This is a genomic window from Microbacterium azadirachtae (assembly GCF_000956545.1).
Taxonomy (GTDB): Bacteria; Actinomycetota; Actinomycetes; order Actinomycetales; family Microbacteriaceae; genus Microbacterium; species Microbacterium azadirachtae.
Map to the genome: position 1 here is coordinate 1 of NZ_JYIT01000057.1, position 49,232 is coordinate 49,232.

A 49,232-nucleotide genomic window follows, 5' to 3' on the forward strand; every position below is an offset into this window, starting at 1 on the left:
CTGCGCGACCTGGATCTCGACGTGGCGCCGGGGGAGCGGATCCTCGTGACCGGATCCAGCGGCGCGGGCAAGTCCACCCTCGCCGCGGTGCTCGTCGGCTTCCTCCGCAGCGGAGGCTCGTACCGGATCGGCGAGGACGACGCGGGCCGCGTCTCCGGGCCCGAGCTGCGCCGGCACGTCGGGCTGTGCGAGCAGGATCCGATGCTGTTCGACGAGGACATCCGCCAGAACCTCCTGTTCGCGCGGGAGACGGCGACCGATGCGGACCTGCTCGCCGTGCTCGACCGGGTCGGGCTCGCCGGCTGGGTCGCCGGGCGCGGCGGTCTCGACGCCCGCGTGGGGGAGCGGGGCGCGCTGATCTCGGGCGGCCAGGCGCAGCGCCTCGCGCTCGCCCGGGCGCTGCTGCGCGGCTTCCCGGTGCTCGTGCTCGACGAGCCGACCGCGGGAGTGGATCCCGACGCGTCGGACGCGCTGCTGCGCGACCTCCTCGGCGCCGCCGGGCGACAGACCGTGATCCTGGTCTCGCACGTCGCGCCGCCCGATGGCCTGGTCGACCGCACCGTACGGCTCGACGCCGGCCGTATCCTCCCCGTCGCGGGCTGACGTCGCGGCGTGCGTGCCGACGCCCGCGGCCGCCGCGCCGGGACCCGGGCTCGTCAGCCGGGCCCCGCGCGGTCGGACCCGGGTCAGGCCGCGATCCCCGGGATCTCGTCGAGTCGGCGGAACACGGGGATCCCGCGTCCTTCGGCGATCGCGACGTCCTGGTCGGCTCCGCGGGACTCGCCCGGAAGGCGCAGCACGGCGTCGCAGTGCTGCAGCAGGCGTTCGGCTGTCGGGTACATCACCTCGGCCGCGAGGGGGTCGCCCGGGCCGGTCGCTCCGGCGCTGGACAACACGGGCAGCGCGACCCATTCGCCGATCATCGGGATGTGACCGGCGCGGAAGATCGGCCACGCCGCCTCCTCGAGCCGGGCGAGGTTCTGCGCCATGAGGCCGGGGTCTCCGCCGGTGCCCGAGGCGTAGGGGCCGGCGATGAGGATCATGAGTGGTTTCGTCATGTCGGGTACAATACAGCAGGAACGTGCAACAATCGGAAGGAATCGGAATGCTTGCTGCGGCGCGCAAGGAGATGCTGCTCGAACGGCTCCACCGTGACGGGCGCCTCGTCGCCAAGGAGGTCGCCGCCGAACTGGGGCTGTCCGAGGACAGCATCCGCCGGGATCTGCGGGAGCTGGATGCGGCGGGACTCGCCGTGCGGGTCTACGGCGGTGCCCTTCCTGCCTCGCCGGCCGTCGTCGACTACGGCAGGCGAGCGGCGGTGTCGCCGGCCAGCAAGGAGCGGGTCGCCCGCGCGGCCGCAGCCCTCATCGAGCCCGGCGCGACCGTCATCCTCGACGGCGGCACGACGACCCTCGCCGTCGTCGCCGCGCTCCCGCTCGACAGGTCGTGCACGGTCATCACGCACAGCCCGACGATCGCCGCGGCCCTGCTCGACCATGCCGCAGACGTGTTCCTCATCGGCGGACAGCTGTTCAAGCACTCCGCGGTCGCCTGCGGTGCGGCGGCGATGGAGGCCGCGCAGCGGATCAGCGCCGACCTGTTCCTGCTCGGCGTCACGGGCGTGCATCCCACGACGGGTCTCACCACGGGGGATCCGGACGAGGCGGCGATGAAGCGGGCGCTGGCGGCGCGGGCCGCCGAGACGTTCGTCCTGGCGAGCGAGGAGAAGCTCGGAGCGGCGTCGCGGTTCGGCGTCCTGACGCTCGACGAGGTCGCAGGCGTCGTCACGGATGTGCCCGCCGACGACCCGACCGTCCGCGCGCTCGCGGAGGCCGGGGTCCGCATCGTCGCCGCGGACTGACCGCGCGGGAGCGGCTGGTCCCGCGAAACCGTGCGGAACCGGCGGCGTGAACGCGCCTACGCTTTTCACTATGACGAGCCCCCGAGGAGCGCTGCTGGTGGGCAGCGTGAACTACGACGACGCCGAGACCACGATGCGCACCGCGGCAGAGCTGCTCGGTCCGCGGCTGCGGCGCATCCCCGACGGCGAGGTCGGGATCCGGTTCCACTGGATCATGTTCCAGCCGGATGTGCTCGGTCAGGCCGACGGCATCGAGCGCGTGGGCGCGGAGCGGATCCCGTTCGGCGCGGGCCTCGACGCCCGCCCGCTGCGGATCGCCGGCGGGGCGGACGCCGCGTCGATCGTGCTGCCGCCGCTCGGCTATGCGGCCGCGGCGAAGGAGTCGTACGGCACGTTCCTGCGCCTGCGCGCGGAGGGGGCGATTGCCGACGACGTGCGGTTCCAGGTGTCGCTGCCGACGCCGCTCGCCGTCATCGCGTCGTTCTTCTCCGGGGATGACCGTGCGGCGATCGAGCCCGTCTACACGGCGGCGATGCTTCGCGAGCTCGCCGAGATCCTCGACGCGATCCCGCAGGCGGATCTCGCAATCCAATGGGACGTCGCGAGCGAGATCGGCATCATCGAGCGTGCGGCGGGCTACGGCAAGGTCATGGAGGCGTGGTGGCCCGGCGACCCGTTCGACGGGCTGGTCGCACGGCTGGCGGAGCTTATCGATGAGGTGCCCTCCGGCGTCGAGGTCGGTGTGCACCTCTGCTACGGCGACGCGGCCGAGAGGCACTTCATCGAGCCCGCCGATGCCGCGACCCTCGTGCGCTACGCGAACGCCGTCATCGCCGCAGCGCACCGCCCGCTCACCTGGCTGCACCTGCCGGTGCCGATCGAGCGCGACGACGACGCGTACTTCGCGCCGCTCGACGGGCTCGCCCTCGGCGATCAGACGGAGCTCTACCTCGGCCTCGTGCATCGCGAGGACGGGGCGGACGGAGCCCTCCGCCGCATCGCGGCCGCGGCGCCGCACGCGCCGCAGTTCGGCGTCGCGACCGAGTGCGGCATCGGCCGCGCTCCCGCCGGATCCACTGAGGGGATCCTCCGCACCCACGCCGAGGTCGCCGAAGCCTGGTGACCACGGTGCAGGGCCTTGCGGCCGCGAGAGGGGATCCCGTCCAGGCGACGCGCCCGGCCGGATCCGCTCGATTCGCGATCGATCCCGCGGTCGCGTAAGCTTGTCCGCGGTGACGTGTCCGAGCGGCCGAAGGTGCAACTCTCGAAAAGTTGTGTAGGGTAACCCCCTACCGTGGGTTCAAATCCCACCGTCACCGCCACCACGAAGGCCCCGAATCCCCTGGAAATACTGGGATGCGGGGCCTTCGTCATGCGCGAGCGGTGCATGGCGGTAACGCAGCGGTAACGCGCTGTAAAGCCTGTGCGCGAGTGGGTGGTTCGGCGTTCATGCCGGATAGGCTCCTGGAGCGTCCACGTCCTGCGAACTGGGCGGGGGGTGTTGCCGAGCTGAACAGCTGATGGCGCCTTCAAGGGAAGCTCATGACGAAAGGGGCGTCTATGTCCGACTCTGTGAGAAAAAGCACCGGAATCGGAGTTATCGGCGCGGGGTTCCAATCCCGCGTCAATGTCATCCCGGCTCTGAGGCTCGCGGAAGTCCCTGTCGTCGCACTCGCGACAAGGAGCGCGGCCAGCGCTCAGCGCGCGGCGAGCCTCTTCGGCGAGCGAACCGCGGCCTATGGCAGCGCCGACGAGCTCCTGACAGACGCAGCGGTTGCGGGTGTGATCATCGTGGCTCAGCCTGACGACCAGGTGCAGATCGTCGAGGACGCCGTCATAGCTGGCAAGCATGTGCTGGTCGAGAAGCCGCTGGGACTCACTGCTGAGCAGGCGCGACAGGTGGCGCGCCTGGCCGATCAGCATGGCGTTTCGGTGTCCGTGGCGTTCATGAAGCGATTCGCGCCGGTGTATCGGCAGCTGAAGGCGGCGATCGACGACGGGACTCTCGGTCGGCTGCAGTCGTTCACCCTGGCGTTCGCGTGCGACAGCTCCTCGTTCGCCGCCTCTCCGCGAGAGCATCTGCTGTATGCCGCGATACACATGATCGACCTCACGCGGTGGCTGTTCGGGGAAGCCGGCTCGGTCGTGACCGCGATGAATCGCGACGGACAATCGCTGTCCCTCTCGGTGGCGATCACCTTCGGCAGCGGCGTGGTCGGCACTCTCGATCTGGTGAGCGCTCCGAGCCGCCAGTCCGAGGTCGAAGCGATGACCGTGTGCGGAGACGAGGGGTGGGCCGAGACCACCGGCAGTCGAGAGCTCGTCATCCACCGCTCCGCACTTTCTGACGGCGACTTCACCAGTGTCGGGGACGTCGCCACGCGCTTCACCGCGCCGGAGAGCACGATGTCGGGCGGGGCGGCAGACCTGCACCATCGGGGGTTCGTCGGTGAGATGCGCTACTTCGAGGCCGTGGTCCGTGGCGAGCGCAGCCCGCTGAGCTCCGCGTGGGACAACGTGCGCACGATGGAGCTCTGCGACCTGATCCTCGCGTCGACGCAGGATTCACCAGAGCCGACGGAGTGGGCGCTGGGAAGTCCCGGACCAGTTCGCGAGGAGTTCGTCCGGCGCATCGTTGAGGGAAGCAAGTCGGGATCAACGACGCTCTCGCTCGCCTACCGGATGAGCGGCGAACGGATGCCGGCTGTCGGAGACCGGCGGATGCTGATCGATTCGACCGGGCAGCCCGCGGCTCTCGTCGAGTACACGCACGTTCACGAGGGTCTGCTCGGCGAGGTTCCCCGCTCTGTGAGCATCCATGAGAACGCGGAGCACGCGGACTTCGTGCGATCGCATCTCGAGTACTTCGACACTCTGGCGCCAGACGTGAGGGCCTTCCTGGGCGACGATGACTGGAGCCCCACGAGCGATTCGCAGGTCGTCTCGACGGTGTTCCGCCTGATCCGAGCGGTGGTTCCGTCCGCCTGAGGCCTGGGTCGGCATGACGATCAGACGCACACTCGACGGTGCCCATGATCGGGCAGGATGGGAACATGCCTCGAATCGTGGATCCACAGGAGCGCACCGACGAGATACTCGGGGCTGCGATCAAGATCCTCAGCGAAGGCGGGTTCGCGCGACTCACTCTCAGCAACCTCGCGAAGGAGCTCGGCGGCTCGATCCGCCTGGTGACGCACTATTTCCGCAATCGTGAGGAACTCATCCACGGTATTGTCGAACGCTTGACTCGCGAGACGGACGTCATCCTGGACGAGCTTCGTTCCCTCGATGACCCGCGGGAGCGTCTCCGTCGGGCGCTCGCCTGGTTCCTGCTGGGGGACCTCCAGGACACGCGCGAGGAGAGCGTTCGGTTGGCTCTTCGAGATCATCAAGGAGACCCCGCCGTCGACGAGTTCTTCGACGTGGTCGAGCCATCCATGAGACGTGTGCTCCGCGTCGCCCTGGGCGGAGACGAGACGACCGAGGTCCACGAGTCCGACGTGGATCTCCTGCGCATCTGGACCAGTGGTATCGCCCTCAACGCGATCGAGCGACCAGCCCTATGGACGATCGAACACCAGGAGCGCGCGCTCGATCACCTGCTGCAGGTCTTCACGTCTCGCTAGCGCCACACGAAACAAGATCGTAACCACGAAGAAATCACTGCACGCCGTTTTTATGTAAAAGTCTTTACATCTCTTCGGATGGGGGCCATGATGGCTCTCATGCCACCGGCGGCATCCCGCGTCGGCGACTTCCGAAATCCCGCGAAGACGAAAGTGTGGAACTGCCGATGCGATTGACAACAGGAGTAAGCACGGCCTACGGCCTCGGATCCTTCATCCGTGTCGGTGAGAACCTCATCGGCTTCTACCTGCTCTTCTACCTGACGACCGAAGTGGGGCTTCCTGCCGGTACGGCAGGACTCATCAGCGGGGCATCGGTGCTGCTCGGAGCACTGCTGAGCCCGATGATCGGAGTCGTCTCCGATCGCTCGAGGTCTCGGTGGGGTCGCCGCCGGCCGTTCCTGCTGATCGCGGGTGTGCCGACCATGGCCCTGCTGGCGCTGCTGTTCACGAAGGTCGACTTCGGTGGTGCCACGTCGACGTACTACTTCGTCGTGGCGGCGGCGTACATCATCGCCTACTACTGCTTCCTCGTGCCCTACGACGCGCTCGGTGCGGTGCTGACGGAGGATGCGGGGCGCCGCGCGACCATCCGTGCCATCTGCACGGCGGCGCTGTACCTCTCGGTTCTCGTCGGCGGTTTCCTCGTGCTGCAGCTGCAGACACTGTTCGCCCCGGCCTACGGCTCTGCGACGGCATGGACGCTCGCCGTCGTGGTGAGCTGCAGCCTCCCGGGCGGCGTGTTCGCTCTCCTGGCCTGGCGTGCCACTCGTGGCTACGAATCTCAGGGTGCTGTCCTCGATGAATCCTCTGTCTCCTTCAAGTCCGTCGGCCGCGTTCTGCGGATGCGTCCGGTGATCGTCATCCTGGTCTGGGCGCTCATCTACTTCTTCGCGAACGCTGTACTGGCCGGCACCATCGTGTATGCGGCGGTGTACGTCCTCGGGCTCGACGAGGGAACAGCGTCGACACTGTTCTTGATCAGCGCGCTCGCCACATTCGTGAGTGTCGCTCCGGCAGCCTTCCTCGCCCGTCGCATCGGCAAGCGTGCGACGCTCGTCTACGCGATCATCTTCTTCGTGATCGTCGCCGGCATCGTGCTGCTCGTCGGATTCAATGGATACGCCCAGGCTGCTGTGCTCGCCGGCGCGTTCGGAGTAACGAACTCCATCGCCCTCGTGTGCAGCTACGCGATGGTCTATGACCTGCGCGAGGTCACCGAGCTGCGGTGCGGGCAGGATCTCACCGCTCTCCTCGTCGGCCTCTTCACGCTGCTCATCGGAGTGACGAGCTCGTTCGCGCCGGTGGTCATTGGTGCGCTCCTCGAAGCCGCCGCCTTTGACCCGATGTCGGCCGCGTCCCCCGCCGTCGCGAGCGTTCTGGTCGCCTTCCAGACCTGGGTGCCAGCCGGGCTGCTGCTCCTGTCTGTGGTGCCGCTCGCGTTCTGGAATGTGAATGAACGGCGTCATGCCGCGATCGTCGAAGAGCTTCGCACAGCTCAGGTCGAGGTCGAGCACGCGTCACCCTGAACCCTCGCCGAGCGTGGCGACTGCGCCGAACAACAGAACCCCACTGAAATACAAGGAATCTCATCGTGACCACGTCTCTCCGCCCCACTGTTGACCTCGATCTCTTCCCGACTACGGAGCGCATCCACGGTTGGATCGACGATCTGGCTGCTCTCGGGCACCGCCGCACCGGCACGCCTCAGGGGAGGCGATCGGCCGAGTACATCGAGTCGGTGCTCCGCGAGGCCGGACTCGAGGAGGTGCGCATCGAAACCGCGCCGACGCCGTGCCCAGTGGTGCGCAACCAGGGCCTCACCCTGGGCGGCGAGCGCATCGACACGTTCTGGGCGAATGGCACCGGGCGAACCGCACCCCTCGGGCGTTTCGTGCATTCCCTGCCCGATGAGACACCGATCGTGCACGTCGGAGCGGGATGGCAGGCGGACTTCGAAGGTGTCGATGTCGAGGGAAAGATCGTCGTGTGCGACATCGAGTTCCTGCCGATGAACGCGGAGTCGATGATGGCCCGCAACGACCGGATGGAGATGCTCGACCCGGACGGCACCCTGGCTGAGCCTGTGAACAAGTTCGACATCTACTCGCCCAACAACTGGCCGAACAACTATTTCTTCGCTCAGCAGCGCGGTGCAGTCGGATTCGTCGGGTCGCTTCGCGACTATATGGATGCGTCCTACTACAACGAGGACTATACGGAGAACGGGCTCGCTCTCGGCGTGGACGGATCGCGTATCCCCGCTCTGTGGGTGTCGCGTGCTGACGGCGACCGCATCGTCGAGACGATAGCCGTGCCTGGGCGCGCTGTCGCGGCGCTTCAGCTCGATGTCGAGTACACGCTCGAGGACGCACTGAACGTTCGCGGGACTCTCCCGGGGCAATCCGAAGACATCATCCTGGTGCACTCGCACCACGACGCCGTCTTCGCCGGGGCGGTGCAGGATGGCTCAGGTGTGTCGGAGGTGCTGGCGCTGGCGGAGTATTTCGCGAAGACGCCGATAGATCAGCGTCCGAAGACGATGATGTTCGCGCTCACGGATACGCACTTCACCGACTATGTCGGACACGAGGCGTTCATCGCGGCCCGTGACGAGGCCGCGGACAGGATCGTGCTGGATCTCTGCATCGAGCACATCGGCAAAGAAGTCGAACTGTCGGACGACGGCGGGGCTGTCGAGACCGGGCGTTCCGAACCTCGCATCGTCTACGTGTCGAACGAATCGGGCCTGCTTCCGGACGTGAGGGATGCGTTCGAGCGCAACGGGCTCGGGCGAACGTTCCTCGCGCCCGTGTCCGCGTCCGAGCACGCGAACGATGAGGTCTACGAGTTCCACGCGGACGAAGTGATCTCCGATGCGTATTCGTTCGCGGAAGCCGGTATCCCCGTTGTCAGTCTCGTCGCTGGGCAGATGTACCTCTTCCACCCCTCAGACACGATCGATCGGGTCTCCGTCGACGATCTGCGGCCGGTCGGCATCGCCTTCGCCGAAATCGCCCTCGCGGCCGGTGAGAAACTCTGACAGATGGCAATCCCGACAGTTGCCTATGGCCACGACCTGCGAAACGACCTCGCAGAGATCCGTGATTCACTCGCCGGCGCGAAACGTGCGTGTTTTTGGCTCGATGACGATCGTCGGCCTGTCCCGCGGCAGTCCCTCGCGGAGGACATCTGTGCCGATCTCGTCGTCGTCGGGGGTGGATACTGCGGGCTGTGGACCGCGATCATCGCCAAGGAGCGAGACCCCGATCGGCGGGTCGTTCTGCTGGAAGGGGACCGGGTCGGCGGAGCGGCAAGCGGTCGGAACGGCGGGTTCGTCGAAGCCGACCTGACCCATGGCCCTGAGAACGGGCGACTGCACTTCGCTGCAGAGCTGGACGTGCTCGACCGTCTCGGGCAGGAGAACTTCAGTGCGATCGAGGACGCGATCGATCGCTACGGCATCGACGCATCCTGGGAGCGCGCCCCGATGCTCACGGTCGGGACCGAGCATCATCAGGTCGAGGCGCTGCACGCCGACAATGAGAGTCAGATCCTTCGAGGGGACGCACTCTCCGTTCTCGCGGATTCACCGCTCTACCGCGCGGGCATCCTGGAAGAACGGGGGCACGCATATGTGAACCCGGCACGCCTTGCCTGGGGTCTCGCCGACGCCGCTGAGTCGCTCGGCGTCGAGATCCATGAGAACAGCCCGGTGTTCAGTATGCGACTCGCAGACGGGCGTCGCCGAGTGCGCACGGCGACCGCAGAAGTGAATGCTGCGGCCGTCGTGCTCGCGACCAACGGCTACCCGTCGCTTCTACCGCACCTGCGCTTCTTCACCGTGCCGATCTACGACTACGTGCTGATGACGGAGCCCCTCACTCCCGCCCAGTTGCGGTCGATCGGCTGGACGGGCCGACACGGAATCACCGATTCCGGGCGCGAGTTCCACTATTACCGGAAGACCGACGATGACCGCATCCTGTTCGGCGGGTACGACGCTGTCTATCATCGCGGCGGCAGGGTGCGCGCAGAGCACGATCAGCGGGACGAGACATTCGAGCGGCTCGCCGACCACTTCCTCTCGACATTCCCACAGCTGGACGATGTGAGGTTCTCGCACCGGTGGGGAGGGATGATCGACATGTCGACGCGCCTCGTGGCACATCATGGCAGAAGCAGGGACGGAACTGTCGCGTACAGCGCCGGCTATACGGGACTCGGCGTCGCCGCGACCCGATTTGGTGCGGAGACGATGCTCGACCTCCTCGACGGCGACGACACAGAACGGACTCGGCTCAGGATGTCTCGTAGTCTGCCCTTTCCCATACCGCCGGAGCCGTTTGCGAATCCGCTGATCCAGATCATGCGCCGCGCCGTCGCCAAGTCCGATGCTCGAGGGGGAAGAGACGGTGCGCTTCTGCGTCTCGCCGGTCTCTTCGGCATCGGCTTCGACTCCTGACCCACCCGTCAGCCCTACTTCTCCATCGATCCACTCCGAAGGGTTCACCAATGAGTGCAATGCACGACGAGGTCGCGTACCTCTCCGCGACCGAGATCGCCGCGGCCTACCGAGACCGAACACTTTCCCCGGTCGAAGTTATCGACGCGGTGCTCGACCGCATCGATGCGGTCAATCCGGTGGTCAATGCTTATCTGACGGTCACCGCCGCTTCCGCGCGAGAGGGTGCGCTCGCCGCCGAGCGGGCGTTCGCGGCTGCGGATCCCGGCGCCCTTCCCCCGCTCTTCGGCGTTCCCGTCTCGGTCAAGGATCTGGAGGAGACGGCCGGTGTCCGCACCACATACGGATCAGTGAGCTTCCGAGACCACGTCCCCGATACGGACGCTCCCATCTGGGCGCGTCTGAAGGGTGTGGGCGCGATCCTGATCGGCAAGACCGCCACGCCGGAGTTTGGCAACGGCGTCACCACCGAGAGTGAGCTATCAGGCATCACACGTAATCCCTGGGATCTCGATCGTTCCGCCGGCGGATCGAGCGGAGGTGCCGCGTCCGCGCTCGCCGCGGGGCTCGGTCCGATCGCCACAGGGAGCGACGGCGGCGGCTCGATCCGTGTGCCGGCCTCGTACTGCGGTGTCGTGGGACTCAAACCGTCGGCGGGACGCATCCCCTTCAATGACCAGCGGCAGGCCTGGGAAGCCGTCACGACAACCGGTCCGATGGCGCGGACCGTGTCTGATGTCGCGATGGTGCTGTCTGCTACCCACGGCCCCGACCCATGGGATCCGTACGCGCTGCTCGAGAGCGGGATCGACTTCACGGAAGGACTCGACAGGGCGTCTCTCTCCGGACTTCGCATTGCCTACAGCCCGGACCTCGGACGGGGTCCCATCGCGACGGAGACCGCACGTGTCGTGCGGAACCTGATCGACCGCATTGATCGTGACAACGGCGGCACCGTGAAGGAGGTCGACATCCAGCTGCCGGACCCGGTGGACTATTTCTGGTCGTACTGGTCGCCGATCATCGCGCTCGAGATCGTCGATGATCTGCTCGACGGGCGTATCGACGACGCTGCGCGTGCCAAGTACGAGGTGATCCCTCGTGCCGAGAGGGCGAGCTCGCTGGACTATGCGAAGACGTTCCTCACGGCTCGGACGCAGATTCATCATGCATTCGCACGAATCTTCCTCGACCATGATGTCCTGATGTGGCCGACCACGTCCGCGCCTGCATACCTGCATCCCGGAGTCCACGGATACCCGACCGAGATCGATGGTCGCCCGGTGGCCGACCCGCTGATCGAGAACCAGATCCTCACCGAGGCGATCGCGCACGCCGGTTACCCGGCGATCAGCATCCCGGCCGGATTCACTGCCGACGGTCTTCCTGTGGGCCTACAGATCGCAGCGGGTCATGGCAAGGACGCCCTAGTGCTCAAGGCCGCTGCTGCGGTCGAGGCCGCCTATCCTTGGGTGCAGCATCGACCCATGATCTAGCGATCGGTCGGCCGAGGGCGCGCGGGGTCTGTCGTTTGCGGACTCCGCGCGCTTGTTCGCTGATTCCTTCTATCCCTGAGGGTTCGACTCACGGACTCCGAGGGCAGAGGTCGTGGTGTTCGTCGGCGCGAGCTCATCGAAGCGCTGGAGCACCGCAGCGAGCATCCCCTCGGCCGACTTTCTGTGTTCGGCGACCCACTCGCCTTCGTAGTCCCGCACGGAGATCTCCGTGACGAGTATCACCGAGAAGTACAGCCGATACAGCGCGAAACGGGTGGGTCCGGTCGGGGAGGCGAGCTCTGCGGCGAGGATGCCTCCATGCTCGGTGTTCCCCTCGAGGAGATCTGGGTCGACATTCCAGAGGCCGAACTGGTCCGCACCGATGAGATCGAACAGCGGATCGCCCCACAGGGTCCGCTCAGTGTCGATCAGCCCGACGATTCGCTGGGCGGAGTCCAGGAACAGGTTTCCTGCCCAGAGGTCGCCGTGCACGACCGACGCGGTCGTGCACGCGTCGAGGGCGCTCCCGTGTGCGGAAAGAACGTCGCGGACCCTGTCAGCAGGAACGGGCGCGCCGGCGTCCGCGGCGTCCTGCAGGATGCCCTCGACCATCAGAGTGAAGGCTGATCGCCAGTCGGGGGCCTGCATGCGCGCCGGTATGGAGGGGTAGCCGATTCGGATCAGTTCTGTGGACGCGGAGGTCGATGACGCTGAGCGGGCGCTGCGGGAGACTGCGAACGAAGCTCGAGCACTCCTGGGTTTGCCTGACGAGGGCGCGCACGATGCCATTGTCGAGCACCTGCGATCGCGATCGCGAACCGAGGCGCCCAAGGAAGAAGAGCTCACGCACCTCGAGGGGCTCAGGGCCGTTCTTCACTCGGTGAGCAACATGCGCGCGGAACTCGGCGACCAGCGGGCCGCAACCCAGATTGAAGTGGAGGCAGCTCGCGCGGCCGACGCTGCGAATCTCTACGAGCGGTGGGTAGGCGATGAGGGCTCGGTCCTGATTGATCGACTAAATGAAGTACGAACCGAGCACCTTGGCCTGCCGGAAGTGGGGCTGCCGCAACTCGTCGACGGATATAGTGAGGCGCGCGAGACCTTGTCCACAATGCAGCGCGCTCATCAAGCCGCTAGTGTCGCTGACCGAGAGCGGGCCGACCGTGTTCGCGTTCTCGACGAACAGATCCGAGATCTGGACGCGACTATCCGCGCCCTCGAAGCGGAGGCGCAGGCCATCGACGTGCCAACTGACGTTCGAATCGTCATCGAGCTTCTTGGCGCGATTCTCCCGCAGGTTGCGGATAATATCTGCCCTGTATGCGATCAGGAGTTCATCGGCGTCGGCGCCCTGTCGGATCACATAAGACGCAAGTTGCGGAGTCTCAGCGACCGATCGAAGGACTTAGTCCGAATCGAGTCGGCCGTCGCGTCGGCGAAGGAAACGCGGTTGGCTGCAGTCCGAGAAGCTGTGTTGCAGAAGAGTCTCCCCCCAGCCGCTGACAACGTGGATTTCGATCGCATCGTGCGGATCACGAATGGTATGGAAGGCGCGGTCGAAAGGGGAGCACGACTCCGCTTTGAAGTCGACCAGGCTCAACTCAAGGAGGCGGACGCTCGGTCGGGTGACGCGCAGTACCGCGTTATCGACCAGAGGATCGCGGATGTTGCCGAAGCGCTAGACCGCCCGAGGGCGGCACTTCCCCTGGCTGAGCCGGAAGCAACGTTACTCGAATTGGTGGAAGAGCGAATTCAGAGTCATAGGTACCGGGAAACGCAGCGACGCTGGGAACGAGGTGTTCTCGATTCGGTGCAAGAGACAAATGGTCGACTTCGATCAGTCACTCAACACCCTGTGGGCCCAGTTGTTCAGTCGCTTCGCCCCCACTGAACGCTTCGTTCCGAAGTTTGTCAAGCAGACGAGGGCGACGAGAACAGTCGACGTCCGCTTGGAGACCCAACTCCCCAACGGGACAACGTCCGGAGCCCCCGGGGCGATGTTGAGCTACGGAAACACCAACTCGGCGGCACTCTCACTGTTCATGGCAGTTCACCTTTCGGCACCGACAAGGCTGCCTTGGCTGATCTTCGATGATCCGGTCCAGTCGATGGATGACATTCACATTGCAAACTTTGCCGCCATTGTGCGCCAGCTGGCGTTCACTCATGGGCGTCAAGTCGTGATCGCAATCCACGAGCCCGAGCTCTTCGAGTACCTGTCATTGGAGCTCGCTCCGAGCCGTCCGGACCAGACGCTTGTCAAGATCGTCCTCGAGCGCGGAGCAGGAGCGACTCAAGTCGCGGTGGACCGAGTCGAGCACCATCGTGAGCAGCAGTTGGCCGGGTCGGAACACGGCACGCAGTCGGATCCCCGGTAAGGCAGCAGTAACAGAATGCCTGCAGGGGCTCGGGAGCTGATGTGAACAGGTGGGAGTTGATTCCCCGAATTTCTGGCCTTCTTGACGTCACGTCCTGATGATGCTGGATATCGATATGGGTTCAAATCCCACCGTCACCGCCATGAAAACCCCCGAGAGATCGGGGGTTTTCGCATATCGGCTGGCAACGTGGTGCATCCGTGGTGCACCTTTCCATGGCTGCCTGGGCTCTTGGGAATATTGGTCCACCGTGGAAGAGATCCGTGAGTGCGGCGCCGATATGGATCGCACCATGAGATCGGGCCATTCGGAGCGGTTGCTCTTGGCGAGCGCCGGCGAGCTCCGTCGCCCAGAGATAGAGGTCGACGGCCCGGTTGAGATCTCCGTTGGATGCAGTGAGATACGGGACCATGCGCGCAGGGCTGAGCAGTACCCCCAGCGCATGTTGACCCGTCACGCGCATCAGCGTATGCGTTGCATGCACGAGCGCCGGACAAGGGCTGGCGTGATTACCTCGGAATCCCCTCGCTACGGCGAGGGGATTCTTGTTTCTTCGGGTCGTCAACGGGCCGCGGGACGGAGCTCAGGCCACGGGGGGAGACCTGCGCGATCCTCGCGGCGACGGTTTCGACGTCGAGGTCGGCGGGCGGTGCCTCGTTGATGCGCTCGATCATGGACCCTGACGTCCTCATCGGCGAAGTTCCTGTTCCGGAGAACTGACGCAGGAGTGCCCCGGATTCGTTGATGGGCCGGGCCGCTCCTGCGCGGATCTCCTCGTCAGGGTCTGGTGCCCTGCTGCTGCCGGCGGGCGTCGACCAGCGCGCAGCTCACAGCCGCGATGAAGCAGATGAGTCCGGTCGCCCAGCCGACGAGTGCCAGCTGCACCTGAAGGAAGTTTGCGCCGAGCACGAGGGCAGCCCCGACGAGGGTGAGCGCTGTTGCCCAGCCTCGCCACGTTGATCTGACCACGGTTTCGTTCCAGTTCCTTGCTGGCTTCAGGCCTGGGCGTTCTCGGACGGTGGGCGTCGGCGTGCGAGCGAGCGACGCAAGAGGATGGCTCCCACGCCGATGACGACCGCCGCGATGAGTGCAGTCTGCGCCCAGCCGATGGTCGCATTGAACGCGGCCGATCCGCGGTCGAGGCCCGTGAACGCGTAGACGGTCATGGCGATGCCGGTTGCCAGGAGCACGGCGGTCAGAGTCATCGACGTGTAGGTCAGTGCCTTGAAGCGGCGGGGTGAGCTGGTCATTGGTCTGGTTCCTTTCTTGGGCGTGTGGTGCCTTGTGAGGATCCGGCGAGGGGCTCACCGGGGGCAATGCGCAGCCATCCGGTGAGCCCCTCAGTGTCTAGTGTGACCCGTTACTGGCCCCAGCAGAACGGGGTACCCGTATAGAGCGTGTTCCAGTAGATTCCGTTGCCCCACGAGGCGCACACGCCGAGCGCTCCGGCGCCGATGGTGAGCGCGGCGGCCGCGATGGCACCGGCGGCTGCCCCGACGCCGGTCTCGGAGGAGATGATGCCCGCGAGGGCCGCCGCCCCAGCCCCAGCCCAGATCGCGTTGATGAGCGCGCTCGTCACACACGAGTCGGTCGCCGTCTGGAATCCCCACCAGTACACGCCGTACCCGTTGCGCCCGTTGCACGACGCCGCGGAGAGCATCTGGGCGCCCTTGGCCTCGGAGGCGGTGGTGACATCAGCGGGGGCGTTGACGATCTTGCCGCCTCCAGCGATGACGCCACTTGCGAACTCGGCAGCGAAGGACGCAGGGACACCTCCTGCCACGGCAGCACCGTAGTCGAAGCTGGCGACCTCGTTGGAGGTGGTCACGAAGGTTCCGGCGAGGTTGCCGTTGTCGATGTCTTCCTGCGGGACCTTCGTGGTCGTGTCACCAGCCTGCTGCACCGTGGTGGCGACCGGAGCCAGATCCGGGGTTGTCGACGCCATCGCGGGAGAGGCGACCGTGAGCATCGCAGCTGCGGCGACTGTGGCGGCGACGGTCAGCGTCGCCAGCTTCCTCAACGTGGGAATGGATCTGGACACCGTGACTCCTTCGTGTTGGTGCGAGCGACAGGACGGCCCTTCGTGGCTTGAAGTGACCCATCGACACAGCACCACCGTGTGGTGCAGACGGTCAAGCCAGGCGGCTCCCCTCTAGCCCTGGGGCTACGAATGCCAGTTCTGCTGGTCAGCGCATGAGAACCGTGGAATGGTGCAGGCGCAGGGGGAGAATGAGCAAGGGAGAAGTGGATGAGAACGAAGAAGAAGTTCGGTCTGGCCATCGCTGCAGCGTTCGCCCTGGTGATCGCGGTGCCAGCTGCGGCCAGCGCCGACTCCGGTGAGGGGGCACCGCCGTCGGACACCTCCGATCTCGCGGCGCAGATCGCTAACGCTCCCGATCTGCGGTACGTCTCGGTGGCTGAAGCCGTCGAAGAGTTCGGCTTCGATCCCTCTGCGCCGGTCGAGAGCACGCCGAGCTCAGATGAGTCGGGACTGGTGCTCACCCCCATGAACGAGTGGTGGGGATGCGAGTGGGACGGCAAGGCCGACTACCCGCACGTGACCAACGGCGAGGCATCGGTGCACGGGTACTGGGTGTACAAGAGCGGCAGCTGTCCGTCCACGGCCGACATCACCGCGAACCTCCAGGCTCTCGGATGCAGCTCCCTCGGCTGTACCTGGATCACGCAGGCAACGGGTACGGCGACGGCGGTCACCCCAGGATCCGGAACCGGCCACTGGGCCACGCCTCACAAGGCATGCGCGAACTCCAACCCCGTCGGCTGGCGCGGTGAGGTCTACGTCGGCCTCACGAACTTCTGGCACCCTTACGGCCCGAGCTACGGCGCCCAAGTCGATCTCAGCTGCTCGCCCGCATGACCAACGAGTCAGATCGCGTTCAGTACGTGCCGATTCATCCCGAGTCGGCACGTACTGAACCTGCGCAGCGTGTCCCCTTCGACCTCTCCGCATTGACGGTGACGGGCCTCGTCATCGTCTGCGAGCTCGATCACAGGCCGACGGCGAACGCGGGGCCTTCGATGAGCATGAAGATGACGCAGTATCTGCGACTCTCGGACGACTCGATGATCCGTCTGGATATGGATCGTGGGGTGACCGCCGCCAGGTTCGGAGCTGTCGAGCCCGTCTCGTGGAAGCGAAGCTCGGAAGAGGTTATCGCCGAAGTTCTAGACCTGATCCAGGGCGATGAGCCGGATCCCGGGTTCTTCCCGTGGGAGGAGTATGCGCAGGCGGCGAGGCTCCGTGGGATGTCAGTCGATGCGGACTCGCTGCGAGGTCTCCCGCACACCGTCCTGATCTCCGACGAGCTCGCCAGGATCTTCGAGTTCTGATCGAGGGACGATCAACCTTCCCTGTTCAGCGACAGCCCTGGCCGGCACTGGCTCACAGGGTGATAATGCCCAGTTCTGTGGCACGAAGGACGATCTGGAGACGGTTCTCTACGCCCCATAGATGGTTAATGTGGCGGATGTCGGCCTTCACAGTGCTCTCGGCGTAGTGCAGCTCCTCGGCGATCTCAGCGTTCGACAGCCCCTTGGCGATCAGTTCGATGACCTGCCGTTCTCTGTCCGTGAGTGCGGGTGCGCTAGGGGTGCGCGTGGCGCCCGACTCGATCGCAGCGCGTACGAAACGCGCCTGTACCTCCGGGGAGACGACTCGGTCGCCGGCGTGCGCGGCGACGACAGCGTCGATGATCTGCTCTGGCGTCGAGTTCTTCACGAGGTAACCGCATGCCCCCGCGTGAAGCACCTCGAGCGCGCGCCACTCGGTGGTGAACGTCGTCAGCGCGACGATCCGGCAGCTCGGGTTCCACTCGAGGACTCGCTTCGTGGCCTCGACGCCGCTGACCCCGGGCATCTTGATGTCCATGAGGACGACGTCGGGCTGAACCTGTTTACACGCGTCCACGACTTCGGAACCGTCGGCGGCTTCTCCGACGAGCGTGATGCGTTCATCGTCTGCTATGAACGCGCGCAGCGCATGGCGTACGAGAGCCTCGTCATCGACGACGAGTACACGCACGGCATCGCTCACCCCTTCACGCTATCGCGGGGAATTCGACAGAACCGTAGCCCCAGGGCTACGGTTCTCAAGCCTTGGAGGTCAGCGACGTAGTGTGAGAAGAGCATCCGTGTGCGTGACGACGTCGAACCCACGGGCCCGGCGTCGGCTCGCGACCCCGACCTTTAGGAGCCACATCATGCCCACCCTGAACGTCTTCGGCTTCGGTGCATTCGCAGGCCTGGTGGTCAGGTCCAACGCCGACCTCGGTGATTGGCTGTGCAAGATGCTGGGCATCTGTGCCTGATGAACATCCTGAGGCGGGCCAGAAGCTGAGGTTCTCCGACCCGGGACGGACATCCTTCAGGCGTCTGTTTGGCTCCAGGCGGTTCTGGCAGCAACGGACTCTGCACCCGATCGCGCGCATCCTGCTGCTCGCGGCGGTGACCGTGCTGTTGTGCATCGCGATCGGCTTCATCGTCGCGGCGGGCCGTTTCGCGCGCGCTGACCTGCTTACGCTCATGCTCTACGTCGCGATCGCTGCTTTCGCTTGGCACCCGCTCACTGCGGCGTTCATGGTCATAGTCATCTGCAGTCTGGGCGCTGTGCTGACGGGCAGCGGCGGAGATCTTGTCGAGCTGGCGATCGCCCTCGGCCTGGTTGCCGCAACCTGCGCGCCGTGGCTGATCGTCCTTCATGCTCTGGTGCTGAGTGTGCTGACTGCGGACATCGCCATCAACGGCTCCTCCCTCACGGACGGAGGGGTGTACGGGATCACAGGTATCGCTGCGATCGCCTTCTTGGCCGGTCTCACCTTCCGCATCGTCACCGCCCGAGAAGAGATCGTCGTCGCCGAACGGGCACGTGTCGTGAAGGACCTGGAAGCTCTGGCACGAGAAGAGCAGGAGCGGATCGCGGACGAACTGCACGATGGGATCGCGCATGACCTCACCCTCGTGCTGTTCCATGCGCGCGCACTGCCGAGACAACCCGACGAGGCATCACGGCAGGTGTCACTCACCACGATCGAGGAATCGGCCGAGAAGGCGCTGCAGAGCATCCAATCGCTCTTGTCGTTGATGCGCGAGACGAGGCCTGAGGGCGCGGATGGGTGCCCCGCGCGGTACGACGGCGACGTGATCGAAGCCGTGACCTCTCTGGCCACCTTGCTGAAGGAGGCGGGGATCCCGACCAGGGTGTCGCTCCCGCAGGGCGCACTCAGCGTCACGCCGGCAGCCGAGCGGGCTCTCGCAGATACAGCCATCGAGGCCGTGACGAACATCCTCAAGCACGGACCCAACTCGGAAGCCGCGAGTCTCGACGTCGTGGGGAAGCCCGGCTTCGTCGAGCTGTTGGTGACGAATGTCGTTTCAGACGCCGATGCGCGCACTAAGGCACGCTCGAGTGGGCGCGGGCTGCTTCGCGCCCGCCAGAGGCTCGCTCAATATGGAGGCGAGCTGGAAACGGATCTGAGTTCAGGGACGTGGCTCCTGTGGGCACGGATTCCGGTTGCACACACTGATCCAGGTGTCCGTGTCGCCGCGTAGGCTCCGAGGATGCGAACGACTTTCGACGCCGAGGCAGATGCTGCCTACATCACGCTGGTCCCTGAGATCGAGTCCGGTCGGTCCGTGCGCAACGAGATCGTCGAGACTCCCGCGACGAACCGTGATTCGCTTGCGGGTCGATGATCAGTGTGCGGGCGGCTGGCTGATTCCCGCCGCGGTCAGGCTGCGACGTACTCCTGGCGGACGCGGCCGTCGGTCGCAAGCTCGATGTATCCGAAGTCGTGGTCAGAGTTCAGGATCACGGCGTCGTTGACGACAGCGTAGGCAGCGATCAGGCAGTCGAACGCCGCGGCGGCGCGCACGAGCCCCTTCTCCCAGAGGGCCTGCTGGATGTCGAGGGCGTCCTGCCCGTCTGGGTGCTCCCACGCCGGCAACAGCCCCTCCATGTCCTCGCGGAGGTCCAGGTACTCGCGCGGATCCCGCGCCGAATGGCAGTACTCGAGCACCTGGGGTGGGCAGGTGATGATCAGGTGGTTCGGCGACAGCGCCCTGAGCCTGTCGGCGATCGCGGTGCTGGTTCCGGCCTTCTGCCAGATGCTGTTGTCTACGAGGTAGGTGGTCACGGGCGAGTCGCTGTCGGCGCGATCGTGGGCGCGTCGATCTGGTCAGGCGTGAACCTGCGTCCGATGATGCGCTCCACCGCCGCCGGCTGGCGACGAACAGCGATGAGCGTGCGCAGGGCAAGGTCCACCGTCTCGCGATTGGAGGACGTGCCTGCGAGCTCCTTGGCTTGCCGCAGTTCGTCGGGATCGATGTCGATGGATGTGACGGTCATGGTGCCCCCTCGCTGAACCGATTTGTATAAGTAAGTATATAGAGCTCTGGGTGAGGGGGTCCGGAGTCTGTCGCATTCACCACGTAGGCTCACCGGATCATGACTTTGCCCCCTGACACACGGAGGCCGCTGCCGGGCGGAGAGGTGCGTGCAGTGCTGCTGATGGCGGCTGCTCTGCTCTGTCTCCCCGTTCTGCTCATGCTCGCCATCCAGTACATCGACTCACACGAGAACGTCGCATCGCAGTGCATGTACTCGCAGCCTGCGGGGGTCGCGAAAGTGAATGACCCTCTGGTGACGGCGTCGACGACGGCGATGCCCGCCGGACGACTCTGCGTCTATCTCGCCGAAGGCGGCGGGGAGATCGTCGTGCAGACCGGGTGGCCCACCACGGTGTTCGGCCTCGCGGCGACGGCAGCGATCGCTGTACTGACGCTCTTCGCGCTCGGGGTCCGACACGGTCGAGGCGTTGTCGTCACCCTGCTTCCGGCCATCGTCGCCCTGGGTCTCTGGGCCGTGGTGCTGCTCAGCGCGCACACAGCGCACTGACCGCGAGCAGTTTCGCACCGAGACGATACGCGGTCGTCAGAGAACGGCTCGCTCGCTACGTCTCACCCGACGGGGTGGTCATGCCGGGCGCCGCGTGGCTCGTGACCGGGCGCGCGACCTGAACTGCCGTCGATGTCCTCGGCCGTGAGGTGGATGCCGCCGGCCGAGTTCGCGGCGTTCGCGAGCTTCGCCAGGTACGGCCGGTCCAGGTCGGGTGCCACCGGCTCGGCGAACACGAATCGCAGCGGCACGGCAGGGTGCAGCCAGATGGAGCTGCGTCCGGTCGGCTCGCCGTCGCCGTGCGGCCACGACACCGTGAAGCTCTCCCCGCGGCGCAGCTTGGTCGTGATCACGATCTTGAGATGAGCGAGCACGCGATCGTCGATGCGGATCGGAGCGGCCGATCCTCCGTAGTACATGTCTCCCACGGGTCGCCTACTCCGGGCGTCCCGTCGTCTGCCGATGATCGAGCCGGTCTGTCGTCCTGGGAGCCATCACTCCCTCACCGTAGATTCCACGGTGGTGAAGATCTTCACCCCAAAGGGTGAAAGTCTCGGCGTAGGGTGTGCACATGGTCATCTCCATCGCGCTCGTCAACGACTACGAGGTCGTGGTCCGCGGACTCTCCTCGATGCTGCGCGCCTATCAGAACCGCGTGCGCATCCTCGAGCTCGACGTGAACCGGGAGCTCAGTCAGCCCGTCGACATCGTGCTCTACGACACGTTCGCCGCCACCCAGGGCGACCGCGCGGAGCTGCACGCGCTCGCCGCGAACCCGCTCGCCGCCAAGGTCGCGGTCTACTCCTGGAACATCGACGACGCGCTGGTCCGTGCGGCCCTGGCCAACGGCGCCCACGGGTACATCTCGAAGGGGCTTCCCGCCCGGCAGCTCGTCGCCGCCCTCGAGGAGATCCATCACGGCTCTTCGAAGATCTACGCCGCGCTCCCCGGCACGGGGGCGGTCGTCGCCGGTGACTGGCCCGGGCGCGAAGAAGGCCTGACCCAGCGCGAGGCGGAGGTGCTGGCGCTGATCACCCAGGGGCTCTCCAACACGGAGATCGCCGATCGCGCCCACTTGTCCGTGAACTCGGTCAAGACCTACATCCGCAGCTGCTACCGGCGCATCGGCGTGAACAGCCGTACCAACGCCGTGCTGTGGGGCATCGAACACGGGTTCCGGCCCGACCGCATGCGGGTGACCAACCCCGAGCCCGAACCGGGCGCAGGATGACGGTGCCGGGGGAGCGGTCCCCGGGCCGCACCCTCCTCGTCGGCTGCGGCAAGCTCGGCGTCGCTCTCGGTGAGCGGCTGGTCGCGGGCGGCCAGGAGGTGCTCGCGATCCGCAGGACGCCCGGAGCGCTGCCCTCCGGCTTCCGCTCGATCGCCCAGGATCTGCGTCTCGCCGCACCGCGCGACCTCCCTTCCTGCGACTCGATCGTCATCACTCTGCCGCCGGATGCCCCGGACGAGGACGGCGAGGGGATCTACGCCGCGGCGCTCGCCCACCTCGCCGAGGCGCTGCCCTCGCACCCCTCGCGCGTGCTGTTCGTCTCCTCGACGCGCGTCTTCGAAGGGCGGCCGGGGCCGCGTCCCCTCACCGAGGCGGATGCGCCCGCTCCGGCCGGCTCTCGGGCGCACGTGTTGCTCGACGGCGAACGGCTCGCGGCACGGCTGCTCGGCGCCCGCGTGATCCGCCCGGCGGGGATCTACGGCCCCGGCCGGGAGTCGGTGATCCGCCGGGTGCGCGAACGCGTCCCGGTCGACTACTCACGCCGCACCAACAGGATCCACGAGCACGACCTGGTCCGGCTGCTGGACGCGATGCTCCGCGCCGAGGATCCGCCGCCGCTCGTGCATGCGGTGGATCAGGCGCCGGTGCCGATGGGCGAGGTCGTGACCTTCGTCGCGGACCGCCTGGGGGTCGAGGCACCGCCGCGGATCGAGCCGGAGGGGAACGGCGGAACCGTGCTCGACGGCGCCCTGATGCGCGAGGTTCTCGGGTCTCTGCGCTTCCCGTCGTTCCGCGAGGGCTACGCGGAGCTGCTGGGCGGTTCGGACTGACGCCCAGCGGTGCACCCGGCAGAACAAACGCCGCGCGGCGCGGTGAACGGGCCGTGACCGTCATATCTCAGTGCGGTCACGATCCCGCGGGATCCCGTCCGAGGGTCCGAACCTATGCATCTGCTCGGAATAGGGTGGATGGTGACCATGGCTGTCGCGCCCTCACGGACCGGCAGCCACATCTATGGAGACCGGAGAGCTCACATGAACAAGGCAACCCTCGCACGGATCGGCGGCGTCGCCGCTGCGATCGTCCTGACCGCCACGATGACCGCCTGCTCGGGCGGCCAGAGCGTCGCCGACGCGTGCAAGATCGCGAACACCGAGATGACCAAGGCGACCTCGAGCGTCTCGAGCGACGTCAACGCCGCGATGCAGAAGGCGACCCAGGGCGAGAAGGTCGACTTCGCCGAGATCTTCGCTCCGGTGCAGAAGGGTCTCGACGAGGCCGGCAAGAAGGTCACCAACGAGGCAGTGAAGGCGCCGCTCACCGCCTTCGCGAACGAGTTCAACGGCTTCGTCAAGGCGTTCGACGGTTTCGAGATGCCCGACCTGAAGAACATCGACGCGACCGACCCGGCCGCCATGGACAAGATCCAGGAGGCGCAGAAGAAGGCCGAGGAGATCTCGACCAAGGCGCAGGATGCCAGCGCCAAGCTGACCGAGCAGGGCAAGAAGCTGCAGGAAGTCTGCAACAAGGGCTGATCCGAGCCCCGCGGGCCTCTTCCCGCCCGAAAGGCGCTGTCCGGGAGCGATCCCGGGTGGCGCCTTTCCGCATCAGGGGAGGATGGATCCGGTCGCGGATCCTTTCCTTTCTCAGGCGATTCTGTTCCCTTGCATAGGGTTTTCACGGTAATCCTGATTCTTGTGCGCCTGACCGGCGCATGACATCCGCACCGTCGCGGCAACCCCCGCGGTGATGCCTGGAGGGAGAATCAATGTCAGAGAGAAGCGTCCGCGCACGCCGACGTGTCGCAGCGACGACATCCGCGTTCGTGCTCGCCGCAGCCGGAGTGGCGACGTTCGGGGCCGTCCCCGCCGTCGCGGCGCCGAGCGTCTCGGCGCCCGGCGTCCGTCCGACCGCCGCTGCGACGACGGGAGTCGCCAGCGATCACTACATCAACTACGTGGCGCCGCGTGCAGACGCGATCCTCGACGGGGCCGACGACCAGCCGGTCGCCGACCTGAGCGGCAATGCCCGTGCGCGTAAGGGCGTCAGCGACGCCGCCTTCGAGCGGGCGAAGGAGAACGACGAGAAGCACGCTCAGGGCAACCCTGTGGCGGCCGAGCAGCTGGCCAAGACCGAGGCGGAGGCGGTGCAGAGCGGCGAGAGCCCGAAGAACCTCAAGCACGCGGACAGCACGCAGCAGGCGAAGCTCCTCACGATCCTCGTCGAGTTCGACGGCACGGAGGACTTCTCGAACCTGCAGGTCCCGACCGCGTTCGGCGAGACGACCTGCAAACCCGGTGACGTGCAGGGGCCGACGCTGCACAACAACATCGCGAACCCGGCCGATGCCGTCCACAAAGACAACAACAGCATGTGGGTGCCGGACTTCTCGAGCGACTTCTACAACAAGATGCTGTTCTCCGACGAGGGCATCACCGAGCGCGTCCGCACCGATCTGACCGGCCTGGACGGCCAGCCCGGCTTCGACATCTCGGGCCACACCATGAAGAAGATGTACGAGGAGATGTCGCGCGGTGCGTACTCGCTCACGGGCGAGGCGACCGCATGGGTGAAGGTGCCGCACTCCGAGGCGTACTACGGCGCCACCGTGTGCCACAAGGATCCCGCCACGGGCGACTACGTCGCCGGCCCGATGCAGGACATGCAGGGTCACCCCGACAACCCCCTCGGCCCCGGCCAGCTCCCGATCGACGCAGTGGCGGCGCTGGCGCAGTCCGATCCCTCGTTCCCGTGGGCGGACTATGACATCGAGGACCAGGGCGACCGGGACGGCGACGGCAACCTGCACGAGCCGGACGGGATCATCGACCACGTCGTGCTCGTGCACGCCGGTGAGGACAAGTCGGGCGGCGGCGGCAAGGAGGGGACCTACGCGATCTGGGCGCATTCGTCCGATGTCGCGGGCGGAGCCACCATCCCCGGCACCGATTTCAAGATCCAGAACTACATCGTCCAGCCGGAGAACTCCGGCGTCGGCGTGTTCGCCCACGAATACGGACACGACCTGGGCCTTCCCGACCTGTACGACACCTCGAACGCCGGCGACTCCGACGTCGACTTCTGGGATCTGATGAGCTCCGGGTCGCATTCCGGACCGATCTTCCAGTCGATGCCGACGCACATGGGCATCTGGGACAAGTGGGTGCTCGGCTGGGTGGACCCGCTCGAGATCAACCCGGGTGACGGCACGAAGACGATCAAGGTGGGACAGGCGTCCCGGCCCGCGAATGGCACCGAGGACGGCGTCAAGATCAACCTGCCGGACAAGGTCAAGACGCTCGCCACCCCGCACAGCGGCGCCGAGATGTGGTATTCGAACGCCGATCAGGACTGGGCCGACGTGACCCTGAGCCGCACGATCGACAACGTGCCGGCCGGTGCGACCTTCTCGATGTGGAACAACTACGTGATCGAGGAGGACTGGGACTTCGGGTTCATCGAGGTCTCGACCGACGGCGGCAGCACGTGGACCGAGCAGAAGGTCTACGACGACAGCAACGCCCTCGTGTCGACCGATGACGGCTACAGCGACCCGAACGGTCGGATGAAGGACTTCGGCAACAAGAAGTACGGTCTGACCGGATCCACGGACGGCTGGCGCCACGACCACATCGATCTGTCCTCGTACGCGGGCCAGAACATCCAGGTGCGTCTGCGTCAGGCGACCGACGCGGCGTTCGAGGAGCGCGGCTGGTTCTCCGACGACTTCGCCCTCAGCGCCGGCGGATCCGACGTCTGGACAGACGACGTGGAGTCCGGCGACAACGGCTGGACGGCGACGGCGGGCACCTTCACGGACACCACGGGGGTCGGCTGGGCGCGGGACACCGGCATTCAGACCAAGAAGCAGTTCTACCTGGTCGAATGGCGCAACTTCGACGGTTTCGACGAGGGGCTGAAGTACGGCTACACCACGGTCTACAGCGACCAGGGCTGGAAGGTCGAGAAGGTTCCGTACAACGCGCCGGGTGCGCTGGTCTGGTATCGCGACGCGGCCTACGGCTCGTCGAACCAGATCACGTCGTATCTGACCAATCTGCCCAGCTACGGGGCGAAGGGCGGCCTTCTGCTCGTCGACAGCCACTTCGACCCGCTGCGCAGAACGGGCGCGGAGGCGGAGCTGGATCCGTCGCTGCTCAAGAATCTCTCCAGCCGTGCGCAATCGTCGAACGCCGCTTTCGGTCTCACGCCGACTCTGCCGTTCAAGGACTGCATGGTGGACGCCGACTTCACCGAGGCGTGCACCGACATCGCCGCCCAGCCGCCGGTGAGCAGCTTCACCGACGACCAGGGCTGGGTCGCCGGCCTGGAGTTCCGTGACGGCGATCTGTACAACCGTCTGCGCGACGCCTCGGTCGTCGTGCCCTCGGTCGACGATGCGGCGTACACCACGCGCGTGGTCAACCCTGACGGCACCCCGGCGACCGACCTGTACGGCACCGTGCTGCCTTTCACGACCCTCGGCACCGGCAACCCCGCCGACGCCGGCGTCGGATACGGCACCGTGGTCACGGTGAAGAAGGCGCTGCAGAAGAACACGGCAGCCCTGCTCACGGTGCGCGCCCCGCTCTCCGACGCCCCGTCGAAGCCCGCCGCGCCGGCGATCACGTCGCCGGCGGACGGTGCCAAGCTCGACACGGCGCCGACCGCGGTCAGCGGCACGGGCGTGCCGGGAGCCGTCGTCGAGGTGACGGTCGACGGCGCAGCCGCCGCGGCTGCCGACGCCAAGGCTGCGGCTCCCGCCGCGGCGAAGGCCAAGGCGGCGGATGCCGCGGTCACGGTGGAAGAGCCTGTGGTCGTGGGCGGCGACGGCACGTGGACGGTCCCGCTCGTCGGCACTTTCGCGCCCGGGCCGCACACGATCTCCGCGGTGCAGAGCGTGGGCGATCTGAACAGCGACCCGGCGGCGAGCGCCTTCGTCGTCGCCGAGGTCACGACGCCGAGCACTCCGACGCCGACTCCGCCGGTCACCGGCGGCGACGGTGACGGCAAGGGCGGCACCGGACACGGTTCCGGCGCCCTCGCCGCGACCGGTCTGAACGGCGACGCGCTGCTGACGACGGGCATCGTCGGCGGTCTGCTCGTACTGCTCGCCGGCGTGCTGCTCGTCGTGGCGCGTCGTCGCCGTCGGCTCGACGGCGGCAGCGCTGCAGAGCCGAAGAGCTAGTCGCACCCGCGACAGCGCCCGGAGCGCCGATCCTCGTCTTCGAGGGTCGGCGCTCCGTCGTCGTCGCGGTGCCGCACCCAGCGCGAGGATCGCGCGAGGATCGCGTGAGGAAGCCGTCTCCGCCACTCCGTGAGGATTCCGTGAGGAGGGCCGGGTGGCGCGGGAAACGGGATCTAGGCTTCGTCTGTGAACAGCCAGGCAGTGATCGATCAGAAGGCTCCCGCCGCGACCCGCAGTCCGCTCCGGCTCGCCCTCGTGATCGGCGCGCTCGGGGTGGTGTTCGGCGACATCGGCACGAGCCCCATCTACGCGCTGCAGACCGTGTTCAACCCCGAGGATCCGCATCCGGTCCCGCTCACGACGGAGAACCTGTACGGCGTCGTCTCGCTCGTCGTCTGGTCGGTCATCCTGATCGTCACGATCACCTACGTCCTGCTCGCGATGCGCATGGACAACGACGGCGAGGGCGGCATCATGGCGCTCCTCACCCTCCTGCGCCGCTGGGCGCCGAAGGGGCGCACGCGCACCGTGGCGATCCTGTCAGGCCTCGCCGTGCTGGGGGCGGCGCTGTTCCTGGGGGACAGCATGATCACCCCGGCGATCTCGGTGCTCTCCGCGGTCGAGGGGCTCAAGACCATCAATCCGGGGCTCGACGAATGGGTCGTCCCCATCACCGCCACGATCCTGCTCATCCTGTTCCTCATCCAGAAGCTCGGAAGCTCCGTGGTCGGGCGGCTCTTCGGGCCGATCATGGCGATCTGGTTCGTGGTCGTCGGCGTGCTGGGCATCGGCGGGATCCTTCACGATCCGCAGATCCTGCTCGCCCTGCTGCCCACCTACGCGATCGGCTTCATGGTCAGCCACTTCCACATCGCGTTCTTCGCCCTGGCCGCCGTGGTCCTCTCCGTCACGGGCGCCGAGGCCCTCTACGCCGACATGGGCCACTTCGGCCGTAAGTCGATCTCGTTCGGGTGGCTGTTCCTGGTGTTCCCGGCGCTCGCGCTCACCTACCTGGGTCAGGGGGCGCTGCTGCTGGAGGACAAGGCGAACATGTCGGCGCCGTTCTTCCTGCTCGCGCCGGAGTGGAGCCGCATCGCGCTGGTCGTGCTGGCCACGGCGGCGACCGTGATCGCGTCGCAGGCGGTGATCTCCGGCGCCTTCTCGGTCGCGGCGCAGGCATCCGGGCTCGGCTACCTGCCGCGACTGAGGGTCACCCACACTTCTTCCGAGACCCAGGGGCAGATCTACGTCCCATGGATCAACTGGCTGCTGATGGTCTCGGTGATCACGCTGGTGTTCGTCTTCCGCAGCTCCGCGTCGCTCGCTTTCGCGTACGGCATGGCGGTCATCGGCACCATCACGATCACGACGCTGCTGTTCTTCTACCTGGCTCGGCGACGGTGGAAGACGCCGAGCTGGATCCTCGCGATCGGCGCGGCGGTGCTGCTCTCCGTCGACCTGCTCTTCCTCGCCGCCAACGCCACCAAGTTCGTGCACGGCGCCTGGCTGCCCCTCGCGATCGGTCTCATCGCGTTCATCGTGATGACGACCTGGCAGCGCGGACGCGCGCTCATCACCGCCCGCCGCACCGAGGCGGAGGGGTCGCTCGCCGACTTCGTGAGCAACCTGCGCACGCATCCGAAGCTCATCGACCGCGTGCCCGGCACGGCGATCTTCCTGAACCCCGGAGGCACCACGACGCCGCTCGCCCTGCGCGCCAACGTCGAGCACAACCACGTGCGTCACGCCCGGGTGATCATCCTGTCCGTGGACATCCAGAACGTCCCGCGGGTCCCGCAGTCCCAGCGCTGCACGGTCGACGATCTCGGGGATCCGACCGACGGGATCCTCTACATCTCCACGAGGTTCGGCTATGCCGAGAACCCGGACATCCCGCGCGCCCTGCGCACGATCCCTCCGCACAAGACCCAGGGCTGGCTGGATCTCGACAACGCCACGTACTTCCTGTCGAAGATCGAGCTGCGCGAGGGGCGCAGGGGTGGCATGGCGCGGTGGCGCAAGCGTCTGTTCCTCGCCGCGTCGCACATCACCACCGACGCGAGCGACCACTTCGGCCTGCCCCGCGACCGCGTGATCGTGATGGGGTCGCAGATCGAGCTGTGAGGCGACGCGGCGCACCGGTCGCGGCGCGGCTCAGACGACGGCGAGCGCGTCGATCTCGACCAGCATCTCCTCGCGGGGGAGCCCGGTGAACACAGTGGTGCGGGAGGGGAGCACGCCGCTCGGGGTGTGCCGGGTCACGAAGGAGCCGTAGGCCTCGTTCATGAGGGCGAAGTCCTCGCGCTTCGTGAGGTAGACGCGCAGCATCACGACGTCGTCGAAGGTCGCCCCCGACGCCTCGACGATGGCGCGCACGTTCTCCAGCGTGCGCAGGGTCTGCGCGGCCACATCGCCGGGGAACAGGTATTCGCCGGTGGCGGGATCCACGGGCCCCTGGCCGGAGACCTGCACGATCGGACCCTTGCGCACGCCCTGCGAGAACACATGCGCCGGGGCGGGGGCGTCGGCGGTCAGCACACGGGTCTTCTCGGTCATGGTCGTTCCTCTCGGTCGGCGGCCGGACGCGGCGATCGACATGCTACGCGACGCGTCGTCGCGCGCGGCGCGTCATCATGGAGGAGTGGAGACGTCATCGAGTGCTGCCCGCCCGCTGTCCGTGCGCGACAAGTCGTTCCCCCCGTCGGCGCACGGCCTCACGCGGGAGCAGTTCCTCGCGACGGCCCCTCGACGTTCCGACTTCGCGACACCGCTGCTCACGCTCGACGCCGGCGCGATGGTGCACAACGTCGCCCGCATGGCCGACTGGGCGCAGGAGGCGGGGGTGCTGCTCGCGCCGCACGGGAAGACCACGATGGCTCCGGCGCTGTGGCGGCAGCTGCTCGATCCCCGTCCGCGCGGCGCCGGCGCCTGGGGTCTCACGCTCGCCACCGCATGGCAGGCGCAGGTCGGTCGTGCGCACGACGTGCGCCGCATCCTCATCGCGAACGAGGTCGTGGATCCGGTCGGCCTGCGCTGGATCGCCGACGAGCTGGCGGCGCATCCCGACGTCGAGATCCTCAGCTGGGCCGACGGCGTGGACGTCGTGCGGGCGATGGAGGCGGGGCTCGGCGCCGACGTGCGCCGGCCGCTGGCGGTGATGGTCGAGCTCGGCGGGGCGGGCGGGCGCACCGGCGCACGCGACCGTGCCGCCGCTCTCGCCGTCGCAGAGGCGATCGCGGCGTCGCCCGTGCTGCAGCTGGCAGGCGTCGGCGGCTATGAGGGCGCCCTCGCGCACGACGCCGGCGACGCGGCGATCGCCCGGGTCGACGCGTACCTCGACGAGCTCGCCGCCGTGCACCGCGCGATCGGCGAGGCCGGACTCTACCCGGAGGGCGCACGCCCGGTCGTGACCGCCGGGGGCAGCGCCTACTTCGACCGGGTGGGGGCCGTGCTGCCGGCACTCTGCCCCGATGCGGACGTGGTGGTGCGCTCCGGCGCCTTCCAGATCCACGACGACGGGTTCTACGCCGGCATCAGCCCGATGGGCCGCACGATCGGCGATGTGCCGTTCCGCTCGGCGATGCACGTGTGGGCACGGGTGCTGTCACACCCCGAACCCGGACTCGCACTGCTGGACTGCGGCCGTCGCGACGCCTCGTTCGACGAGGGGCTGCCGGTGGCGCAGCGCATCGCCGGCCGCGCGAGCGACGACGTCGTGCTCGCCGGCAGCCGCGTCACGGCACTCAACGACCAGCACCTGTTCCTGCGGCTCGGCGACGACGTCGTCGCCTCCGGGGCGGCCGAGCGGCTGGCGGTGGGCGACGTCGTGCGGCTCGGCCTGTCCCACCCCTGCACGGTGCTCGACAAGTGGCGCCTGATCCCCGTCGTCGCCGATGCGGACGCGCCGGACCCGGTCGTCGTGGACGCCGTGGAGACCGTGTTCTGAACGCGACGGCGTCCGTGACGCGGGCGGATGCGCCGTGGCGCGCTGGTCGAGCCGCCTGGCCGGGGGAGCGGGCGGGGGCGTCCGAGGCGTTCGCCGCCTCCCCCATAATGAGCTTGACCGGTGTGGAGCGGAGGTGGGCGTGGCTGTGGAGAGCGAGCCGTCTCGCGCCCTGAACATCCGCGACGTGGCGCGTGAGGCGGGCGTCTCGTACCAGACCGTGTCGCGGGTGCTGAACGGCAGCGACCGCATCAGGGAGACGACCCGCGCGCACGTGCAGTCGGTGATCGACCGGCTCGGCTACCGTCCCAATCCGGTCGCGCGGGCGCTGTCGACGAACCGCTCCCGCACGATCGGGGTGCTCACGGCGCAGAGCGCCCTGTACGGACCCGCCACGGCGATCGCCGCGATCGAGTTCGCGGCGCGCGACGCCGGCTACCGGCTCTCGATCGCGAACCTGCGCTCGGGGGAGACCGAGGCGGTGCGCGCCAGCATCGACGATCTGCTCAGCCACGCCGTCGAGGCGATCATCGTGATCGCCCCTCAGCAGCAGGTGCTCGGCGAGGTCGGCGAGATGAGCGTGGACGTGCCGATCGTGGCGCTCGGTCCGAGCGGTGAGCGGCACTCGATGGCGATGGATCAGATCGCCGGCGCCAGGGCGGCGGTCGGGCATCTCGCCGACCTCGGACACGAGTACATCGTGCACCTCGCGGGACCCCAGGACTGGACCGAGGCCGAGGCGCGCATGGTCGGGTATCTGCGCGAGCTCGATGCCCGGGATCTGCGGGTGCGCGCCCCGCTGCTGGGGGACTGGACCGCGCAGTTCGGCTATGAGGCCGGGCGGAGCCTGCTGCGGATGCCCGACTTCACCGCGGTCTTCGCGGGCAACGACTCGATGGCGCTCGGCTTCCTGCACGCCTGCCGCGAGCTCGGCGTGCGGGTGCCGGAGGACATCAGCGTCGTCGGGTTCGACGACATCCCTGAGGCAGCGCATTTCTTCCCGCCGCTCACGACCGTGCGGCAGGACTTCAGCGAGCTCGGGCGGCGCACGATCCGCATGCTGCTGGCGCAGCTGAACGGCGAGGAGCTGCCACAGGAACCCCTGATCCCGCAGCTGATCGTGCGCTCGTCGACGGCCGCTCCCCGCTCCCTCTGAGGGTTTTGCGGCCACGACGCGAGCTGTCGGCGACGAGGCAGGGGCACGTCCATCTTGGATCCGGCTCTTGACAAATGTGACCGGTTCGCCAGAGGATCGCTCGTGCGGGTGTGATCGGTCACAGCCGCGGGCGACGAAGGGGTCGGATTCCGGCCTCCTCGTCATCCGAGCAGGAGATCGGCGGCCACCGGCCTCCCGCGAGAAGCATCACGAACCGACGGCCGCAGCGATGCGTCCGTCTGCCTTGCCTCGCCCCGCGTCCTCGGGGCGAGGGTCCTGAACGGGCGCCCCGAGCATGCCGTCGGCGCGCCCTCTGCGGTCCTGAGCGCGCCATGGCGGCGTGCTCGACGAAAGGAATCACATGAAGTTCTCCAGACTGGCTCTCGGCGCTGCGGCCGTGGCCCTCGCCCTCACGATGACCGCCTGTGCAGGCACCCGTGGCGGCGGCGGCTCCTCGACCGCCGAGCCCGGCGCGAACAAGGGTGCTCTCGTCGGCGTCGCGATGCCGACGAAGACCTCGACCCGCTGGATCCACGACGGCGACGCCGTCAAGGCAGGACTCGAGAAGCTCGGCTACAAGGTCGACCTCGAGTACGCGGACGACGACATCCCCACCCAGGTGCAGCAGATCTCCAACATGCTCACCAAGGGCGCCAAGGTGCTCGTCGTCGCATCGGTCGACGGGACGGCGCTGTCCAGCCAGCTCGACCAGGCCGCGTCCAAGGGCGTCAAGGTCATCGCCTACGACCGTCTGATCAACGGCAACAAGAACGTCGACTACTACACGACCTTCGACAACTACAAGGTCGGCGTGCAGCAGGCCACCAGCCTCCTCGAGGGCCTGGGCGTGCTGGACAAGAGCGGCAAGGACACGGGTGCCGCCGGGCCCTTCAACATCGAGCTGTTCGCCGGAAGCCCCGACGACAACAACGCCACCTTCTTCTTCAACGGCGCGATGGACACCCTCAAGCCCTACCTCGACAAGGGCGTGCTCAAGGTCGGCAGCGGCCAGACCGGCTTCACGCAGGTCGCCACGCAGGGCTGGCAGGCCGACGTCGCCAAGAAGCGCATGCAGGACCTCATCGCCTCGACCTACTCGAACGGTCAGACGGTGAACGGCGTGCTCTCCCCGTACGACGGCCTCTCCATCGGCATCATCTCGGCCCTCACCGGGGCCGGCTACGCCACCGACAAGCTGCCGATCATCACCGGCCAGGACGCGGAGATCCCGTCGGTCAAGTCGATCATCGCGGGCCAGCAGTACTCGACCATCTACAAGGACACCCGCAAGCTCGCGGGTGAGGCCGTGAAGATGACCGACGACCTGCTCAACGGCAAGACCCCCGAGGTCAACGACACGAAGTCCTACGACAACAAGACCAAGGTCGTTCCGACGTTCCTGTTCCAGCCGGTGGTGGTCACCAAGGACAACTACAAGGAAGCCGTCATCGACACCGGGTACTACACCGAGGACCAGCTCAAGTAAGGCACTCCCTCGACACGGGTGGCTGCGGACGCTCCCGCAGCCACCCTCCTCTGACGAAAGGAGAGCGAGATGAGCGACAACATCCTCGAGATGCGCGGGATCACCAAGACGTTCCCGGGCGTGAAGGCTCTGCAGGACGTGTCGATCAGCGTGCAGCGCGGCCATGTGCATGCGATATGCGGAGAGAACGGGGCCGGCAAGTCCACGCTGATGAAGGTGCTCTCGGGCGTCTACCCGCACGGATCCTACGAGGGCGAGATCCTCCTCGACGGGGAGCCGGTCGCGTTCAAGAGCATCAACGAGTCCGAGCACGCGGGCATCGTCATCATCCATCAGGAGCTGGCGCTGAGCCCGTACCTGTCGATCGCCGAGAACATCTTCCTCGGCAACGAGCGCCAGTCCGGCGGCTGGATCGACTGGAACACCACGAACCAGGAGGCGGCCAGGCTGCTGCGCAGCGTCGGGCTCGACGAGAACCCCGCCACGAAGATCGCCGACATCGGCGTCGGCAAGCAGCAGCTCGTCGAGATCGCCAAGGCGCTCTCCAAGAGCGTGCGGCTGCTGATCCTGGACGAGCCGACCGCCGCGCTCAACGACGACGACTCCGCGCACATGCTCGAGCTGATCCGGAGCCTGCGCGACGAGGGCATCACCTCGATCATCATCAGCCACAAGCTCAACGAGATCCGCGCGATCGCCGACGAGGTCACCGTCATCCGCGACGGGCGCAACATCGAGACCCTCGAGATGCGCACCGACGACGTCAGCGAGGACCGGATCATCCGCGGCATGGTGGGGCGCGACCTGGCCAGCCGGTTCCCCGACCGGATCCCGAAGATCGGCGGCGAGCTGCTGCGGATCGAGGACTGGACGGTGCACCACCCCCTCGACCACGAGCGCAAGGTCGTCGACGGCGCCAACCTCTTCGTCCGCGAGGGCGAGATCGTCGGCATCGCCGGGATCATGGGCGCCGGGCGCACCGAGCTCGCGATGAGCGTGTTCGGGCGCAGCTACGGGGTGAACATCTCCGGGCGCGTCTACAAGCGCGGATCCGAGATCTCCACCAGGACCGTGTCGGACGCGATCGGCCACGGCCTCGCCTACGCCACCGAGGACCGCAAGCGGTTCGGGCTGAACCTCATCGACGACGTCGAGCGGAACATCACGATCGCCGCCCTCGACCGGATCGCCCGGATCGGGTGGGTCAACGAGAGCCGCGAGCGGATCGTCGCAGAGTCGTACCGGAAGAGCATGAACATCAAGACCAGCTCGGTCGAGGCGGTCGTCGGGAAGCTCTCCGGCGGGAACCAGCAGAAGGTCGTGCTGTCGAAGTGGATGAACACGTCGCCCGACGTGCTCATCCTCGACGAGCCCACCCGCGGCATCGACGTGGGCGCGAAGTACGAGATCTACGGCATCATCAACCAGCTCGCGAGCGAGGGCAAGGGCGTCATCGTCATCTCCAGCGAGCTGCCGGAGCTGATCGGGCTCTGCGATCGGATCTACACCCTGGCCGAGGGGCGCATCACCGCGGACGTGCCGCGGGCGGAGGCGTCGGCCGAGAACCTCATGCGTTACATGACCCAGGAGAAGGAGGTGGGCTCCGCATGAGCGGCTCATCCATCACCCCCCAGACGAGCTCGCTGCGCTCCGCATTCGAGTTCCTCACCGGCCAGCTGCGGCAGATCGGCCTGTTCATCGCCCTGATCGTGATCGTGATCTTCTTCCAGATCACGACGGGCGGGATCACCCTCGCCCCGATCAACGTGTCGAACCTGATCATCCAGAACAGCTACATCCTGATCCTCGCGATCGGCATGGTGATGGTGATCATCGCGGGTCACATCGACCTGTCCGTGGGGTCCGTGGTCGCCTTCATCGGCGCGGCGGCGGGCGTGCTGATCACCAAGATGGGCGTGCCCTGGCCGGTCGCCGTGGTGCTGTGCCTCGTGCTGGGTGCGCTCATCGGCGCCTGGCAGGGCTTCTGGGTCGCGTACTTCAAGATCCCGGCGTTCATCGTCACTCTTGCGGGGATGCTCACGTTCCGCGGCCTCACCGAGATCACCCTGCAGAACACGGCCATCTCCCCGTTCCCCGACGGGTTCCGCGCGATCGGCGCCGGCTTCCTGCCCGACCTGGGCGGCGGACAGACCGTGGTCGAGCCGCTCACGATCATCCTCGCGGTGCTCGTCGTGCTCGGGATGATCGGCTTCGGGATCCGCGGGCGCATGACCCGCCGGAAGTTCGCCGTCGAGGACGAGCCGCTGTGGTGGTTCATCGCGAAGCTCGCCTTCACCAGCCTGCTGATCGCCCTCGTCGCCTACCTGCTCGCCAGCTACAACGGCACCCCGATCGCCCTGGTGATCCTCGGCGTGCTCACCGTGGTCTACTCGGCGATCATGGCGCGCAGCGTGTGGGGCCGGCACATCTACGCGATCGGCGGCAACCCGCTGGCCGCCAGCCTCTCCGGCGTGAAGACGCCGCGCGTCACGTTCACGCTGTTCATCAACATGGGCGTGCTGTCGGCCCTCGCCGGGCTCGTGTTCACCTCGCAGCTGAACCTCGCGAGCCCCCGCAACGGAGACGGCTTCGAGCTCGACGCGATCGCTGCGGTGTTCATCGGAGGCGCGGCCGTCACCGGCGGCATCGGCAAGATCACCGGGGCGATCATCGGCGGCCTCATCATCGGCATCCTGAACAACGGCATGTCGATCCTCGGCGTCGGAACCGAGTACCAGGCGCTGATCAAGGGCCTCGTGCTGCTCGCCGCCGTCGCGTTCGACGTCTTCAACAAGCGCCGCTCCGGGCGCTGACGCGGATCCGTCCCGGGCTGCCGTCGCCCTCCGGCGACCGCTGCCCGGGACGTTCCGCGTTCGCGCTACCTTCGTCGTATGACGCTCGGCCAGGCACTGCTCTCGTTCGCGCTCGTCGTGGGCCTGCTCACGATCATCCCCGGCCTGGACACGGCGCTCGTGATCCGGGGCACGGTGACCCGCGGCCGCCCCTACGGGTTCGCCGCCCTTCTCGGGATCCAGGTCGGCACGCTGATCTGGGGCGCCGCCGCGGCCACCGGGGCGGCGGCCCTGCTGGCGGCGAGCGAGGTCGCATACCGGGTGCTGTCGTTTGCGGGCGCGGCGTACCTCGTCTACCTCGGCGCGACGATGATCGCGAAGACGTTCCGCCCGGGCACGGATGCGTCGACGGAGGGCCCGGCTCCTTCACGGCGGAGCACACGGAGCGGCTTCCTGCTCGGGCTCCTCACGAACATCGCGAACCCGAAGGTCGGGGTGTTCTACATGGCGACCATCCCGCAGTTCGTTCCGGCGGGGCAGTCCCCGCTCCTGGTGGGTCTGCTGCTCGCACTCGTGCACTGCACCCTCGGCACCGTCTGGCTGGGCGCGATCATCCTGGGAGCGAACCGGCTCGCGCCGCGCCTGCGCTCCACCCGCGTGATCCGCTGGATGGACCGGATCACGGGCGGAGTTCTGATGCTGTTCGGCGCACGCCTCGCCCTCGACGTGCGCTGACCGCCGCCCGAAGGCCTCGCGGCTCACGCAGCCGGAAACGCCGCCGCGAGCCGGGCGGCGACGGCGTCGACGTCCACCCCGACGTCCGCCGACTCCGCGATCCGCTTCACGAGGCGGACGGGCCACGTCACCAGCACCTCGGAGATCGAGAACGGGCTGCCGAAGAAGCCCCAGTCCGCCTCGAGGAAGCACAGCGCTGCGGCCACCGGGGTGGCGTCGCCGAGCGCCGCCGCGACCAGCGCCGCCTGCTTCCGCACGCCGTCGACGAGCGCGGTCCCGTCGCGTCCGCCGATCCGCAGCGTCTGGATGCGCGGCCCGAAGACGCCCCCTGTGGCTTCCCGCGACGGGCGGCGGCCCTTGTACCTCTTGGCGTCGATCACCCAGACGCCGCCGGGGGAGACGACGATGTGGTCGATGTTGGCCCTGGTGCGCGGGATCCGCCGATCGTGCAGGGCGCGCGCCGACGTCGGCAGATCCTGAAGCCGCCGGGCGAGCAGCTCCTCGCCCATCGCCCCGCGTGCCCAGGCCTGCGTGCTCTGCGGGTCGTCGGAGAGCGCGAGGATCAGACCCCCGAGCTTCGGGTGCGCCGTGCGAATCCGCTCCTCGCGCCGGCGGTGGCGTCTCTCGTACTCACGGCGTGCGGATGCGCCCGCCGTGCCCGGCTCGAGCGTCTCGGGGGCGGGCGGCTCATCCAGGGCGCACTCGAGGCACCGCACCGTCCGCCGGTCGCGCTCGTAGACGGCGTCCGTGCCCGCGGGCAGAGCGCGACCGCACAGCCGGCACGTCCCGGCGTAGCGCAGGCGCATGCGCGTGTCCCGCGGTCCCAGCTCCGCAGCCATGGCGCCGACGGTACCAGCGGACGAGCCGGGCGGGAAGGGTGGCCCGGACGAGGAGGCGTCTGCGTATATCGAACCGATTCGGGCGGATCCTCAACGGATCCCGGCGCGGATCCCTCGGATGCTTTCGGAATCCCCACCGAGGGCGCCGATATTCTCAGCGCGTCCATAGCTTCAGGGAACATCGACGAAATCAAGGTCTGGTCCTCTAGTTGCAAGGATGCCCGGGGTGCTAACGTCCCTCTGTCATCCCCCATACCCGACGATGAGACAGGGGAACAGAGTGACCCAGAATCCACTCGAGACGGATACGTCTCTGCAGCGTGCGATCGACTATCAGGAGCACGCACTGCAGGCCGGAGGCGTTTCCAAGGCCGGCTCGACGCTGATGGCCGTGGCAGGCAGCGCGCCCGCCTACTCCATCGCGGCCAGCACCGCGCTTCTGATCGGCGCCGCCGGCGTCGGCGCCCCCGCCGCACTGCTGTGGTGCGGCATCCCCATGCTCGGCATCGCCTTCGCGTTCGGCTACCTCGCGCGCGTCGACACCCACGCGGGAGCATCGTTCTCCTGGGTGGCGCGAGGCCTGCATCCGATCCTCGGCTTCCTCGCCGGCTGGGCCGTGGTGATCTCGGCGACCATCTTCATGGTGGCGGGGGCCCTGCCCGCCGGCCAGATGACGGTCGCGCTGTTCGCCGGCGACAAGGTCGCCAACGAGAACACGCTGCTCGTGACGCTCGTGGGAGCCCTCTGGTTCCTGGTGATGGCGGCAGCGGTGATCTTCGGCGTGCACACCACAGAGCGCGCGCAGTGGATCATGTCGATCATCGAAGTCGGAATCCTCGTGGTGTTCGCGGCCATCGCGATCCCGCGCGCGATCACGACCTACCACCACGGCGAGACCTTCTCCTGGGACTGGTTCGGCTTCGGCCACCTGACCGGCGCGGGCGTCTTCGTCGCGGCGGCCCTGATCGCGGCCTTCTACTACTGGGGCTGGGACGTCACGGCCAACCTCGGCGAGGAGACGAAGAACGCGCACAAGACCACGGGCCTCGCGGGGATCCTCGGCATCGTGATCGTGTTCATCCTGTTCGAGATCTACACGACGACCACCCTGGTGATGCTGCCGGGCAAGACGATCGAGGCGAACAGCGGAAACGTGCTCAGCGTGCTGGGCGACGCGATCATGCCCGGCATCGGCGGCAAGATCCTGATCATCGCGGTCGCGCTCTCGACCATCGCGACGCTCGAGACCACGCTCGTCCAGGTGAGCCGCACCCTGTTCGCGATGGGTCGCGACCGCACCATCCCGTTCGCCTTCGGCCGGATCAACCGCAAGTGGAAGACGCCCGTCTTCGCCACTCTCGTGGTCGTGGGCGTCTCGCTGCTGCTGTTCGTGCTCGCGAACGTCTTCGGCGACAGCGTCGGGCAGATCCTGGGCTGGGCGATCTCGTCGATCGGCCTGCAGATCGCCTTCTACTACTCGCTCGCCGGCTTCGCGCTGATCATCGGCTTCCGCAAGGTGATCTTCCGCTCGCTGAAGAACTTCCTCCTGATCGGCGTCTGGCCGTTCGTCGGAGCGGTGTTCATGCTGTACATCTTCTTCGCGGCGATCCCGAACAACGAGCCGGTCGTGAACATCCTCGGACTCGGCCTCATCGCGATCGGCATCATCCCGCTCGCGCTGTTCTACCGCAAGGCGAAGGACGCGTACTTCTCGCGGCGCCCGCTCGAGGTGCCGGAGGACTTCGCCGCCTGACGCGGGCGACGGGACCGGGGTGCGCGCACGCATCCCGGTCCCGCCGTCTGTGGGGCGCGGCAGGCCGAGCGCGGCCCTGCCTAGACTGACCGGGATGTCCGATCCCGTTCCCCGCCAGATGCGGCACCAGGTGCACGCGGTGGCAGCGCAACCGCCGACGCCGCCGACGGTGCGGGCTCCGCTCTGGCGGCGGGCGCTGCGGATGCCGCTGCTGTGGGCGCTGCTCTGCGGCGTGCTCGCCGTTCCCGGCTATGCCGCCGGCGGGGATGCGTTCCTGCCGTTCCTGCTCACGCTGGCGGGCGGCTGGCTGTGCGGGATGTCGTTCGTGAACGCGACCGCGCGCATGTCCCCGCCGCGTCGCGGTGCGATCGTGCACGGGCTCGGCGCCATCGCGGCGGGCCTGCTGCTCGCGTTCCTGGCAGCGGTGGTGCCCGACCTGCTGGCGCCCAAGCCGAATCCCGCCCGCGCGGTCGTCGCCGTCGTGCAGATGGCCGCCGCTCCGGCCGCGGGATGGATCTGGCTCGCCCTGATCGGACGACTCACGAGCGCCCTCCGCCTGCGCGCGACCCCGGCCGTGCTCGAGGGCTCCGAATGGGAGGGCGCGGAGCGGGGATCCGGATCCGTGCTGCGCTTCGCCGCCGTGCCCCTCACGATGCGGGCGCTGACGCTGTGGATCCTGCTCGTCGTGGTCGTCGTCGCGGGGATCGGCGTCGCGCTGATGATCGCGTTCGACGCCTTCGTGATGGCCGCCGGCCCGCGGCTCGTCATCGTCGCGCTCGGGATCGTGCTCGGCCTGCCCGCCTACCTTCTGCTCAGCGCCCTGCTGCGTCGTCGCACCGTCGCGTGCACGGTGCGCTTCGATGTCGACCGCCTGCAGCTCGAGCGTGCGGGGAGCACGCTGTCGGTGCGCTACGCCGATGTCGAGCGCCTGGTCTGGCGCAGCGACAGCGAGTATGCACGCCTGGAGGTGCGCGGTGAGGGCGTCGAGCTCTCGCTCATCGCCGGGATCGCTCGCGTGCCGAAGGGGAGGACGCCCGCGCTGCCTCCGCTGTCCCGACGCGTGCGCGTGCTGCTCGAGGGGGCAGGGCTGTCGCCGTCGCCCTCGCGCAACGGGCGTGTGCAGAGGTTCGTCCGAGACGCGGGGTGATCCGAGCGCCGGACGGGGTCCCGGTCGCGCCGAGCCGCATCGGAGGGTCGCGATTGTCGGAGCGTCGGGGGAGGATTGGCGCCATGGACACGAACGGTCGAGCCTGCGCGCCCTGCCCCTCGACGGCGGGCGCGGGCGCATGATCGTCGCGGGGTTCCTGCTGCTGGCCGTCGGCCTCGCCGACGTGCTGCGCGGTTTCCTGCGCGGTCGTGCGTTCTGGATCGGCGCCGGGATCGCCGCTGCGGTGCTGCTCGCGCTCTCCGTGCTCGGGGATGCCGCGCCGTTCGCGCTGCTCGGCATCGCGCTCGCCGCGCTGTGGACGTGGCTGCTCCCGCTCGAGGGGCGTCCGCGGCTGTCGTTCTGGCCCGCGGTGCTGCTCGCGCTGATCGCGGTCGGCGGCGTGGCCCTCCTGCCCGCCCGCACCTCCGCCGGACTGCTCTCCGGCGCGCCGCTCCCCACGCCGATCGGCCGCGTCGGCTTCGACCTCGCGGTGCTCGCGGTGGGCGTCTTCGCGGTGCTGCTGGAGACGGGCAACGTGATCGTGCGCGCCGCCCTGCTCGGCGAGAAGGCGGAGCTCCCCGCCGACGTCGAGCCCGGACAAGCGCCGCCCGCCGAGGCCGTGCACGGACTGGTGCCCGCGCGGGCGCTCGATCCGGGCGTCCCGACCGCGCCGACGCCGTCGCTGCATGCCTCCGCTCCGGATTCCGGGTTCCGCGGCGGGCGCCTGATCGGTCCGCTCGAGCGTGTGATCGTGCTCCTGCTGACATTGTTCGCGGCCTATCCTCTGCTGGCCGCGATGCTCGCGGCCAAGGGGATCGTCCGCTTCCCCGAGATCTCCCGCGACGGCGCCCACGGCGGCCGCGCAGAGTACTTCCTGGTCGGCAGCCTGGTGAGCTGGGTGGTCGCGCTCGGCGGTGCGCTGCTGCTGTGGTGGGCCACGCACACCGGCTGAGCGCGCCGTTCGCCGGCCGGGTCGACCCCGGTCCGGCGCACCGGTCACGTCCTGCCGCTCCGGAATGCGGAGAAAGGCAGGACGCGACCGGCGCACCTCGGGAGGATCCGAACGCCCGGGGGCCTCAGTCCTCGTTCTTGCGGCCGCGGGCGAGGGCCCACGCGCCGACGCCGACGCCCACGAGCACGACGGCCCCGATGCCGAGCCCGATCCACAGGCCCGCATCCGCCGACGCCGAGGCGGTGGGCGCCTCGGTCGACTCCGACGCGGCGGGCCCGCAGACGGGCTTCGCCGAGCCGGCGGCAGCCGGGGTGGCCGTGCCGTCCGGGGCGTACGCGAACGTGTAGCTGCCCGAGATCGGATGCCCGTCCGAGGACACCACGCGCCAGAGCACCTCATACGTGCCGGCCGGCCCCAGCGCGACCGGGGACGACACCACGGGGCCGTTCAGATCCGGGCATGCCGTCTCGTAGTACTTCTTGTCCGGACCGATCAGCTGGATCACGGTCGCGCCGTCGGTGCCGAGCGGGTCGGCGCTGAAGGTGAGCGACACCGCCGAGAGGTTCGTCACGGTCGAGCCCTGGGCGGGATCCGTGCCGTCGAGCGTGTCGTGAGCGCTCGCCGCCGCAGCCCCGGAGACCGCGAGCACGGTGCCGACGCCGACGGCGGCGGCGAGCGCCGTGAGCCGGTGGCGCAGTCTCACGCGCCGGCCTTCCGACGCCCGAGGGCGAAGCCGCCGAGCAGGGCGCCGCCGGCCGCGACCACGAGCGCCGCGATGCTCAGCCCCAGGGCGAGTCCGCCCTGGCCGCCGGCGGGCTCCTCGGCCTCCGCCATCGGCGCCGCCGTCGCGGACGCACCGCCGTGGTGATCGGCCGGAGGCGCATCGTTCACCCACAGCACGGGCGCCGGCTCGAGCGTGTCGTCCTTCTTCACCTGCTCGGGCGTGGCCGACCACTCGACGACCTTGCCGTCCGAATAGGTCTGCGTCGCCGGGATGACGATGTGCCCCGTGTCGGGCACGGGGCCGAGCGACAGCGTGAACGTCTGGAACTGGCCGGGGGCGATGCCTCCCGCGTCGGCCGTGAAGGTGATCTCGGTGGTCGCCTCGCTGATGGTGTTGCCCTCCACCTTGACGGGCTTCGGCAGGGTCGTCTTCGTGGCGGCGCCGGTCCAGCCCGCAGTGGGCTGGTAGCTGACGCTCGTGAACGGGCTGTCGGACGGCAGGTGGATGTCGAGCTTGACCGTGCTGGCGGTCGCCGACTCGTTCGGCACCCGGAAGGTGACGTACGTCCAGGATCCGGCTTCGGCCTGATTCGGCGTCGCGGTGACGTGAGCGGACGCGGCGAGGGGGACGGCGACCGCGAGGACGGCGCCGGCGGCGAGGCCCGTGAGCACGCGGGAGAGAGGGGTGTTACGCATGGTGGGAGTGTCTTTCTGAGTCGTGTGGGTGCACCGCGGCGCGCGAAGCGACGCCCGGAGTGCGGTGCGGAGGGAGGAGGGGGTCAGGCCGCCAGCGGCGGACCCCTCCTCGACACGACGGTCAGCGAGAACAGGGAGCGCAGCACGGGCACGCGCACGGACGGCGCAGCCGTCCCACGGTGCGCCGGCGCCGGTGCGGCCAGGAGCAGCCGCGCGACGAGGTTCCAGCCGGTGAGCTCGAGGAGGGCCCGCAGCGCCTGCTCGCCCCGGCCCAGGGCCAGCACGGTGAGCACCGCCGCGATCGCGTGGGCGATCCACATGGCCGGCCGCAGGTGCAGGACGTGGCCGGCGTCGACCGCCGTCGCACCCAGGGCGCCCGCGAGCTCCGTGCCGTGGAGGTGCGCACCGAGCCCAGGCGTCACGGATCCGGATCCGGATCCGACCCCGATCAGCAGCAGGCCGTGGAAGGCGATCTGGCTCAGCCCCACCGCGAGGGACAGGCGGATCCAGCTCAGCCGGCGGCCGGCGAGGGCGATGCAGACCGGGGCGGCGAACAGCAGCGCGAGCACCATGCCGATCAGGGGCGCGGGCGCGCCGTCGGCGGTGGAGTGGGAGACGGAGGCGACGAACGTCGCGACCAGGGCGGCGATCAGGCCCCGGACCGTGCGACCTGCGCGCGTTCCCCACACAGCTGCCAGCCTAGCCGGACGTTTCCGGCGGGCCGAGCGGGCCGATCCGCGCTGATACCCTGAACCGGTGTCGAACCCATCCCTGACGACCGCGACACCGGCCATCGACCCCTCGTTCGAGAACGTGTGGGACGAACTGGTGTGGCGCGGACTCGTCCACGTGTCCACGGATCCCGAGGCGCTGCGCGCCCTGCTCGCCGGGCCCGCGATCACGTATTACTGCGGCTTCGACCCGACCGCGCCGAGCCTGCACCTGGGCAACCTCGTGCAGCTGCTCACCCTGCGCCGCATCCAGCTCGCCGGCCACAAGCCGCTCGGCCTCGTCGGCGGATCCACGGGACTCATCGGCGATCCGCGCCCCACGGCCGAGCGCACGCTGAACACGCGGGAGACGGTCGAGGAGTGGGTCGGTCGCCTGCGCGCCCAGGTCGAGCGCTACCTGAGCTTCGAGGGCGACAACGCGGCGCGCATCGTGAACAACCTCGACTGGACGGCGCCGCTGAGCGCGATCGACTTCCTGCGCGAGATCGGCAAGCACTACCGCGTGGGCACGATGCTGAAGAAGGACGCGGTCGCGGCGCGGCTCAACTCCGACGCGGGCATCAGCTACACCGAGTTCAGCTACCAGATCCTGCAGGGCCTCGACTTCCTCGAGCTCTACCGCCAGTACGGCTGCGTGCTGCAGACCGGCGGCAGCGACCAGTGGGGCAACCTCACCAGCGGCACGGATCTGATCCACCGGGTCGAGGGCGTGTCGGCGCATGCGATCGGCACCCCGCTGATCACGAACAGCGACGGCACGAAGTTCGGCAAGAGCGAGGGCAACGCGATCTGGCTCGACGCCGAGATGTGCAGCCCGTACCGGATGTACCAGTTCTGGCTGGGCACCGCCGACGCCGACGTGATCGACCGCCTCAAGGTGTTCACCTTCCTCACCCGCGCGGAGATCGAGGAGTACGCGGCGCTGGTCGAGGCGGAGCCGTTCCGGCGCGCCGCGCAGAAGCGCCTCGCGCTCGAGGTCGTCGCGACGGTCCACGGGATCGATGCGGCCGCGGCCGTCATCGCCGCGTCGGAGGCGCTGTTCGGTCAGGGCGACCTGGCCGTGCTCGACGCCGCGACGCTGCGCTCCGCACTGGAGGAGCTGCCGAACGCGCAGGTCGCCGCCGGATCCTCCGTGGTCGACGCGCTCGTCGCGACCGGCCTGGTGTCCAGTGCCTCCGAGGCGCGCAGGGCCATCGCCCAGGGCGGCGTCTCGATCGACGGCGTCCGCGTCGAGGCTGACGACGCGACCGTGCCGCTGGGACTGCCCGGCGGCGTCTCGGTGCTGCGTCGCGGCAAGAAGACCCTCGCGGGACTGCTCCCTGCCTGAGACCGGATCCGATCCCCGGGACCGCATGCGCGCGATCCCGGGGTCCGGGGCGCGACACACGGCGAAACGCAGTTCGCGCGACCGGTGCGCGTATGATCCACTCGGATGCGCGGGGCGCGCCCTTTCCGCATGCACTTTTCACTCTGAACGGAGTCTCTCCATGTCTCACCGTCGCATCGCCCGGATCGCCGTCGGCCTCGCCGCATCCGCCCTCGTCGTCACGCTCGCCGCCTGCTCGGGCGGCGCGTCCGGCAAGCCCACGGCATCCTCCGGCGCGGACACGGCGTCCTACGGGCTGGTGAAGCCGGGCACGCTGACGGTCGCGACCGAGGGGACCTACAGCCCGTTCACGTACCACGCGGACGGCGGATCGGGCGAGCTCGTCGGCTACGACGTCGAGGTCGCGCAGGCGGTCGGCAAGGAGCTCGGTCTGAAGGTCGAGTTCCAGGAGACGCAGTGGGACGGGATCTTCGCGGGACTCGAGGCCGGCCGCTTCGACGTCATCGGCAACCAGGTCTCGATCAATCCGGAGCGCCAGGCGAAGTACCTGTTCTCCACGCCGTACACCGTCTCGCCGAGCGTCGTGGTGGTGAAGAAGGGCGACACGTCGATCAAGAGCTTCTCCGATCTCAAGGGCAAGACCACCGCGCAGTCCCTGACGAGCAACTTCTACAAGCTCGCGCAGGACGCCGGGGCGAACGTCGAGTCGGTCGAGGGCTGGGCCCAGGCCGTCGCCCTGCTCGAGCAGGGCCGCGTGCAGGCCACGGTCAACGACAAGCTCACCTACCTGGACTACGTCAAGCAGCACCCGGACGCGAAGCTGGCCGTGGCCGCGCAGACCGACCCGGCGCAGAGCGCGTTCGCATTCACCAAGAAGAAGGACGCGCTCGTGAAGGCCGTCGACGGAGCGCTCGCGAAGCTGTCCTCCGACGGCACGCTCGCCAAGCTCGGCAAGAAGTACTTCGGCGAAGACGTCTCGAAGTAGCACGCCATGCCCGACGGGCTGCACCTCTTCCTGGAGTCGTTCTGGCCGATCGTCTGGGGCGGGATCAGCGGGACCATCCCGCTGGCCCTCGCCTCGTTCGCGATCGGCCTGGTGCTCGCGCTGCTCATCGCGCTGATGCGCCTGTCCGAGTCGCGCGTGCTCTCGGGCATCGCCCGAGGCTACGTGTCGGTGATCCGGGGCACGCCGCTGCTGGTGCAGCTCTTCGTGATCTTCTACGGCCTGGGCGCCGTCGGGATCGTCATCGACCCGTGGCCGTCGGCGATTGCGGCGTTCTCGCTCAACGTCGGCGGCTACGCCGCGGAGATCATCCGCGCCGCGATCCTCTCGGTGCCGGTGGGGCAGTGGGAGGCGGGGTACACGATCGGGATGTCGCGCGGCCGGACCCTGCGCCGGATCATCCTCCCGCAGGCGGCGCGGGTCTCGGTTCCGCCGCTCTCCAACACGTTCATCTCCCTCGTCAAGGACACGTCGCTGGCCTCCCTCATCCTGGTCACCGAGCTGTTCCGCGTCGCCCAGCGCATCGCCGCAGCCAGCCAGGAGGTCATGCTGCTGTACCTCGAGGCGGCGCTCGTCTACTGGCTGTTCTGCCTCGTGCTCTCCGGGGCGCAGGGCTTCGTGGAGAAGAAGCTGGACCGCTATGTCGCTCATTGATCCGCCGACGTCGACGCCGCTGCTGCGCGCGACCGGTCTGACGAAGGCCTTCGGCGCCCACGAGGTGCTCAAGGGCATCGACCTCGACGTGAAGCGGGGCGAGGTGGTCGCGCTCATCGGGCCGAGCGGCTCGGGCAAGACGACGGTGCTGCGCTCCCTGAACGGGCTCGAGACGCCCGACGCGGGGGTGCTGTCCTTCGACGGGGGTCCCGTCGTGGACTTCGCGAACCGCGGAGACCGGCGGTCCGCGGAGCGGTCACGACTCGCGCTGCGCGACCGGTCCGCGATGGTCTTCCAGCACCACAACCTGTTCCCGCACATGACCGTTCTGCAGAACGTGATGGAGGGCCCGGTGCAGGTGAAGGGCGTGCCGAAGCCGCAGGCCGAGGAGGAGGCGCTCGCCCTGCTCGGACGCGTGGGCCTCGCCGACAAGCGCGACTCCTATCCCTTCCAGCTCTCCGGCGGACAGCAGCAGCGTGTCGGGATCGTGCGGGCGCTGGCGCTGAAGCCGGACCTGCTGCTCTTCGACGAGCCCACGAGCGCGCTGGACCCTGAGCTCGTCGGCGAGGTGCTGAGCGTGATCTCGGAGCTGGTGGCCGAGGGCTGGACGATGGTGATCGTGACGCACGAGCTCGGCTTCGCGCGGCAGGTCGCCGACGAGGTGCTGTTCATGGACGACGGCGTCGTCGTCGAGCGCGGCGCGCCGTCGCAGGTCTTCACCGCGCCGGTGCACGAGCGCACGCGACGTTTCCTGGATCGGATCCTGCGCCCGTACGAGTGATCCTCGGGTCCGGCCGGATACCGTCGGGTCATGCCGTTCACTCCCAGTCATGCGATCGTCGCCCTGCCGTTCATCCGCACGCCGTTCGTGCCGGCTGCGGTCGCGATCGGCGCCATGGCTCCTGATCTGCCGCTCTTCACGCGCGGTGCGATCGTGGGCTACGACGTCACCCACGACCTGCGCTGGCTGCCGGTGACGGTCGGGGTCGCGCTGATTCTGCTCCTGATCTGGAGAGTGCTCCTACGGCCGGCCGCGCGGATGCTGGCACCGCGGTTCCTCGCGCAGCGTCTGCCCGCCGAATGGGACCGTGGTGGCCGCGCCGCCCTCGAGGAGACGTTCGGCACGCCGCTCCGCACGCTTCTGCTCCTGGTCGCTCTCGCACTCGGGATCGTCTCGCACATCCTGTGGGACGCGTTCACGCACGAGGGGAGGGGCGGCGTCGCCCTCATCCCCGCGCTCGACCGGTCCTGGGGGCTCCTGCCGGGGTACAAGTGGCTGCAGTACGCGTCGGGGATCGGAGGCCTGGCGGTGCTGGCGGTCGCGGGCGCGGTCTGGCTGCGCCGCCGGGTTCCGGCTGCCGCAGACACCGCCCCTCTCGCGCTCCGTCTGACCTGGTGGGTGTCGCTCCCGGCGTTCCTGCTCGCGGCGGCGTGCATCGGCCTGGCCCTCTACGGGCCGCTCACGCCGGAGTTCACGGTGCAGCACCTCGCGTACCGGACTCTTCCCTTCGCGGTCGGGATCTGGGGAGCCCTCTCCCTGATCCTGGTGTCGGTGCTGCGGGGCCGCCGGCGCAGATCCGCGGAATCCCGCGCCGAACCGCCTCGATGAAGCTGCTCTCCGCCGCGTGCGACACGCCCGAGAGTGGGCCACGATTTGCCGGAACCCCGGGATCCGCGTAACTTATTACTTGTTCGCCCCAAGCGGTAGAGCGAAGGGCCGGAAGGCCTGACTCCCCAAGCGGCGAACACCATCCACCACTTCCTCGGAAGCCGGTTCCTCTTCGCGGGTTCTCCCCGCACAGAGGATCAAGCGCGTGCGCTTGAGAGGATGACCGTCCGCCAGGATCGTCGATTTGACAGACTGGCCGGGAGGGCTAAGCTAGAGAAGTTGCCTCGGAAACGAGGGAACGGATCCGGTTCTGAACCTCACGGCGTGTCGATTTGACAGCCTGAGCGACACGGATAAGATAGAGAAGTTGCCCTGAAGGGAAGGCCGAGAGGCCGGAACGCAGGAGCATCCGATCCTTGAGAACTCAACAGCGTGCACTTGTCAAATGCCAATTTATTCCTCGTCCAGTCTTCGGGCTGGTTGAGAAATTCCTTTGGATCAAAGACCAGCCCTTCGGGGTTGGCATTC

The 49,232-nt window shown here is 68.1% G+C and carries 50 protein-coding genes and 1 tRNA gene; 36 read left to right on the forward strand and 15 right to left on the reverse strand.

Annotated elements, in window-relative coordinates; all coding sequences use genetic code 11:
- On the forward strand, positions 1 to 603 hold a 603-nt coding region (locus tag RL72_RS03130), incomplete at its 5' end, for an ATP-binding cassette domain-containing protein (protein ID WP_045249358.1).
- An 83-nt stretch (positions 604 to 686) separates the two neighbouring features.
- Here RL72_RS03130 and RL72_RS03135 read toward each other — a convergent pair.
- The gene (locus RL72_RS03135; RefSeq protein ID WP_248700360.1) at positions 687 to 1,058 is read right to left on the reverse strand and encodes a DUF4406 domain-containing protein; all 372 of its coding nucleotides are present in this window, start codon (positions 1,056 to 1,058) and stop codon (positions 687 to 689) included.
- 47 nt (positions 1,059 to 1,105) lie between these two features.
- Here RL72_RS03135 and RL72_RS03140 point away from each other — a divergent pair, with 47 nt between their 5' ends.
- The 9 genes from RL72_RS03140 to RL72_RS03180 all read left to right on the forward strand — a co-directional run bounded on the left by RL72_RS03140 (position 1,106) and on the right by RL72_RS03180 (position 11,448).
- Entirely contained in the window at positions 1,106 to 1,861 is a 756-nt protein-coding gene (locus RL72_RS03140) for a DeoR/GlpR family DNA-binding transcription regulator (protein WP_045249360.1), read from the forward strand.
- Positions 1,862 to 1,931: 70 nt separating this feature from the next.
- Positions 1,932 to 2,984: a hypothetical protein gene (locus RL72_RS03145; RefSeq protein WP_045249361.1), complete on the forward strand. Its 1,053-nt coding sequence runs from the start codon at positions 1,932 to 1,934 to the stop codon at positions 2,982 to 2,984.
- A 108-nt stretch (positions 2,985 to 3,092) separates the two neighbouring features.
- Positions 3,093 to 3,183: transfer RNA gene (locus tag RL72_RS03150), tRNA-Ser, on the forward strand.
- Positions 3,184 to 3,421: 238 nt separating this feature from the next.
- Positions 3,422 to 4,849, forward strand: coding sequence for a Gfo/Idh/MocA family oxidoreductase (locus RL72_RS19035; protein WP_169748201.1), 1,428 nt, complete (start codon positions 3,422 to 3,424; stop codon positions 4,847 to 4,849).
- Between the two features lie 65 nt (positions 4,850 to 4,914).
- The gene (locus tag RL72_RS03160; RefSeq protein ID WP_169748202.1) at positions 4,915 to 5,487 is read left to right on the forward strand and encodes a TetR/AcrR family transcriptional regulator; all 573 of its coding nucleotides are present in this window, start codon (positions 4,915 to 4,917) and stop codon (positions 5,485 to 5,487) included.
- Positions 5,488 to 5,654: 167 nt separating this feature from the next.
- Positions 5,655 to 7,016 (forward strand): MFS transporter, encoded by a 1,362-nt coding sequence (locus RL72_RS03165; RefSeq protein WP_045249362.1) that lies wholly within the window; start codon positions 5,655 to 5,657, stop codon positions 7,014 to 7,016.
- Between the two features lie 65 nt (positions 7,017 to 7,081).
- Positions 7,082 to 8,530 carry a M28 family metallopeptidase gene (locus RL72_RS03170; RefSeq protein WP_045249363.1) on the forward strand — a complete coding sequence of 483 codons (1,449 nt, stop codon included), beginning with the start codon at positions 7,082 to 7,084 and terminating at the stop codon, positions 8,528 to 8,530.
- 3 nt (positions 8,531 to 8,533) lie between these two features.
- Positions 8,534 to 9,952 carry an NAD(P)/FAD-dependent oxidoreductase gene (locus tag RL72_RS03175; protein ID WP_045249364.1) on the forward strand — a complete coding sequence of 473 codons (1,419 nt, stop codon included), beginning with the start codon at positions 8,534 to 8,536 and terminating at the stop codon, positions 9,950 to 9,952.
- Between the two features lie 59 nt (positions 9,953 to 10,011).
- Positions 10,012 to 11,448 (forward strand): amidase, encoded by a 1,437-nt coding sequence (locus RL72_RS03180; RefSeq protein ID WP_045249365.1) that lies wholly within the window; start codon positions 10,012 to 10,014, stop codon positions 11,446 to 11,448.
- Positions 11,449 to 11,517: 69 nt separating this feature from the next.
- On the opposite strand, the gene RL72_RS03185 is transcribed toward RL72_RS03180, so the two are convergent.
- On the reverse strand, positions 11,518 to 12,237 hold the full coding sequence (locus RL72_RS03185; protein ID WP_082072009.1) for a phosphotransferase: 720 nt from the start codon (positions 12,235 to 12,237) through the stop codon (positions 11,518 to 11,520).
- Here RL72_RS03185 and RL72_RS19680 point away from each other — a divergent pair.
- A complete protein-coding gene (locus RL72_RS19680; protein ID WP_169748204.1) occupies positions 12,137 to 13,339 on the forward strand; it encodes a coiled-coil domain-containing protein in 1,203 nt (400 codons plus the stop codon). The genes RL72_RS03185 and RL72_RS19680 overlap by 101 nt on opposite strands.
- Before the next feature lie 151 nt (positions 13,340 to 13,490).
- Complete coding sequence (locus RL72_RS19685) at positions 13,491 to 13,826, forward strand: ABC transporter ATP-binding protein (RefSeq protein WP_156156677.1); 336 nt, start codon at positions 13,491 to 13,493, stop codon at positions 13,824 to 13,826.
- Positions 13,827 to 14,603: 777 nt separating this feature from the next.
- On the opposite strand, the gene RL72_RS03205 is transcribed toward RL72_RS19685, so the two are convergent.
- From RL72_RS03205 to RL72_RS03215, 3 genes are all read right to left on the reverse strand, one after another.
- Positions 14,604 to 14,795 carry a hypothetical protein gene (locus RL72_RS03205; protein WP_045249369.1) on the reverse strand — a complete coding sequence of 64 codons (192 nt, stop codon included), beginning with the start codon at positions 14,793 to 14,795 and terminating at the stop codon, positions 14,604 to 14,606.
- Between the two features lie 26 nt (positions 14,796 to 14,821).
- Positions 14,822 to 15,076, reverse strand: a complete 255-nt coding sequence (locus tag RL72_RS03210; RefSeq protein ID WP_045249370.1) for a hypothetical protein — start codon at positions 15,074 to 15,076, stop codon at positions 14,822 to 14,824.
- A gap of 110 nt (positions 15,077 to 15,186) precedes the next feature.
- Positions 15,187 to 15,867 (reverse strand): hypothetical protein, encoded by a 681-nt coding sequence (locus RL72_RS03215; RefSeq protein WP_156156678.1) that lies wholly within the window; start codon positions 15,865 to 15,867, stop codon positions 15,187 to 15,189.
- Between the two features lie 207 nt (positions 15,868 to 16,074).
- Between RL72_RS03215 and RL72_RS03220 the strand changes: the two genes are divergently transcribed.
- Both RL72_RS03220 and RL72_RS03225 read left to right on the forward strand, forming a co-directional pair.
- The gene (locus RL72_RS03220; RefSeq protein WP_045249372.1) at positions 16,075 to 16,704 is read left to right on the forward strand and encodes a hypothetical protein; all 630 of its coding nucleotides are present in this window, start codon (positions 16,075 to 16,077) and stop codon (positions 16,702 to 16,704) included.
- Positions 16,701 to 17,177, forward strand: a complete 477-nt coding sequence (locus RL72_RS03225; RefSeq protein ID WP_045249373.1) for a hypothetical protein — start codon at positions 16,701 to 16,703, stop codon at positions 17,175 to 17,177. Before RL72_RS03220 ends, RL72_RS03225 begins: the two co-directional genes overlap by 4 nt.
- A 52-nt stretch (positions 17,178 to 17,229) precedes the next feature.
- Here RL72_RS03225 and RL72_RS03230 read toward each other — a convergent pair whose 3' ends face one another.
- Positions 17,230 to 17,880: a response regulator gene (locus tag RL72_RS03230; RefSeq protein WP_045249374.1), complete on the reverse strand. Its 651-nt coding sequence runs from the start codon at positions 17,878 to 17,880 to the stop codon at positions 17,230 to 17,232.
- A gap of 266 nt (positions 17,881 to 18,146) precedes the next feature.
- Between RL72_RS03230 and RL72_RS03235 the strand changes: the two genes are divergently transcribed.
- Together RL72_RS03235 and RL72_RS20535 are read left to right on the forward strand one after the other, a co-directional pair.
- Positions 18,147 to 19,394: a sensor histidine kinase gene (locus RL72_RS03235; protein WP_248700361.1), complete on the forward strand. Its 1,248-nt coding sequence runs from the start codon at positions 18,147 to 18,149 to the stop codon at positions 19,392 to 19,394.
- A 9-nt stretch (positions 19,395 to 19,403) separates the two neighbouring features.
- A complete protein-coding gene (locus RL72_RS20535) occupies positions 19,404 to 19,538 on the forward strand; it encodes a hypothetical protein (protein WP_282955659.1) in 135 nt (44 codons plus the stop codon).
- 35 nt (positions 19,539 to 19,573) lie between these two features.
- On the opposite strand, the gene RL72_RS03240 is transcribed toward RL72_RS20535, so the two are convergent.
- Both RL72_RS03240 and RL72_RS03245 read right to left on the reverse strand, forming a co-directional pair.
- Positions 19,574 to 19,978: a PIN domain-containing protein gene (locus tag RL72_RS03240; protein WP_045249375.1), complete on the reverse strand. Its 405-nt coding sequence runs from the start codon at positions 19,976 to 19,978 to the stop codon at positions 19,574 to 19,576.
- Positions 19,975 to 20,190, reverse strand: a complete 216-nt coding sequence (locus RL72_RS03245) for a type II toxin-antitoxin system VapB family antitoxin (protein WP_045249376.1) — start codon at positions 20,188 to 20,190, stop codon at positions 19,975 to 19,977. Before RL72_RS03245 ends, RL72_RS03240 begins: the two co-directional genes overlap by 4 nt.
- 99 nt (positions 20,191 to 20,289) lie before the next feature.
- Here RL72_RS03245 and RL72_RS03250 point away from each other — a divergent pair, with 99 nt between their 5' ends.
- Complete coding sequence (locus RL72_RS03250; protein WP_156156679.1) at positions 20,290 to 20,739, forward strand: hypothetical protein; 450 nt, start codon at positions 20,290 to 20,292, stop codon at positions 20,737 to 20,739.
- A gap of 62 nt (positions 20,740 to 20,801) precedes the next feature.
- On the opposite strand, the gene RL72_RS03255 is transcribed toward RL72_RS03250, so the two are convergent.
- Positions 20,802 to 21,167 (reverse strand): DUF7882 family protein, encoded by a 366-nt coding sequence (locus RL72_RS03255; RefSeq protein WP_045249378.1) that lies wholly within the window; start codon positions 21,165 to 21,167, stop codon positions 20,802 to 20,804.
- Positions 21,168 to 21,310: 143 nt separating this feature from the next.
- Between RL72_RS03255 and RL72_RS03260 the strand changes: the two genes are divergently transcribed.
- The 5 genes from RL72_RS03260 to RL72_RS03280 all read left to right on the forward strand — a co-directional run bounded on the left by RL72_RS03260 (position 21,311) and on the right by RL72_RS03280 (position 29,282).
- Entirely contained in the window at positions 21,311 to 21,970 is a 660-nt protein-coding gene (locus RL72_RS03260; protein WP_045249379.1) for a helix-turn-helix transcriptional regulator, read from the forward strand.
- Positions 21,967 to 22,800 carry a sugar nucleotide-binding protein gene (locus tag RL72_RS03265; RefSeq protein WP_045249380.1) on the forward strand — a complete coding sequence of 278 codons (834 nt, stop codon included), beginning with the start codon at positions 21,967 to 21,969 and terminating at the stop codon, positions 22,798 to 22,800. Before RL72_RS03260 ends, RL72_RS03265 begins: the two co-directional genes overlap by 4 nt.
- A gap of 204 nt (positions 22,801 to 23,004) precedes the next feature.
- On the forward strand, positions 23,005 to 23,505 hold the full coding sequence (locus tag RL72_RS03270) for a hypothetical protein (protein WP_045249381.1): 501 nt from the start codon (positions 23,005 to 23,007) through the stop codon (positions 23,503 to 23,505).
- Positions 23,506 to 23,738: 233 nt separating this feature from the next.
- Positions 23,739 to 27,158 (forward strand): immune inhibitor A domain-containing protein, encoded by a 3,420-nt coding sequence (locus RL72_RS03275; protein WP_211256015.1) that lies wholly within the window; start codon positions 23,739 to 23,741, stop codon positions 27,156 to 27,158.
- Between the two features lie 186 nt (positions 27,159 to 27,344).
- Positions 27,345 to 29,282 (forward strand): potassium transporter Kup, encoded by a 1,938-nt coding sequence (locus RL72_RS03280; protein ID WP_045249382.1) that lies wholly within the window; start codon positions 27,345 to 27,347, stop codon positions 29,280 to 29,282.
- A 30-nt stretch (positions 29,283 to 29,312) separates the two neighbouring features.
- On the opposite strand, the gene RL72_RS03285 is transcribed toward RL72_RS03280, so the two are convergent.
- Positions 29,313 to 29,714, reverse strand: a complete 402-nt coding sequence (locus tag RL72_RS03285) for a RidA family protein (RefSeq protein ID WP_045249383.1) — start codon at positions 29,712 to 29,714, stop codon at positions 29,313 to 29,315.
- An 85-nt stretch (positions 29,715 to 29,799) separates the two neighbouring features.
- Between RL72_RS03285 and RL72_RS03290 the strand changes: the two genes are divergently transcribed.
- From RL72_RS03290 to RL72_RS03315, 6 genes are all read left to right on the forward strand, one after another.
- The gene (locus tag RL72_RS03290; protein WP_045249384.1) at positions 29,800 to 31,104 is read left to right on the forward strand and encodes a type III PLP-dependent enzyme domain-containing protein; all 1,305 of its coding nucleotides are present in this window, start codon (positions 29,800 to 29,802) and stop codon (positions 31,102 to 31,104) included.
- 139 nt (positions 31,105 to 31,243) lie between these two features.
- Positions 31,244 to 32,257 (forward strand): LacI family DNA-binding transcriptional regulator, encoded by a 1,014-nt coding sequence (locus tag RL72_RS03295; protein WP_248700362.1) that lies wholly within the window; start codon positions 31,244 to 31,246, stop codon positions 32,255 to 32,257.
- Positions 32,258 to 32,618: 361 nt separating this feature from the next.
- The gene (chvE, locus tag RL72_RS03300) at positions 32,619 to 33,743 is read left to right on the forward strand and encodes a multiple monosaccharide ABC transporter substrate-binding protein (protein WP_175526252.1); all 1,125 of its coding nucleotides are present in this window, start codon (positions 32,619 to 32,621) and stop codon (positions 33,741 to 33,743) included.
- A 69-nt stretch (positions 33,744 to 33,812) separates the two neighbouring features.
- Positions 33,813 to 35,354, forward strand: a complete 1,542-nt coding sequence (gene mmsA / locus RL72_RS03305) for a multiple monosaccharide ABC transporter ATP-binding protein (protein WP_045249386.1) — start codon at positions 33,813 to 33,815, stop codon at positions 35,352 to 35,354.
- A complete protein-coding gene (gene mmsB / locus RL72_RS03310; RefSeq protein WP_045249387.1) occupies positions 35,351 to 36,556 on the forward strand; it encodes a multiple monosaccharide ABC transporter permease in 1,206 nt (401 codons plus the stop codon). The genes mmsA and mmsB overlap by 4 nt, the downstream gene beginning before the upstream one ends.
- Before the next feature lie 78 nt (positions 36,557 to 36,634).
- Positions 36,635 to 37,270 carry a LysE family translocator gene (locus RL72_RS03315; RefSeq protein ID WP_045249388.1) on the forward strand — a complete coding sequence of 212 codons (636 nt, stop codon included), beginning with the start codon at positions 36,635 to 36,637 and terminating at the stop codon, positions 37,268 to 37,270.
- A gap of 23 nt (positions 37,271 to 37,293) precedes the next feature.
- Here RL72_RS03315 and RL72_RS03320 read toward each other — a convergent pair whose 3' ends face one another.
- Positions 37,294 to 38,109 carry a nuclease-related domain-containing protein gene (locus RL72_RS03320; protein WP_045249389.1) on the reverse strand — a complete coding sequence of 272 codons (816 nt, stop codon included), beginning with the start codon at positions 38,107 to 38,109 and terminating at the stop codon, positions 37,294 to 37,296.
- Positions 38,110 to 38,389: 280 nt separating this feature from the next.
- On the opposite strand from RL72_RS03320, the gene RL72_RS03325 reads away from it, so the two are divergent.
- The 3 genes from RL72_RS03325 to RL72_RS03335 all read left to right on the forward strand — a co-directional run bounded on the left by RL72_RS03325 (position 38,390) and on the right by RL72_RS03335 (position 41,961).
- Complete coding sequence (locus tag RL72_RS03325) at positions 38,390 to 39,862, forward strand: APC family permease (RefSeq protein WP_245762995.1); 1,473 nt, start codon at positions 38,390 to 38,392, stop codon at positions 39,860 to 39,862.
- Positions 39,863 to 39,956: 94 nt separating this feature from the next.
- Positions 39,957 to 41,009, forward strand: a complete 1,053-nt coding sequence (locus RL72_RS03330; RefSeq protein WP_045249390.1) for a hypothetical protein — start codon at positions 39,957 to 39,959, stop codon at positions 41,007 to 41,009.
- 139 nt (positions 41,010 to 41,148) lie between these two features.
- Positions 41,149 to 41,961, forward strand: coding sequence for a hypothetical protein (locus tag RL72_RS03335; RefSeq protein ID WP_045249391.1), 813 nt, complete (start codon positions 41,149 to 41,151; stop codon positions 41,959 to 41,961).
- Positions 41,962 to 42,085: 124 nt separating this feature from the next.
- Here RL72_RS03335 and RL72_RS03340 read toward each other — a convergent pair whose 3' ends face one another.
- The 3 genes from RL72_RS03340 to RL72_RS03350 form a co-directional block, all read right to left on the reverse strand.
- Positions 42,086 to 42,664 carry a copper resistance CopC family protein gene (locus RL72_RS03340; RefSeq protein WP_052674156.1) on the reverse strand — a complete coding sequence of 193 codons (579 nt, stop codon included), beginning with the start codon at positions 42,662 to 42,664 and terminating at the stop codon, positions 42,086 to 42,088.
- Positions 42,661 to 43,380, reverse strand: a complete 720-nt coding sequence (locus tag RL72_RS03345; RefSeq protein ID WP_045249392.1) for a YcnI family copper-binding membrane protein — start codon at positions 43,378 to 43,380, stop codon at positions 42,661 to 42,663. The genes RL72_RS03340 and RL72_RS03345 overlap by 4 nt, the downstream gene beginning before the upstream one ends.
- An 83-nt stretch (positions 43,381 to 43,463) precedes the next feature.
- Positions 43,464 to 44,069 (reverse strand): hypothetical protein, encoded by a 606-nt coding sequence (locus tag RL72_RS03350; protein ID WP_052674157.1) that lies wholly within the window; start codon positions 44,067 to 44,069, stop codon positions 43,464 to 43,466.
- A 67-nt stretch (positions 44,070 to 44,136) separates the two neighbouring features.
- Between RL72_RS03350 and tyrS the strand changes: the two genes are divergently transcribed.
- The 5 genes from tyrS to RL72_RS03375 all read left to right on the forward strand — a co-directional run bounded on the left by tyrS (position 44,137) and on the right by RL72_RS03375 (position 48,704).
- Entirely contained in the window at positions 44,137 to 45,438 is a 1,302-nt protein-coding gene (gene tyrS, locus RL72_RS03355; protein WP_045249393.1) for a tyrosine--tRNA ligase, read from the forward strand.
- A gap of 160 nt (positions 45,439 to 45,598) precedes the next feature.
- Positions 45,599 to 46,423, forward strand: a complete 825-nt coding sequence (locus RL72_RS03360; protein WP_045249394.1) for an amino acid ABC transporter substrate-binding protein — start codon at positions 45,599 to 45,601, stop codon at positions 46,421 to 46,423.
- 6 nt (positions 46,424 to 46,429) lie between these two features.
- Positions 46,430 to 47,095: an amino acid ABC transporter permease gene (locus RL72_RS03365; RefSeq protein WP_045249395.1), complete on the forward strand. Its 666-nt coding sequence runs from the start codon at positions 46,430 to 46,432 to the stop codon at positions 47,093 to 47,095.
- Positions 47,082 to 47,876, forward strand: a complete 795-nt coding sequence (locus RL72_RS03370; RefSeq protein ID WP_045249396.1) for an amino acid ABC transporter ATP-binding protein — start codon at positions 47,082 to 47,084, stop codon at positions 47,874 to 47,876. Before RL72_RS03365 ends, RL72_RS03370 begins: the two co-directional genes overlap by 14 nt.
- 30 nt (positions 47,877 to 47,906) lie before the next feature.
- Entirely contained in the window at positions 47,907 to 48,704 is a 798-nt protein-coding gene (locus tag RL72_RS03375; RefSeq protein WP_045249397.1) for a DUF4184 family protein, read from the forward strand.
- A 317-nt stretch (positions 48,705 to 49,021) separates the two neighbouring features.
- Here the strand turns inward: RL72_RS03375 and RL72_RS20195 are convergent.
- Positions 49,022 to 49,232 (reverse strand): hypothetical protein (locus tag RL72_RS20195; RefSeq protein WP_211256016.1); only part of this gene is annotated, 211 nt, incomplete at its 5' end.

Excerpts from the sequence above, each read along its gene's own strand:
- RL72_RS03135 (WP_248700360.1), bottom strand. The coding sequence starts at position 1,058 with ATGACGAAACCACTCATGATCCTCATCGCCGGCCCCTACGCCTCGGGC.
- RL72_RS03140 (WP_045249360.1), top strand. The coding sequence starts at position 1,106 with ATGCTTGCTGCGGCGCGCAAGGAGATGCTGCTCGAACGGCTCCACCGT.
- RL72_RS03145 (WP_045249361.1), top strand. The coding sequence starts at position 1,932 with ATGACGAGCCCCCGAGGAGCGCTGCTGGTGGGCAGCGTGAACTACGAC.
- RL72_RS19035 (WP_169748201.1), top strand. The coding sequence starts at position 3,422 with ATGTCCGACTCTGTGAGAAAAAGCACCGGAATCGGAGTTATCGGCGCG.
- RL72_RS03160 (WP_169748202.1), top strand. The coding sequence starts at position 4,915 with ATGCCTCGAATCGTGGATCCACAGGAGCGCACCGACGAGATACTCGGG.
- RL72_RS03165 (WP_045249362.1), top strand. The coding sequence starts at position 5,655 with ATGCGATTGACAACAGGAGTAAGCACGGCCTACGGCCTCGGATCCTTC.
- RL72_RS03175 (WP_045249364.1), top strand. The coding sequence starts at position 8,534 with ATGGCAATCCCGACAGTTGCCTATGGCCACGACCTGCGAAACGACCTC.
- RL72_RS03180 (WP_045249365.1), top strand. The coding sequence starts at position 10,012 with ATGCACGACGAGGTCGCGTACCTCTCCGCGACCGAGATCGCCGCGGCC.
- RL72_RS03185 (WP_082072009.1), bottom strand. The coding sequence starts at position 12,237 with ATGGCATCGTGCGCGCCCTCGTCAGGCAAACCCAGGAGTGCTCGAGCT.
- RL72_RS19685 (WP_156156677.1), top strand. The coding sequence starts at position 13,491 with ATGGCAGTTCACCTTTCGGCACCGACAAGGCTGCCTTGGCTGATCTTC.
- RL72_RS03210 (WP_045249370.1), bottom strand. The coding sequence starts at position 15,076 with ATGACCAGCTCACCCCGCCGCTTCAAGGCACTGACCTACACGTCGATG.
- RL72_RS03220 (WP_045249372.1), top strand. The coding sequence starts at position 16,075 with ATGAGAACGAAGAAGAAGTTCGGTCTGGCCATCGCTGCAGCGTTCGCC.
- RL72_RS03225 (WP_045249373.1), top strand. The coding sequence starts at position 16,701 with ATGACCAACGAGTCAGATCGCGTTCAGTACGTGCCGATTCATCCCGAG.
- RL72_RS20535 (WP_282955659.1), top strand. The coding sequence starts at position 19,404 with ATGCGAACGACTTTCGACGCCGAGGCAGATGCTGCCTACATCACGCTG.
- RL72_RS03245 (WP_045249376.1), bottom strand. The coding sequence starts at position 20,190 with ATGACCGTCACATCCATCGACATCGATCCCGACGAACTGCGGCAAGCC.
- RL72_RS03250 (WP_156156679.1), top strand. The coding sequence starts at position 20,290 with ATGACTTTGCCCCCTGACACACGGAGGCCGCTGCCGGGCGGAGAGGTG.
- RL72_RS03260 (WP_045249379.1), top strand. The coding sequence starts at position 21,311 with ATGGTCATCTCCATCGCGCTCGTCAACGACTACGAGGTCGTGGTCCGC.
- RL72_RS03265 (WP_045249380.1), top strand. The coding sequence starts at position 21,967 with ATGACGGTGCCGGGGGAGCGGTCCCCGGGCCGCACCCTCCTCGTCGGC.
- RL72_RS03270 (WP_045249381.1), top strand. The coding sequence starts at position 23,005 with ATGAACAAGGCAACCCTCGCACGGATCGGCGGCGTCGCCGCTGCGATC.
- RL72_RS03275 (WP_211256015.1), top strand. The coding sequence starts at position 23,739 with ATGTCAGAGAGAAGCGTCCGCGCACGCCGACGTGTCGCAGCGACGACA.
- RL72_RS03285 (WP_045249383.1), bottom strand. The coding sequence starts at position 29,714 with ATGACCGAGAAGACCCGTGTGCTGACCGCCGACGCCCCCGCCCCGGCG.
- chvE (WP_175526252.1), top strand. The coding sequence starts at position 32,619 with ATGAAGTTCTCCAGACTGGCTCTCGGCGCTGCGGCCGTGGCCCTCGCC.
- mmsA (WP_045249386.1), top strand. The coding sequence starts at position 33,813 with ATGAGCGACAACATCCTCGAGATGCGCGGGATCACCAAGACGTTCCCG.
- mmsB (WP_045249387.1), top strand. The coding sequence starts at position 35,351 with ATGAGCGGCTCATCCATCACCCCCCAGACGAGCTCGCTGCGCTCCGCA.
- RL72_RS03315 (WP_045249388.1), top strand. The coding sequence starts at position 36,635 with ATGACGCTCGGCCAGGCACTGCTCTCGTTCGCGCTCGTCGTGGGCCTG.
- RL72_RS03320 (WP_045249389.1), bottom strand. The coding sequence starts at position 38,109 with ATGGCTGCGGAGCTGGGACCGCGGGACACGCGCATGCGCCTGCGCTAC.
- RL72_RS03330 (WP_045249390.1), top strand. The coding sequence starts at position 39,957 with ATGTCCGATCCCGTTCCCCGCCAGATGCGGCACCAGGTGCACGCGGTG.
- RL72_RS03335 (WP_045249391.1), top strand. The coding sequence starts at position 41,149 with ATGATCGTCGCGGGGTTCCTGCTGCTGGCCGTCGGCCTCGCCGACGTG.
- RL72_RS03345 (WP_045249392.1), bottom strand. The coding sequence starts at position 43,380 with ATGCGTAACACCCCTCTCTCCCGCGTGCTCACGGGCCTCGCCGCCGGC.
- RL72_RS03360 (WP_045249394.1), top strand. The coding sequence starts at position 45,599 with ATGTCTCACCGTCGCATCGCCCGGATCGCCGTCGGCCTCGCCGCATCC.
- RL72_RS03365 (WP_045249395.1), top strand. The coding sequence starts at position 46,430 with ATGCCCGACGGGCTGCACCTCTTCCTGGAGTCGTTCTGGCCGATCGTC.
- RL72_RS03370 (WP_045249396.1), top strand. The coding sequence starts at position 47,082 with ATGTCGCTCATTGATCCGCCGACGTCGACGCCGCTGCTGCGCGCGACC.
- RL72_RS03375 (WP_045249397.1), top strand. The coding sequence starts at position 47,907 with ATGCCGTTCACTCCCAGTCATGCGATCGTCGCCCTGCCGTTCATCCGC.